General features: G+C 67.1%; 55 protein-coding genes and 1 pseudogene (2 of these 56 only partly in view). 27 read left to right on the top strand and 29 right to left on the bottom strand.

The features are described from left to right. Nucleotides 1-303, top strand: partial view of a metallophosphoesterase gene (locus M2282_RS11260; protein ID WP_280808877.1) — the end only. 945 nt of this gene lie to the left of the window's left edge; 303 of the gene's 1,248 nt are visible here — the last part of the coding sequence; its start codon lies off the left edge, out of view; the stop codon is at nucleotides 301-303. Nucleotides 304-327: 24 nt separating this feature from the next. Here M2282_RS11260 and M2282_RS11255 read toward each other — a convergent pair whose 3' ends face one another. The 4 genes from M2282_RS11255 to M2282_RS11240 form a co-directional block, all read right to left on the bottom strand. Then, nucleotides 328-825, bottom strand: a complete 498-nt coding sequence (locus M2282_RS11255; protein ID WP_280808876.1) for a polyhydroxyalkanoate granule-associated phasin — start codon at nucleotides 823-825, stop codon at nucleotides 328-330. Between the two features lie 138 nt (nucleotides 826-963). Further along, entirely contained in the window at nucleotides 964-1,926 is a 963-nt protein-coding gene (locus M2282_RS11250) for a lysylphosphatidylglycerol synthase domain-containing protein (RefSeq protein WP_280808875.1), read from the bottom strand. Between the two features lie 28 nt (nucleotides 1,927-1,954). Then, entirely contained in the window at nucleotides 1,955-3,217 is a 1,263-nt protein-coding gene (clsB, locus tag M2282_RS11245; RefSeq protein WP_280808874.1) for a cardiolipin synthase ClsB, read from the bottom strand. Nucleotides 3,218-3,230: 13 nt separating this feature from the next. Continuing rightward, a complete protein-coding gene (locus M2282_RS11240; RefSeq protein WP_280808873.1) occupies nucleotides 3,231-4,013 on the bottom strand; it encodes an endonuclease/exonuclease/phosphatase family protein in 783 nt (260 codons plus the stop codon). 228 nt (nucleotides 4,014-4,241) lie between these two features. On the opposite strand from M2282_RS11240, the gene M2282_RS11235 reads away from it, so the two are divergent. Beyond that, nucleotides 4,242-4,676 (top strand): serine/threonine protein kinase, encoded by a 435-nt coding sequence (locus M2282_RS11235; protein WP_280808872.1) that lies wholly within the window; start codon nucleotides 4,242-4,244, stop codon nucleotides 4,674-4,676. Between the two features lie 95 nt (nucleotides 4,677-4,771). Here the strand turns inward: M2282_RS11235 and M2282_RS11230 are convergent, their stop codons facing one another. The 8 genes from M2282_RS11230 to M2282_RS11195 all read right to left on the bottom strand — a co-directional run bounded on the left by M2282_RS11230 (nucleotide 4,772) and on the right by M2282_RS11195 (nucleotide 13,219). Further along, nucleotides 4,772-5,338 carry a Spy/CpxP family protein refolding chaperone gene (locus M2282_RS11230; protein WP_280808871.1) on the bottom strand — a complete coding sequence of 189 codons (567 nt, stop codon included), beginning with the start codon at nucleotides 5,336-5,338 and terminating at the stop codon, nucleotides 4,772-4,774. A 149-nt stretch (nucleotides 5,339-5,487) separates the two neighbouring features. After that, the gene (locus tag M2282_RS11225) at nucleotides 5,488-6,561 is read right to left on the bottom strand and encodes a flavodoxin family protein (RefSeq protein WP_280808870.1); all 1,074 of its coding nucleotides are present in this window, start codon (nucleotides 6,559-6,561) and stop codon (nucleotides 5,488-5,490) included. A gap of 83 nt (nucleotides 6,562-6,644) precedes the next feature. Then, the gene (locus M2282_RS11220; RefSeq protein ID WP_280808869.1) at nucleotides 6,645-7,541 is read right to left on the bottom strand and encodes a pirin family protein; all 897 of its coding nucleotides are present in this window, start codon (nucleotides 7,539-7,541) and stop codon (nucleotides 6,645-6,647) included. 76 nt (nucleotides 7,542-7,617) lie between these two features. After that, complete coding sequence (locus tag M2282_RS11215; RefSeq protein ID WP_280808868.1) at nucleotides 7,618-8,388, bottom strand: GNAT family N-acetyltransferase; 771 nt, start codon at nucleotides 8,386-8,388, stop codon at nucleotides 7,618-7,620. After that, nucleotides 8,385-9,575: a biosynthetic peptidoglycan transglycosylase gene (locus M2282_RS11210; RefSeq protein ID WP_280808867.1), complete on the bottom strand. Its 1,191-nt coding sequence runs from the start codon at nucleotides 9,573-9,575 to the stop codon at nucleotides 8,385-8,387. The genes M2282_RS11215 and M2282_RS11210 overlap by 4 nt, the downstream gene beginning before the upstream one ends. A gap of 88 nt (nucleotides 9,576-9,663) precedes the next feature. Then, nucleotides 9,664-10,233, bottom strand: coding sequence for a hypothetical protein (locus M2282_RS11205; protein WP_280808866.1), 570 nt, complete (start codon nucleotides 10,231-10,233; stop codon nucleotides 9,664-9,666). Continuing rightward, nucleotides 10,214-11,143, bottom strand: a complete 930-nt coding sequence (gene xrtQ / locus M2282_RS11200; protein ID WP_280808865.1) for an exosortase Q — start codon at nucleotides 11,141-11,143, stop codon at nucleotides 10,214-10,216. Before xrtQ ends, M2282_RS11205 begins: the two co-directional genes overlap by 20 nt. 15 nt (nucleotides 11,144-11,158) lie before the next feature. Then, entirely contained in the window at nucleotides 11,159-13,219 is a 2,061-nt protein-coding gene (locus tag M2282_RS11195) for a VIT and vWA domain-containing protein (protein WP_280808864.1), read from the bottom strand. A gap of 202 nt (nucleotides 13,220-13,421) precedes the next feature. Between M2282_RS11195 and creD the strand changes: the two genes are divergently transcribed. The 4 genes from creD to M2282_RS11175 all read left to right on the top strand — a co-directional run bounded on the left by creD (nucleotide 13,422) and on the right by M2282_RS11175 (nucleotide 19,291). Next, complete coding sequence (creD, locus tag M2282_RS11190) at nucleotides 13,422-14,906, top strand: cell envelope integrity protein CreD (RefSeq protein WP_280808863.1); 1,485 nt, start codon at nucleotides 13,422-13,424, stop codon at nucleotides 14,904-14,906. Next, entirely contained in the window at nucleotides 14,903-16,195 is a 1,293-nt protein-coding gene (locus tag M2282_RS11185; RefSeq protein ID WP_280808862.1) for a glycoside hydrolase family 3 N-terminal domain-containing protein, read from the top strand. The genes creD and M2282_RS11185 overlap by 4 nt, the downstream gene beginning before the upstream one ends. Nucleotides 16,196-16,207: 12 nt before the next feature. Continuing rightward, on the top strand, nucleotides 16,208-18,610 hold the full coding sequence (locus M2282_RS11180; RefSeq protein WP_280808861.1) for a penicillin-binding protein 1A: 2,403 nt from the start codon (nucleotides 16,208-16,210) through the stop codon (nucleotides 18,608-18,610). Nucleotides 18,611-18,685: 75 nt separating this feature from the next. Next, complete coding sequence (locus tag M2282_RS11175; protein ID WP_280808860.1) at nucleotides 18,686-19,291, top strand: hypothetical protein; 606 nt, start codon at nucleotides 18,686-18,688, stop codon at nucleotides 19,289-19,291. A 5-nt stretch (nucleotides 19,292-19,296) separates the two neighbouring features. Here M2282_RS11175 and creC read toward each other — a convergent pair whose 3' ends face one another. Next, nucleotides 19,297-20,736: a two-component system sensor histidine kinase CreC gene (gene creC / locus M2282_RS11170; RefSeq protein WP_280808859.1), complete on the bottom strand. Its 1,440-nt coding sequence runs from the start codon at nucleotides 20,734-20,736 to the stop codon at nucleotides 19,297-19,299. Between the two features lie 124 nt (nucleotides 20,737-20,860). Beyond that, entirely contained in the window at nucleotides 20,861-21,652 is a 792-nt protein-coding gene (gene creB, locus M2282_RS11165) for a two-component system response regulator CreB (RefSeq protein ID WP_280808858.1), read from the bottom strand. A gap of 567 nt (nucleotides 21,653-22,219) precedes the next feature. Between creB and M2282_RS11160 the strand changes: the two genes are divergently transcribed. Beyond that, nucleotides 22,220-23,164: a YcjF family protein gene (locus M2282_RS11160; protein WP_280808857.1), complete on the top strand. Its 945-nt coding sequence runs from the start codon at nucleotides 22,220-22,222 to the stop codon at nucleotides 23,162-23,164. 117 nt (nucleotides 23,165-23,281) lie between these two features. On the opposite strand, the gene cueR is transcribed toward M2282_RS11160, so the two are convergent. Both cueR and M2282_RS11150 read right to left on the bottom strand, forming a co-directional pair. Beyond that, nucleotides 23,282-23,683 (bottom strand): Cu(I)-responsive transcriptional regulator, encoded by a 402-nt coding sequence (gene cueR, locus M2282_RS11155; RefSeq protein WP_042580630.1) that lies wholly within the window; start codon nucleotides 23,681-23,683, stop codon nucleotides 23,282-23,284. Then, entirely contained in the window at nucleotides 23,680-23,874 is a 195-nt protein-coding gene (locus M2282_RS11150; protein ID WP_280808856.1) for a heavy-metal-associated domain-containing protein, read from the bottom strand. Before M2282_RS11150 ends, cueR begins: the two co-directional genes overlap by 4 nt. Nucleotides 23,875-24,018: 144 nt before the next feature. Here M2282_RS11150 and M2282_RS11145 point away from each other — a divergent pair, with 144 nt between their 5' ends. Further along, nucleotides 24,019-26,265 carry a heavy metal translocating P-type ATPase gene (locus M2282_RS11145; RefSeq protein WP_280808855.1) on the top strand — a complete coding sequence of 749 codons (2,247 nt, stop codon included), beginning with the start codon at nucleotides 24,019-24,021 and terminating at the stop codon, nucleotides 26,263-26,265. 6 nt (nucleotides 26,266-26,271) lie between these two features. On the opposite strand, the gene M2282_RS11140 is transcribed toward M2282_RS11145, so the two are convergent. From M2282_RS11140 to M2282_RS11120, 5 genes are read right to left on the bottom strand one after another with little or no spacing between them, the layout of a single operon-like run. Further along, complete coding sequence (locus tag M2282_RS11140) at nucleotides 26,272-26,754, bottom strand: GNAT family N-acetyltransferase (protein ID WP_280808854.1); 483 nt, start codon at nucleotides 26,752-26,754, stop codon at nucleotides 26,272-26,274. A gap of 48 nt (nucleotides 26,755-26,802) precedes the next feature. Then, entirely contained in the window at nucleotides 26,803-27,930 is a 1,128-nt protein-coding gene (locus M2282_RS11135; protein ID WP_280808853.1) for a sterol desaturase family protein, read from the bottom strand. A gap of 36 nt (nucleotides 27,931-27,966) precedes the next feature. After that, complete coding sequence (locus M2282_RS11130) at nucleotides 27,967-29,259, bottom strand: beta-ketoacyl-[acyl-carrier-protein] synthase family protein (RefSeq protein ID WP_280808852.1); 1,293 nt, start codon at nucleotides 29,257-29,259, stop codon at nucleotides 27,967-27,969. Between the two features lie 22 nt (nucleotides 29,260-29,281). Beyond that, nucleotides 29,282-29,563 carry an acyl carrier protein gene (locus tag M2282_RS11125; RefSeq protein WP_280808851.1) on the bottom strand — a complete coding sequence of 94 codons (282 nt, stop codon included), beginning with the start codon at nucleotides 29,561-29,563 and terminating at the stop codon, nucleotides 29,282-29,284. Between the two features lie 33 nt (nucleotides 29,564-29,596). Beyond that, nucleotides 29,597-30,466, bottom strand: a complete 870-nt coding sequence (locus M2282_RS11120) for an alpha/beta hydrolase (RefSeq protein WP_280808850.1) — start codon at nucleotides 30,464-30,466, stop codon at nucleotides 29,597-29,599. Between the two features lie 131 nt (nucleotides 30,467-30,597). Between M2282_RS11120 and M2282_RS11115 the strand changes: the two genes are divergently transcribed. Both M2282_RS11115 and M2282_RS11110 read left to right on the top strand, forming a co-directional pair. After that, complete coding sequence (locus M2282_RS11115; RefSeq protein ID WP_280808849.1) at nucleotides 30,598-31,287, top strand: response regulator transcription factor; 690 nt, start codon at nucleotides 30,598-30,600, stop codon at nucleotides 31,285-31,287. Between the two features lie 17 nt (nucleotides 31,288-31,304). Then, nucleotides 31,305-32,660 (top strand): sensor histidine kinase, encoded by a 1,356-nt coding sequence (locus M2282_RS11110; protein WP_280809180.1) that lies wholly within the window; start codon nucleotides 31,305-31,307, stop codon nucleotides 32,658-32,660. A gap of 44 nt (nucleotides 32,661-32,704) precedes the next feature. Here the strand turns inward: M2282_RS11110 and M2282_RS11105 are convergent, their stop codons facing one another. The 5 genes from M2282_RS11105 to gstA form a co-directional block, all read right to left on the bottom strand. Further along, nucleotides 32,705-33,520 carry a GNAT family N-acetyltransferase gene (locus tag M2282_RS11105; protein ID WP_280808848.1) on the bottom strand — a complete coding sequence of 272 codons (816 nt, stop codon included), beginning with the start codon at nucleotides 33,518-33,520 and terminating at the stop codon, nucleotides 32,705-32,707. 60 nt (nucleotides 33,521-33,580) lie between these two features. Beyond that, nucleotides 33,581-34,684, bottom strand: coding sequence for an alkene reductase (locus M2282_RS11100; RefSeq protein WP_280808847.1), 1,104 nt, complete (start codon nucleotides 34,682-34,684; stop codon nucleotides 33,581-33,583). Between the two features lie 99 nt (nucleotides 34,685-34,783). Further along, nucleotides 34,784-36,619 (bottom strand): acyclic terpene utilization AtuA family protein, encoded by a 1,836-nt coding sequence (locus M2282_RS11095; protein ID WP_280808846.1) that lies wholly within the window; start codon nucleotides 36,617-36,619, stop codon nucleotides 34,784-34,786. Beyond that, complete coding sequence (locus M2282_RS11090) at nucleotides 36,616-37,398, bottom strand: enoyl-CoA hydratase/isomerase family protein (RefSeq protein ID WP_280808845.1); 783 nt, start codon at nucleotides 37,396-37,398, stop codon at nucleotides 36,616-36,618. Before M2282_RS11090 ends, M2282_RS11095 begins: the two co-directional genes overlap by 4 nt. Nucleotides 37,399-37,542: 144 nt before the next feature. Then, entirely contained in the window at nucleotides 37,543-38,151 is a 609-nt protein-coding gene (gstA, locus tag M2282_RS11085; protein WP_280808844.1) for a glutathione transferase GstA, read from the bottom strand. Nucleotides 38,152-38,334: 183 nt separating this feature from the next. Here gstA and M2282_RS11080 point away from each other — a divergent pair, with 183 nt between their 5' ends. The 10 genes from M2282_RS11080 to M2282_RS11035 all read left to right on the top strand — a co-directional run bounded on the left by M2282_RS11080 (nucleotide 38,335) and on the right by M2282_RS11035 (nucleotide 46,543). Further along, on the top strand, nucleotides 38,335-38,520 hold the full coding sequence (locus M2282_RS11080) for a DUF1328 family protein (RefSeq protein ID WP_013538518.1): 186 nt from the start codon (nucleotides 38,335-38,337) through the stop codon (nucleotides 38,518-38,520). Further along, nucleotides 38,520-38,666, top strand: a complete 147-nt coding sequence (locus tag M2282_RS11075; protein WP_280808843.1) for a hypothetical protein — start codon at nucleotides 38,520-38,522, stop codon at nucleotides 38,664-38,666. Before M2282_RS11080 ends, M2282_RS11075 begins: the two co-directional genes overlap by 1 nt. Nucleotides 38,667-38,677: 11 nt before the next feature. Further along, nucleotides 38,678-39,565, top strand: coding sequence for a transglutaminase-like domain-containing protein (locus tag M2282_RS11070; RefSeq protein ID WP_280808842.1), 888 nt, complete (start codon nucleotides 38,678-38,680; stop codon nucleotides 39,563-39,565). A gap of 176 nt (nucleotides 39,566-39,741) precedes the next feature. Further along, complete coding sequence (gene mnmG / locus M2282_RS11065; RefSeq protein WP_280808841.1) at nucleotides 39,742-41,700, top strand: tRNA uridine-5-carboxymethylaminomethyl(34) synthesis enzyme MnmG; 1,959 nt, start codon at nucleotides 39,742-39,744, stop codon at nucleotides 41,698-41,700. Next, entirely contained in the window at nucleotides 41,697-42,341 is a 645-nt protein-coding gene (gene rsmG / locus M2282_RS11060; RefSeq protein WP_280808840.1) for a 16S rRNA (guanine(527)-N(7))-methyltransferase RsmG, read from the top strand. The genes mnmG and rsmG overlap by 4 nt, the downstream gene beginning before the upstream one ends. A 122-nt stretch (nucleotides 42,342-42,463) precedes the next feature. Beyond that, the gene (locus M2282_RS11055) at nucleotides 42,464-43,078 is read left to right on the top strand and encodes a LysE family transporter (protein ID WP_280809179.1); all 615 of its coding nucleotides are present in this window, start codon (nucleotides 42,464-42,466) and stop codon (nucleotides 43,076-43,078) included. A gap of 18 nt (nucleotides 43,079-43,096) precedes the next feature. Continuing rightward, nucleotides 43,097-44,011: a ParA family protein gene (locus M2282_RS11050; RefSeq protein WP_280808839.1), complete on the top strand. Its 915-nt coding sequence runs from the start codon at nucleotides 43,097-43,099 to the stop codon at nucleotides 44,009-44,011. 42 nt (nucleotides 44,012-44,053) lie between these two features. After that, entirely contained in the window at nucleotides 44,054-44,599 is a 546-nt protein-coding gene (locus tag M2282_RS11045; protein ID WP_280808838.1) for an RBBP9/YdeN family alpha/beta hydrolase, read from the top strand. Next, nucleotides 44,599-45,540, top strand: a complete 942-nt coding sequence (locus M2282_RS11040) for a ParB/RepB/Spo0J family partition protein (protein ID WP_280808837.1) — start codon at nucleotides 44,599-44,601, stop codon at nucleotides 45,538-45,540. The genes M2282_RS11045 and M2282_RS11040 overlap by 1 nt, the downstream gene beginning before the upstream one ends. Nucleotides 45,541-45,649: 109 nt before the next feature. Continuing rightward, entirely contained in the window at nucleotides 45,650-46,543 is an 894-nt protein-coding gene (locus tag M2282_RS11035) for a CsgG/HfaB family protein (protein WP_280808836.1), read from the top strand. Between the two features lie 78 nt (nucleotides 46,544-46,621). Here M2282_RS11035 and M2282_RS11030 read toward each other — a convergent pair whose 3' ends face one another. Further along, nucleotides 46,622-48,046: an FAD-binding oxidoreductase gene (locus M2282_RS11030; RefSeq protein ID WP_280808835.1), complete on the bottom strand. Its 1,425-nt coding sequence runs from the start codon at nucleotides 48,044-48,046 to the stop codon at nucleotides 46,622-46,624. A gap of 74 nt (nucleotides 48,047-48,120) precedes the next feature. Between M2282_RS11030 and M2282_RS11025 the strand changes: the two genes are divergently transcribed. Genes M2282_RS11025 through M2282_RS11015 form a run of 3 tightly spaced genes read left to right on the top strand, consistent with a single transcriptional unit; the run spans nucleotide 48,121 to nucleotide 49,581 of the window. Further along, on the top strand, nucleotides 48,121-48,621 hold the full coding sequence (locus tag M2282_RS11025; protein ID WP_280808834.1) for a DinB family protein: 501 nt from the start codon (nucleotides 48,121-48,123) through the stop codon (nucleotides 48,619-48,621). 16 nt (nucleotides 48,622-48,637) lie between these two features. Continuing rightward, nucleotides 48,638-49,234: a cob(I)yrinic acid a,c-diamide adenosyltransferase gene (locus M2282_RS11020; RefSeq protein ID WP_280808833.1), complete on the top strand. Its 597-nt coding sequence runs from the start codon at nucleotides 48,638-48,640 to the stop codon at nucleotides 49,232-49,234. Beyond that, complete coding sequence (locus M2282_RS11015; protein WP_280808832.1) at nucleotides 49,231-49,581, top strand: hypothetical protein; 351 nt, start codon at nucleotides 49,231-49,233, stop codon at nucleotides 49,579-49,581. The genes M2282_RS11020 and M2282_RS11015 overlap by 4 nt, the downstream gene beginning before the upstream one ends. Nucleotides 49,582-49,599: 18 nt before the next feature. Here the strand turns inward: M2282_RS11015 and M2282_RS11010 are convergent, their stop codons facing one another. Together M2282_RS11010 and M2282_RS11005 are read right to left on the bottom strand one after the other, a co-directional pair. After that, nucleotides 49,600-49,806 (bottom strand): hypothetical protein, encoded by a 207-nt coding sequence (locus tag M2282_RS11010; RefSeq protein ID WP_280808831.1) that lies wholly within the window; start codon nucleotides 49,804-49,806, stop codon nucleotides 49,600-49,602. A gap of 65 nt (nucleotides 49,807-49,871) precedes the next feature. Then, nucleotides 49,872-50,210 (bottom strand): annotated as a pseudogene (locus tag M2282_RS11005) (GDSL-type esterase/lipase family protein); the annotation flags it as partial. A gap of 186 nt (nucleotides 50,211-50,396) precedes the next feature. Here M2282_RS11005 and M2282_RS11000 point away from each other — a divergent pair. From M2282_RS11000 to M2282_RS10985, 4 genes are all read left to right on the top strand, one after another. Beyond that, on the top strand, nucleotides 50,397-51,578 hold the full coding sequence (locus tag M2282_RS11000) for an ABC transporter substrate-binding protein (RefSeq protein WP_280808830.1): 1,182 nt from the start codon (nucleotides 50,397-50,399) through the stop codon (nucleotides 51,576-51,578). A 154-nt stretch (nucleotides 51,579-51,732) separates the two neighbouring features. Then, complete coding sequence (locus M2282_RS10995) at nucleotides 51,733-53,562, top strand: ABC transporter permease (protein WP_280808829.1); 1,830 nt, start codon at nucleotides 51,733-51,735, stop codon at nucleotides 53,560-53,562. Nucleotides 53,563-53,579: 17 nt separating this feature from the next. Beyond that, a complete protein-coding gene (locus tag M2282_RS10990; RefSeq protein WP_280808828.1) occupies nucleotides 53,580-54,158 on the top strand; it encodes an OsmC family protein in 579 nt (192 codons plus the stop codon). Next, on the top strand, nucleotides 54,142-54,607 hold the 5' portion of the coding sequence (locus M2282_RS10985; protein WP_280808827.1) for an ABC transporter ATP-binding protein. Its footprint extends 392 nt past the window's final position; 466 of the gene's 858 nt are visible here — the first part of the coding sequence; the start codon lies at nucleotides 54,142-54,144; its stop codon lies beyond the right edge, outside the window. The genes M2282_RS10990 and M2282_RS10985 overlap by 17 nt, the downstream gene beginning before the upstream one ends.

Here is a 54,607-nt window from a genome sequence, read left to right as displayed (position 1 = left end):
CTGGCGCTGTTCGATGCACCGCCGCTGGTGCACACGCGCGTGCTGCTGGCGCACCAGCCGCGAAGCGCGATGGTGGCGGCGGCTGCGGGTTACCAGCTGCAGCTGTCGGGCCACACGCACGGCGGCCAGTTCTTTCCGTGGAACCTGTTCGTGCCGATGCAGCAGCCCTTCACGGCGGGCCTGCACCGCTTGCACGACATGTGGGTCTATGTGAGCCGGGGCACCGGGTACTGGGGTCCGCCGAAGCGCTTTGGCGCGCCTTCGGAAATCACGCTGCTGACGCTGGTGCCCGCGCGGGCCTGAGCGGCCCTCAGCGCTGTTTCTTCTTCAGGATTGCAGTTCGGCCAACCGGCGCGCGTTCGACGTGGCCGCGGCATGAATGGGCTTGAGCCCTTCGCGAGCGATGCGGGCGGCAAAGCCGGAAAGCTGGCCGGCGGCGGTCGCCGTGCGGGTCGCGGTCTGCACGAAGGCATCGCTGCGCGCGGCGGCCTGTGCGGGGGTGAGGCTGCCGGCCATCGAGAAGAAGGCCGTCGTGCTCTGGAGCCACTGCTGCAGCGCCTTGTTGGCCAGCGAGAAATGGCTGCTGTGCCATTGCTTGACCATCGCAATGCCCGACTCGCTTGCGGCGGCGAGCTTCTCGTGCCCCATGAGCTGGAACTCCGCCAGGTCGGCTGCGCTGGGCGTGAGCCCGGCCTTGGCGATGCGCTCGGTCCGCATGCGGATCACCGAGCCGGAGGACAGCAGCATCTCGTTGGTCTTGAGGGCCAGGTCGAGCCACTGCATGAGCGGATTGGCCAGACGGGCGGTGGAACTGAGAGATGACATGTGAGGTGATACGTGGGGGAGGGAGAACCCACTATAGGCCTCGCGAGTTGCAATTGCTGCGGTGCAACAAAAACAAGCCCGGTAAGAGAAGAAGTCCTGCTTTCAAGGCACGAAATGCGCGCGCTGATCGCACGTTTCTTACAAATCACCCGTTCGCAGCCGCTTCGCGCGCACTTCCGTCACCAGATATCCCACCAGGGCAACGACCAGCGGCAGCAGGTAATAAAGCCCGCGATAGGCCAGCAGCGCCCCCAGCAGCGTGGCCCCCGGCACCTGGTACGACAGCAGCGCGACAAACACCGCCTCGAGCACCCCCAGCCCCGCCGGCACGTGCGTGACGACGCCGGCCACCGCGGCCACCAGCAGCACCGCGAGCACGTGCGGATAGCCGACCTGGCCCTGCAGCAGCAGCCAGATCACGCCGCCCATGAGCGACCAGTTCAGGCACGACATCGCCAGCTGCAGCAGCGCCATCGCGAGCCCCGGCGTCTTGAACGTGTGGGTGTGGCCGCGCACGCGCCAGATGCGCCCCGCCGAGAAAGCGCACAGCGCCAGGTAGCCCGCCGACACCGCCAGCAGCACCGCGCCGAGGATGCGCAGGCCGCCGCTGCCGATCTTCCATTCGGGCGGCAGCGTCATCGGCCAGAAAAAGAAGGCCGCGCCGGCCACCACCAGGTAGCCGAGCCAGTTGGTCAGCATGCTGAAGCCCAGCACGCGGGTGATGGTCTCGTTGCCTAGGCCCAGGCGCGAATAGAGCCGGTAGCGAAAGGCCACGCCGCCGACCAGCGAGCCGAAGTTCAGGTTGAAGGCGTAGCTGATGAAGGTCACGCCCATCACGCTGCCGGCGCCCAGCTTGTGCCGGGTCAAGTGCCGGCCCAGCAGGTCGTAGGTGCTGTAGAGCGCGAAACTGGATGCGGCCAGCGCGCCCGCCGCCAGGAGCGTGGTCGCGGGCAATGCGCGGATGGCCTGGAGCACCTCGTCCCAGTCGATAGCGCGCGCCTGGTTCACCAACAGCCAGGCGACGAGCCCGAAGAAGCCCCACACGACCACGCGGCGGGCCCAGGGCCACCAGGACTGGCGAGCGAGGGCCGTCGTGGTCATCGGCTGGCGGGGCTGCTCGTGATGAGGTTCATGCCGCTTCCGTCTGCGTGGCGCCGCCGGTGCTCTCGGCGTCCTTCTGGCGTTGGGCCAGGTCGGTCGCCTCGGCGGGCGTCAGGCGCGGCACGTGGCGCGGCAGGCGGTTCAGCCACGCGGGATACCAGCGCAGGAAGTGGAAGATGAAGAAACTGCGCACCAGCCGCCATCCACTCCATTCGCTCGCGAGGTCTTCGGTGTCGATCCGCTTGCAGCTGTGCTGCATGAGCTGGTCCATGCGCTGCCACAGCACCTCGTTGAAGGCCTTGTCACGCACGACCACGTTGGCCTCCAGGTTGAGCGACAGGCTCAGCGGATCGAGGTTGCTCGAGCCCACCGTGCTCCAGCGGTCGTCCATCAGCGCGACCTTGCCGTGCAGCGGCCGGTCGCGGTACTCGTAGATGCGAACGCCCGCGTGCAGCAGGTGGTGGTACAGCATGCTCGCGGCCGTCTTGACGATCGGCATGTCGGGCTCGCCCTGCAGGATGAGCCGCACGTCCACGCCGCGGCGCGCGGCGCGCCGCAGTTCCTTGATGAGCCGGTAGCCCGGAAAGAAATACGCATTGGCGATCACGATGCGCTGGCGCGCCGAGCGGATCGCGGCGCGGTAGTGGCGCTCGATGTCGTTGGTGTGGCGCCGGTTGTCGCGCGTCACGAAGATCGCATCGGCCTCGCCGGCCGTGGTCTGGCGCACGGAAGGCGCCTGCTTGAGCCGGCGCCGGAACCACCCCGCGCCCTTGCCGCCGACGGCGATGGCACGCAGCACGAACTGGTGGATCTCCGCCACGATCGGGCCGGCGAGCTCCACTGCGTAGTCCTGCTTGGCCTTGGGGCCGAAGTCCAGCAGGTGGTCAGCGGAATAGTTGATGCCGCCGACGAAGGCGCGTTCGCCATCGACCACCACGATCTTGCGGTGCATGCGACGGAACACGTTGAGCCGCTGTCCCATGAAACGGTGGCCGGGGTCGAACACCCGCACCTTCACGCCCACCGAGGTCAGCCCCTCGATGAACTCGCGCGAGAGATCGGGCGAGCCGAAGCCGTCGATCATCAGGTCGACCTTGGCGCCGCGTTGCGCCGCTTCGCGCAGCGCCGCGTGCAATCCCAGCCCGACCTTGTCTTCGAACAGGATGAAGGTCTCGACGATCACTTCGCGCTGCGCCCCGCGGATCGCATCGAACACGCGCGGAAAGAACTCCTCGCCGTTCTCGAGCAGCTCGATGCGGTTCCCGCCGACCCAATGGTTGCCGTTGCTCATGGTGCAGCCCGCTTCAGAGATCGATGTCCGCCACCAGTGGCGCGTGGTCCGAAAGATGCGACCAGGGCCGGCGCGGCAGCACCACCGGCGCGTGCACGCCGGCGTTGCGCACGTAGATGCGGTCCAGCGCGAGCACCGGGAAGCGCGAGGGAAACGTCTTCGCGGCCCGGCCGTTGGCGTGCACGAACACTTCGCGCAGCGCGGCGCCTTTTTCCAGCACCTCGTGCGCCCGGCCGCGCCAGTCGTTGAAGTCGCCCGCGACGATCAGCGGCGCATCGGCCGGCACTTCGTCGCGCACGATGTGGCAGAGCAATTCGAGCTGCTGCTGCCGGTGCACTTCGGCCAGCCCCAGGTGCGCGCAGATCACATGCACATCGACCGTGCGGCCCGGCAGGCGCAGCACGCAGTGCAGGAGGCCGCGCTTCTCGGGGCCGCTCACCGACACGTCGTGGTTGCGGAAATGCACGATCGGAAATTTCGACAGCACCGCGTTGCCGTGGTGGCCCTTCGGATACACGGCGTTGCGGCCATAGGCGAACTGCGGCCACATGGTGTCGGCCAGGAATTCGTAGTGCGGCGCCTCCGGCCAGTTGCTCACCTTGCGCGAATGGCGCGAATGCGTGCCCAGCACTTCCTGCAGGAACACCACGTCGGCGCCCACCGTGCGCACGGCATCGCGCAGCTCGGGAAGGATGAACTTGCGGTTCAGCGCGGTGAAGCCCTTGTGGGTGTTCACCGTCATGACCTTGAGCGAGGTCGGTGCGGGCGCTGCATCGGGGATCGGCGAAGAAGACATCGGATGGGTTGTACGTTGCGGCACCGGGCGCGCCTGTAGGAACGCGCCACCTTCTTCCGTGGCGTGCTCCGCGCCTTTCGTTCGTGGGAGGCCGGCTCCTACAGCCAGGCCTGCCGCACCCCGACACGGGCCGCTGCTAGCGCCTCCTACGGTGATTTCAGGGCTGGCCACAAGGCCGCCCAAGGTTCTCCATCCATCACTCTTTCGAGACAAGCAAAGGAACACACCATGAAGCAGCAGACAGCTATTTTTCGAAGTACGGTCCTTGCCGTGCTGATGGCCGCGGCCGGTGGCGCCATGGCCCAGGCCACCTCCATTCCCGCGCAGCCAGATCCGTCCGTGGGCGGACAGGCCAGCACGATGACACCGGCCGGCGTGGCCAATCCGACCCAGCGCCCCGACAACTCGATGCCTGCCTCCCGCGACGCGGTGAAGGCCGAGGCGCGCGTGCAGAACCGCAACAACGCCAACAGCATGGTGCCCAAGGGCGAGGCGACGACCACCGTCAACCACCAGCCCAATGCGATGCCGCGGCCGACCGGGGAACAGTCGCGGGCCGAAGTCAGCCAGCAGGCGCGCAAGGTGAAGCCGCAGTTCGGCGAGAAGGGCGAACGTCCGGCAGTCCCCACCAATCCGACCGACAAGACCGGTACGCCGCAATAAGCGGGCACCGCACCTGAACGAAAAGAGCCCGCAGCGCCTTGTGCGCTGCGGGCTCTTTTTTCAGTGGCCACCGTCACCGGTGGCCGGCTGATCGATCAGCTCTTGGCGGGAGCTGCAGCGCCTTCGTGACCGTGGTCGCGGTGGAAGCGATGGCCGTGGCCGCCGGCATGCACGGTTTCGGCATCGAAGGTCTTCTTCTGGTCGGCCGACAGGGTGGCGTAGAAGGTCTTCGTGGCTTCGGCGCGCTTGGCGAACATCGCGCTGCGCTCGGCCTGGCGGGTCTGCATGCGTTCCAGGCGCTCGGGCGTGGTCAGCTTGGCGAACTCGGCGCGGTCCATGCGCTGCGGACGGGCACCGGCCGGCGGCTGGTTGGCCGTGGTGTAGGTGCTCCATGCGCTTTCCTGGGCGGCGGTCAGCTTGAGCTTGTCCTTCAGCGCGGCCAGGCGCTTGGCACGGTGCTCCTTCATGCGCTCCATGCGCTGGACCGGGTCCATGCGCTTGTGCTGCGCCTTGGGGGCGGCGGTGCTGTCGGCCTGGGCCACGGTGGCGGCAGGTGCCGTGGTGGTGGTCGCGGCCGGCGCTTGAGCGAAGGCACCCGAAGAGGCGAGGGCGGCGGAGCCCAGGAGGCTTGCCCAGACGATGCGTTGGCGAAGAGAAATCATGAGAAGTGCTTCCTTTCGAAGAAGCCCGCCACCGATGGGCAGCAGGTGAAGGGAAGTGTGGAAGACCTCTGTATCGCCTCCGTTAGCCAGGCGTGAGCTTGCGTAAAGAATGATGAACAGGGCGGTGGGTCATCGCGCATCCACGTGATTCATTTGGGCCGCGGACGCTTCAGGCCGCGATCGGGCGGCTGCAGCGTGCCCGCGCGCAACTCGCCGACCGCCCGGGCGACGGCGCGCGCCACGTTGCGCACCTCTTCCTGCACATCGGCATCGGCGTCGAGCGCATCGTGGCTGGTGGCGTAGGGCTCGTAGTAGCCGATGTAGCGGTCCAGGCGCGCCTGCGTGCCGGCATCGACCAGGCCCATCCAGTCGAGCCAGTCGGTGAGGTTGCGGCGCAGGCTTTCGGTGCCGGCCACGTCGCCGTGCACCACCACGCCGTAGACGCGGCCCTCCAGGTGCTTGGGATAGCCCCAGCCCTCGAGTTCCAGCGCCTTGGCTTCCTCGGGTTTCTTGCCATGGGTGCTGGTGGGATCGGGATTGCCGCCGTCGGCGCACACGAGCCGGTCGATCATCAGCTTCAACGGGCTGGTGGCCTGGTACCAGTGCGTGGGCGTGAGCAGGATCACGCCGTGCGCGGCGACCCAGCGTTCGTAGATCTCGTTCATCCAGTCGCCGGTCTGGCGCAGCGAATGGTTGGGATAGCAGCTGCAGGGCCAGTGGCACAGCGGCATGGCGGTGGAGACGCAACCCTTGCAGGGATGGATCTGCCGGCCGTATTCGGAGGTGACAAGGCTCAGGTCGAGCACGTCGGTTTCGACGCCGCTGCCTTCGAGCACTTCGCGTGCCAGTTCGGTGAGCCGCCATGTCTTGGAGATCTCGCCGGGGCAGGTGCCGTCGTTGCGCGGGGAGCCGTTGACCAGCAGCACGCGCGAGCGCGTCTGCGGCTGGCCCCAGGCCGCCTGCGCGGCGTCGATGCGCGCCCTGGCTGCCAGCCAGTCGACTGAAAGGTCGTAGTCGGGATCTGCATACCCTGGCCCCGCCTTGCGCGTGACGGGCGCCTTGCGGCCTTCCTGGTAGGCCTCCCACGCGATCAGTTCGATGCGCTGGAGCGACTCGGCCTCGGCCTTGAAAGCCGGGTCCTGGAAGGGCTGCATGAAGCGGTCATGAAACTGGGCGCGCTGCAGCGTCTCGGGCGCCTGTCCTTTGCGGATCGTGGGGGGCATGGCCGCAATCTATGCGGCCGTGCGCTGGCGCAGAACCACGTGCGATGCCGACTTGCGGTAGGCCCGCGACTACAGCTGGACATTCAGCCGAGCTGGCCGTTCTGAAAGTCGTGCACGGCCTGCTTCACTTCTTCCTGCGTGTTCATCACGAACGGGCCGTATTGCGCGATGGGTTCGTGCAGCGGCCGGCCGGCAATGAGCAACGCGCGCGCCGGGCTGTGATTGGTGGCGCCGGCACGCAGCACCACGCCGTCGCTGCCGGCGTCGTTGGCGAGGATCGCCATGCGGCGCGTCGGCACTTCGCTCCCCGCGATCCAGAGCGACTCGCGGAACACGTAGACCAGCACGTTATGGTCCGCGGGCAGCGGCTGCGCGAACTCGGCGCCCGGCGGCAGCGTGATGTCCAGGTAGAGCGGCTCGGTGTGCGCACGCAGCACCGCGCCTTCGATGCCGTGGCTGGTGCCGGCGATCACGCGCACGTGCACGCCTTCGGCGGTGGTGTATTCGGGAATCTCCTCGCTCTGGATGTCGCGATACCAGGGCTCGCGCATCTTGTCCTTGGCTGGCAGGTTGAGCCAGAGCTGGAAGCCTTCCATGAGGCCCTCTTCCTGCTCGGGCAGTTCACTGTGCACGAGGCCGCGGCCGGCGGTCATCCACTGCACGCCGCCGTTCTCGAGCAGCCCTTCGTGGCCCGCGCTGTCGCGGTGGCGCATGCGGCCCGCGATCATGTAGGTGACGGTTTCGAAACCGCGGTGCGGATGGTTCGGAAAGCCGCCGATGTAGTCGCCGGGGTTGTCGCTGCCGAAGGCATCGAGCATCAGGTAGGGGTCGAGCCGTTTCTGCAGCGGCTGCTGCAGCACGCGGGTGAGTTTGACGCCGTCGCCATCGCTGGTGGAGACACCGGCCACGATGTGGTCGAGGCCGCGGGGCGCGACAACGGGTTCGATGGGGTGGTTGGCGTTCTTCTTCATGCGGCCCATGGTGTCACTAACCTCCCGACCGCGCCACCGGTGGGGGTGAGGTCTTCGTGTCAGCCGGCACGCAGGGGGCGAGCCCTTATCCAGGCCACTGCTGCCGTTGCCAGTAGCGGTACTGCCAGTGGGTCTGGAAGCCGGCGCGTCGGTAGAGCGACAGCGCCGGATGGTTCTGCGCATCGACCTGCAGGAACACGCGTTCGAAGCCCTGCGCCAACGCCGCCTGTGCGAGCCCCGCCAGCACACGCCCTGCCAGCCCCCGGCCGCGGTGCGCCTTGTCGGTGCGCATGCCATGCACGCTGGCCCAGCCATGTCCGAAAGCCATGGCGCCTGCGGCCACGGTGCGTCCGTTTTCCCGCACGCTCGCATAGAGCGAGCCCTTGGCGCGGGCCAGCGAGCGCACCCGATGGGCGCCGTCCACTGGATCGAAACCTTCGCCGAGAAACAGTGCGGCCCAGGCATCGTCGGGCGTGCGGTCGACATCGGCCATCGAACCGGCGCCGTTTGCCACCTGCCGCATCTGCCGCACCGTTCCGATCTGCACGCAGGTGGGGTTGTCCTGCACGTAGTGGCGCCGCTCCAGCTCGGCGCGCAAGCCGTCGAAGCAGTCGGCATCGGCCAGCCGAAGCGCGGGCGCGGCCTGGCGGCTGTCGTAGCGGTCTTCGATGCGATCCAGCGTGGCGGCGTCCACCGCGCTGCGATGCAGGGGAACCGCCGACTTGGCGCGCTTGACGGTGCCGCCGTCGAAAGGCAGCAGCCAGCCGTCCAGTTCCTCGGACGCCTCGGGCGACACCGCGGCGACGGTGGCGCGTTCGATGGCTTCGATGTCGGGAATGCTCTGAGCTGCGCTCATGGTGTGTTGGCCTCCGGTGCGGTGTACTTGGCAGCCGCCACGCTCTTGAGCAGCGTTTCGCGCTGGTTGCGGCTGATGCCGCGCACGCTTTCTGCAACCCACTTGGTGCGATCGGGGTCGATGCGCCCGTCGCGCCGCCATTGTTCGAGCACGGCCTGCGGCTTGTGCAGCATCGCGGCGAGCCACACGGCCTGCGCAGGCTCCAGCGTGCGGGCGCTGCGCTTGAAGTAGCGCCGCGCCGCCGCCTCGGCGCCGCAGATGTTGCCGCCCCAGGGGGCGCTGTCCAGGTAGAGCTGCAGGATGCGCGCCTTGCCCAGCGTCTGCTCCATCTCGACCGCATAGAGCATCTCGCGCAGCTTGCGCTCGGCCGTGCGGTCGCTGCCGGTCACCAGCAGCTTGGCCAGTTGCTGCGTGAGCGTGCTGCCGCCGCGCTTGGTCTGGCCTTCCTTCTGGTTGTTGTCGATCGACGCGAGGATCTCGGTGATGTCGTAGCCCGCATGCGTGAAGAAGCGCTGGTCTTCGGCCGCGATGACGGCGCGTGCGAGCCAGCTGTCGTTGGCCAGCTTGGCGGACGGGCCGCAGCTGGTGCGCGCGCCGAGCATCGCCTCGGTGCCGAGCCCCTCGACGGTGAACTGGTTGATGGCGGGCTGCACCGCGAAAGTGGCTTCGGGCAGCACCAGCTGTGCGCTCAAGGCGAGCATGCCGCCGATGCGCGCGCGCTGCAGTTCGGGCAGCGTGGGCACGAGTACCGCGTACCAGCGCGCGATGGGCGCGTCCTGGAACTTGGCGCTCAGATGCAGGTTTTTCGGGGCGAGGCGGCCTTCCCATGTGCCCTGGAGCACGTCTGTTTCGGTGGTCCGGGGCGTGGCTTCGAAAGTGCCGGTCAGCGTGTTGCCGTCGCGCCGCACAGTGGCGACCAGGCGTTCGACCTTGATCGGCTGCGTGCCGAGCGCCGGCACCTCGACGCTGCAGGGCTCGCAACGCAGCTCCTGCAGGCCGGTCGCGTCTTTCCAGCTGAAGCGCACGGTGCCGAAACGGGTGTCCAGCGAATGACCATCGAGCCGCGGCGCGAACCACGGCGACGTGGCCAGCCGCATGGCCGTCGGCACGCCGATCTCGAAATCGAGCGGACCGGCCTTCACCGAGGTGCTCCACTCGCCCGCCGCCGGTGCCAGCGCGAATTTCACTATCAAAAAGATAGCTACAAGCGCTGTCAACACAAGGGCCAGCAGCCCGAAAAGCACAAATCGCAAGATCTTCTTCACAAACACACTCTCACATCGGTCTCGCCACCGTGACGGCTTGCCACGGACCGGTCGACTGTCCGCTGGCCGCCGACCAATACCAGGCTGAAGTGTCGGTGAAAGCCGTGCCTTGGGCATCGACGATGCGCTCGCAAACGCGGATCTTTTGCGCGCCGTGCCGTTGCGCAACAAAACAGCGCCACAAACGCGCCTGCGCGTCGCGTTCCAGCCGCGCCTGTTCGATGCGGTAACCGAGCGCGCGGTAGCAGTCCGCGGCCGGATGGAGCAAGCGGGTGGGCTGTTTCACCTCGCGCATCACGAGGGTCTGGGTGCCGTCGGTCATGCGGCCGATGGCGCCGGGGAAGCGGTCGGCGAAGCGCTGCTCGACTTCGCTCAATGCGAGCGGCCGCAACGGAACGCCGTCCCATTGGCTGGGCCATTCGTGCGACATGGCCGTCTCGGCGGGTGCATCCGGCGCGCGCAGCGCCGCCGCTGTCGACCACAGCATGCACAGCAGCATCGCCAGCGCGAAGGCGCTCTTGTGGCCGATGCGGTTGATGAAATGGTTGGCAAACCAGCGTTCAAAGAACGGTGTCGACATGGCGGCCTCCTTGCATGGTGATCAGGCCCGGGACGGGATGTTCGGCAGGCTCCGGAACGGCGCGGGCGGGCACCATCAGCCGCGCAATGCAGCCGCACACGGCCGCCAGCACGACCAGCCCCAGCGCGTTGTGCGCCCACGGCGCCAACGCATGGCCCGCGCCCTCGAAAGCGATCAGCACGCTGTTGCGCACGATGTTGCCGCCCAGCACCAGCAGCCCGACCATCGGCAGGCGCCGCACGAAGGCCTTGTCGCTGCGGCGCGCCCACAGCGCGACGGCGCATGCAGTGAAGTAGCCCAGCCACACCATCTGCACACCGGAGCACGGCGCATCGACGATGACCAGGTGGCCGTCCACCATCAGGCTCGTGCCTTCGCGCGCCACGTCGAAGCCCGGCGCGAGCAGCCAGCGGCTGGCCTCGGCGGTCACCACGCGCAGCGGATAACCCGCATAGAACTGCAGCGACGAGAGCAGCGGCAGCGCGAGCACCGTAAGGCCCACCACCGGCAATGCGGCCACGCGCCTCGGCAAGAAAGCCAGGAGCCCGCAGGCCAATGCAAGCACCGCCACCAATCCGGCCGCCAGCGGCGGCAGCGCGGGCACCACGCCGAGCCCCGAGCGCAGCAGCGTGGCGAGCACGGTGCCAGCGCCTGCCAGCGCCAGCCAACCCAGCCGCGGAGAAGCGCGCAGCTCGCGCCGGCATTGCCACGCCAGTGCAGCCAATGCGACCAGCGCCACCAGGCCCAATGGATCGTCCGAGCCGTCGCGCATGCGCTGGACCATCCATGCCCAGGTCGGCGTCAGCGCGGCGAACTGCAGCGCGAGCCAGCCGGCAGCCGGCGTGCGGTCGATGTGAATGCCCCAGTCCACGATGCGCGGATGACGGTGGGCGAGCGTTGCCAGAGACATTTTTCTTCTCGCTTGTCAGGAGGTGAATCGGCGCGCGTCGTTGCGGCGCGCGCGGCGGCGCAGCATGGCCAGCATCGAGAGCACGACGGCGATGGCGCCGAGCGTTTCGGGTTCGGGCGTGCTGGGCACCTCTGCGCCCAGCGCCAAGTCGCTCACGCCTTGTGGCATCGGCAGCGGCTGGTTCACATCGACGCTGTTCTGCGGCGCCGCGTTGCGCACCACCTTGTCGACGGCGATGAAGCTCGTGTACTGCGTGAGCAGGCTGTACTTCAGGCCGAGATCGGTGATGCGTTCCTTGAAGGCCGCGCTGCCTTCGAGCGCTTCCTGGTCGCTCAGGCTCTGGATGCGATGGCGGGCCCACAGCGTGCGCAGGGCGGCGGTTTCCAGGCGGGTGCGGTCGTCGATGCGCACTTCCTGGCGGTACGGGCCGCTGGCGCTCTGGCCTTCGATGATCACGCGTCCCTTGGGCTGGCCGCGCCACTTGCCGAACACGATCACCGGGCGTTCGCCGAGCACGTCGGGCAGGGCCTGCGGTTCCACGTCGTACACGTCGAGGCCGCCGAAGGTGGCCTTCACGCTGGTGAGCACCGGCGACTCCACCATGCGGCGAAAGCGCGCGGCCTGCTCGGGCGCCTGCACCGGGTCGGTGATGATGAAGGGCTCGCCCATGCCGGCGCGCGCAATGCCTTCCATCAGGCTGCGGTTCACCGAAGAGCCGATGCCGAAGGCGAACACGTTGGCCTTGGAGAGGTTGCTGCGCACCAGGTCGAAGGCCTCGCGCTCGACCGTCACGTAGCCGTCGGTCACCACGACCACGGTGCGCGACACCTTCTCTTCCTTGGGCTCGGCGTAGACGCGCTTGAGGGCGGGGATCAGCTCGGTGCTGCCGCTGCCGCTGTAGTTCTTGATCGTCGCGAGCGCCTGCTCGATGTTGGCGCGCGTGGCCGGCACGGACTTCGGCGAGAGCATCTTGTTGCTGCCCGAGAACAGCAGCACGTTGAAGGTGTCGCTCGGGCGCAGGCCTCCGATCAGGCGTTCGAGCACGGTCTTGGCGGTGTCCAGCGGAAAGCCGTGCATCGAACCCGAGATGTCGACCACGAAGATGTAGTCGCGCGGCGAAATCGCGCTGGCGGCCACGGCCTTGGGGGGCTCGACCATGGCGAGGAAGAAGTTCTCGGCGTTCTCGCCTTGGCCTTTGTAGAGCATCAGGCCCGACTCGATCTTCTCGCCCGCCAGGCGGTAGTCGAGCACGAAGTCGCGGTTGTCGGCAGGACGGCCATCGGCCGTGAGCGTGATGTCGGCGTGCTGGTCTTCTTCGCTCTTCTTCACATCGATCGCGTGGGTGGTCGAGCGCACTTCCTTCAGGCCCATCGGCGTGTCGATGGTGGCCTTGAGCTTGAAGCTGGTGCTCGGCGCGGCGCCTGCGTGCAGCGTGGGTTGTGCAACCCACTTGGCTTGCGCGTTCTCCGATTGCGGGCTGTTGTAGCGCGGGCCGACCACGGTCGGGAACACGAACTCGTAGTTGCCCGACTGCGGCACCAAGAGCTCGGTGTAGCGCAGCTCCACCTTCACATCGTCGCCCGGCAGGATGTTCGCGACGTTCATCTGGAATACGTTGGGCAAATGCTGCTCGAGCAGTGCGGCGGTCTTGCCTTCTTTCTTGGCGGTGTCGTATTCGATCTGCGCCTGCTGCTTCTCGCGGATCTGTGCGGTGATGAGGCGATCAGCCAGCCGGACATTGAGGCCACTGACGGCGGCCTTGGTCGAACCGGGGAATACGTATTTGGCTTCGATGGCGCGCTGGCCTTCGTTGCGGTAGGTCTGCGTGACCGTGACATCGGCGATCACGCCCGAGATCTTCACGGCGACTTCCGTGCCCTTGAGCGGCAGGCGGTCGACCGAAGGGTCGTCGCTCTTGACGAAGAAATACGGGCTTTCCGTCTTCAGCCGCGGGCCAGTGGGTGCTTCCTGCGCATGCACCGGGCGCAGGCCCATGGCGATGAAGCCCGCGGTCGCCAGGCTCACGGTGGCGAGCCAGAGCCAGCGGCCGGGACGTGGGGTGGTGGTGGCATCCATGGCGGGGGTCCTTGTCCGTGCGAACTTGCACAGCCGCAACTTTCGGTGCCGCACGAGAAGGCAGTTGGAAGGCTCTTTGAAGTTGCCGGCCACGGGCACCGCGCTGTGTGAAGCCTGTGTGAAGTGGCACCGACCGGGTGCTTCACACAACCTTCGGGTCGCGCGGAGAGCATCGCCGCTTCGTACAGACGAGGAGAAAACCATGCTTCAGTTGTTGAAGGCGCTTCAGACGTCGGTGCTGGCCAAGGTGGCCGGCCTGTTCTTCCTGGTGCTGCTGCTTTGCATTCCGCTGGCGGAAATCGATTCGATCAACCGTGAACGCGGTGAAAGCCAGCGCGAAGCGGCCCAGGAGCTCGCCGACACCTATGCAAGCCGCCAGACCATGGTCGGTCCGCTGTTGCTGGTGCCGTATGTCGAACGCTGGATGGAGCCGCTGCGCGACGCGCAGGGCAAGGTGATCGGCCAGGCGCAGCGCAGCAAGGAAATGGCCCATGTGGTGTTTCCCGACAAGCTGCACATCGAGGGCTCGATGACGCCGCAGGAGCGCTATCGCGGCATCTTCAAGATACCGTTCTACACGCTCAACGCCACGCTCACAGGCGGCTTCACTGCCTTCGATCCCAAGGCCGTGTCGCACAGCGAAACCGATTCGAAGATCGAATTCAAGGCGCCTTTCATCGCCTTCAACGTGAGCGACCTGCGTGGCCTCGACGGCTCCCCGGCGCTGGTGATGGGCGGCGAGTCCCTGCGCTTCAGGCAGCGTGTGCCGGGCATTGCCGACGACGCCTGGTTCGCCGATGGCATCCATGCGCCGGTCACCGGCGCCGCGCTCGCTGCATGGCAGGCCAACACGCCGCTGAACTTCGAGATGAAGCTCGGCCTGGTCGGCCAGGACACGCTCGCGATCGCGCCCATCGCCGAGGAAACCACCGCGCACCTCACCTCGCCCTGGGCGCATCCGAGTTTCGGTGGCCGCTTTCTCGCTGCGCAACGCAACGTGACACCGCAGGGCTTCGATGCGCACTGGCGCGTGTCGTCGCTGGTGACTTCGGCGCGCGAGCAGGTGCGCGCCGGCCTTTCCTCCGGCCGCGGCGACGGCGATGCAGCTGCCGCGGTTGCCGTCGCTGCAACAACGGCGAGCGCCCGTCCGCCACGCAACCTTGGCACGCTCCAGACCTTCGACGTGTCGCTTGCGCAACCGATCAACGTCTATTCGATGAGCACGCGCGCCGGCAAGTACGGCATGCTTTTCATCGGCCTGGTGCTGATGGCGGCCTTCATGTTCGAGCTCTTCCGCAAGTTGCGCCTGCACCCGATCCAGTACGGCCTGGTCGGTCTCTCGATCGCGCTGTTCTTCCTGCTGCTGCTCGCGCTGTCGGAGAAGTTCGCGTTCTGGATCGCCTATGCCAGCGCGGCCGGCGCGAGCGTTGCATTGCTCGCGGTGTACTTCAGCGCAGTACTCGGCGGATGGCGGCGCGGCCTGTCGTTCGGCGCGTTCGTCGCACTGCTGTACGGCGCGCTCTACGGGCTGCTGGCGTCCGAGAGCAATGCGCTGCTGCTCGGCGCGCTGCTGATCTTCGGCATGCTGGCCACGCTGATGCTGGTGACGCGCAAGGTGGACTGGTATGCGCTGTCGCGACGCACCGACCCCGCTGCAACCGCCGCGACGGCCGTGCAAGGCGCATGAAGCTTCTGCGGTTCGCACTTGGCACGTTGGGCTGGCTGGCCCTGGCAGCACTGTGGTTCTGGGCCTGGCACCTGAAGGACCCGCATCTGCGCTTCATGCGTGCATGGGAATTGCCGATGTTGCTGGGCGCACTGGGTCTTGCCGCGACGACTGCGTGGCGCTTCGGGCGCCGCGCGCTGCGACCCGTGTCGCTCGGCCTGGTGTTCGCGGCGTTGCTCACCGCCCTCGGCAACGAAGCAGCGAGCCTGCAGCATCGCACCGAGGTGTCGGCGTCCTCGGGCCCCATGGCGCAACTGCTCGGCGCGCATTTCATGATCGGCTACGACGATGCAAAGGACCTGCACGTACTCGCACGCAAGGGATTGATCGGCGGCGTGTTCATCACGGGCCGCAACGTGAAGGGACGCACCGCCGCCGATCTGCGCAAGGAGATCGACGACTTGCAGGCGCTGCGCCGCGAAGCCGGCTTGCCTGCGTTGATCGTTGCGACAGACCAGGAGGGCGGCGCCGTGTCCCGCCTCTCGCCCTTGGTCGAGCGCCAGCCCGGCCTCTCCACATTGCTCGATGCCGACGTGCCCGAAGCCGAACTCGCGCAGCGTGCGCATGCATATGGCGCGCAACAAGGCCGGGCACTCGCTGCGCTTGGCATCACGCTCAACTTCAGCCCCGTGGTCGATCTGCGCACCGGCCGCGCGCCGGCCCGATGGGACCTCCACACCCGCATCGACGAACGCGCCATCTCGGCCGACCCCGCACTCACTGCGCAGGTGGCGCTCGCTTACGAGCAAGGCCTCGAATCGGCTGGCGTGCGCGGCACCCTCAAGCATTTTCCCGGACTCGCCGGCGTGACCGAAGACACGCACCACTTCGCCGCGACGCTGCGCACGCCCGTCGCCCGACTTGCAACACATGACTGGAAGCCGTTTCAAGACGTGTCGAAAAACTCGAGCGCCGCGATCATGCTCGGCCATGTGGTCGTTCCCGAGCTCGATGCGGTCCATCCGGCCTCTTTCTCGCGCAAAATCGTGCAGCAGCTGATTCGCGGCGAGTGGGGCTACCAGGGCCTGCTCGTCACAGACGATCTGACGATGGGCGCGGCCTACAACCGCGGGCTGTGCGACACCACGGTCCGCGCCCTCGATGCCGGTGTGGACCTGTTGTTGATCGCCTTCGACCACGACAAGTATTTCGACGCCATGCATTGCGCGCAGCAGGCCGCGCAGCGCGGCGCACTCGACCTGCCGATGCTGGAACGCAGCGGCGTCCGCCGGCTCCAACCCTTTCGCTAGCAGCCCCTTTTTATGTTCAAACGTTCAAGCTCCTCCCAACCCGAAGACGGCACCACGCCGGACGACCGCAACGCCCGCTGGCGACTCATCGGCAAATGGAGCGCCATCGTGGCGGGCTCCGGCGCACTGGTGGTGCTGGTCGCGTCCATCGTCGCGGTGATCGCGATCTATCCGAAGCTGCCCGATATTTCCGAGCTCGCCGACTACCGGCCCAAGCTGCCGCTGCGCGTGTATTCGACCGAAGGCACGCTGATCGGCGAGTTCGGCGAAGAGCGCCGCAACCTCACGCCTTTCGCGAGCATTCCCAAGATCATGAAAGACGCCGTGCTCGCCGTGGAAGACGCGCGCTTCTACGACCACGGCGGCGTCGACTACAAGGGCTTCATGCGCGCCGCGGTGGCCAGCCTGAAGGGCGGCCGCAAGCAGGGCGCCTCGACCATCACGATGCAGGTGGCGCGCAACGTCTACCTGAGCTCCGAACGCACGATGAGCCGCAAGACCTACGAGATCATGCTGGCCTTCCGGCTCGAGCAGCAGCTCACCAAGGACCAGATCCTCGAGATCTACCTGAACCAGATCTACCTGGGCAATCGCGCCTACGGTTTTGCCGCCGCGTCCGAGGCGTATTTCGGCAAGCCGCTGCAGAACGTGACCGTCGCCGAAGCCGCCATGCTCGCCGGTTTGCCGAAGGCCCCCGGCGCGAACAATCCGGTGGCCAACCCGCGCCGTGCGCGGGCGCGCCAGCTCTACGTGATCGACCGCATGCAGGAAACCGGCTTCATCACCGCCGAGCAAGCGGCCGAAGCGAAGAAGGAAGAGCTGCACCTGCGCGATGCGGCCGACCCCAACCGCCTGCACGCCGAGTACGTCGCCGAAACCGTGCGCCAGATGATGTACGCGCAGTACGGCGACAGCATCTACACGAGCGGCATGAAGGTCTACACCTCGCTGGTCGCGGCGGACCAGGCGGCGGCGTACAAGTCGCTGCGCAAGGGCATCATGGATTACGAGCGGCGCCAGGTCTATCGCGGGCCCGAGAAGTTCGTCGACCTGCCGACCGAGCAGAAGGAAGTCGATGAGGCCGTGGACGATGCGTTGGCCGAGCACCCGGACAACGGCGACGTGATCGCCGCTGTGGTGCTCGATGCCAACGCGAAGGAGATCAGCGCCGTGCGAGCGAATGGCGAAGCGATCCAGATCACTGGCGAAGGCCTCAAGCCCGCGCAGTCGGGCCTCGCGGCCAAGGCGCCGCCCAACATCAAGATCCGACGCGGCGCGGTGATCCGCGTGGCGAAGACCCCCAAGGGCACCTGGGAGATCACGCAACTGCCCGAAGTCGAAGGCGCCTTCATCGCCATGGACCCGCGCAGCGGCGCCATCAAGGCACTGGTGGGCGGATTCGATTTCGGCAAGAACAAGTTCAACCACGTGACGCAAGCCTGGCGTCAGCCGGGTTCGAGCTTCAAGCCGTTCATCTATTCGGCCGCGCTCGAAAAAGGCTTCACTCCCGCCACGGTGGTGAACGATGCGCCGCTGTACTTCGATGCTGCCGCCAACGGCGGCCAGCCGTGGGAGCCGAAGAATTTCGAAGGCACCTACGAAGGCCCGATGCCGCTGCGCACCGCGCTGATGAAGTCGAAGAACCTCGTCACGCTGCGGGTGCTGCAGTCGATAGGGGCGCCGTACGCGCAGGACTGGGTCACCAAGTTCGGCTTCGACAAGGACAAGCAACCCGCCAACCTGCCGATGGGCCTGGGCGCCGGCTCGGTCACGCCGATGCAGATGGCGGTGGGCTACTCGGTGTTCGCCAACGGCGGCTACCGCGTCAATCCGTACCTCGTCACCCGCATCACCGACATGAAGGACAAGGTCATCATGGAGACCGAAGCTCCGGTGCTCGACGAAGCACGGCGCGCCATTCCCGCGCGCAATGCCTTCGTCATGGATTCGCTGCTGCAAAGCGTGGTGAAGGGCGGCACCGCGTTCAAGGCGCACCAGGCCCTCAAGCGCGACGACCTCTACGGCAAGACCGGCACCACCAACGATTCCTTCGACACCTGGTTCGCAGGCTTCCAGCCCACGCGCGTGGGCATCGCATGGATCGGCTACGACACGCCGCGCCAGCTCGGCGTGCGCGGCGAAACCGGCGGCAGCCTGAGCCTGCCGATCTGGATCGGCTACATGCAGTCGGCGCTGCAAGGCGTTCCGGTGACGCAGCCGGCCGCACCGCCTGGCGTGGTGAACATCGACGGCGAGTGGTATTTCGACGACTTCACGCCGGGGCACAACGTGGCCAGCCTGGGCCTGGAGAATGCCGAGCAGCCGCCACCGCCGGTGGAAGAGCTGACCGGCGCGCCGATCGGTGCACCGCCGCCGCCTGAAGAGCGCAACCGCATCCTCGATTTCTTCCGCTAGCCGTCGCCGAAAGGGGAGGGTGCCGGGTCTCTACACTCGGTGCCGTTCCCTCTTCTCCTTTGGCCCAACGCATTCATGGAAATCCTTACGCTGGTGGCGCTGCTCCTTGTGGGCGCCTACATCCTCAAGTCCAGAGACCAGCGCCAGCGCATCGCGCTGCTGGGAAGCCACCTGGGCAAGTACCAGATCGAGAAGCTGATGGAGAGCCTGACCCAGGGCTACCTGCGCTGCCTGGGCGAGGATGACGCCGAACGCCGCCAGCAGATCTGGAGCCTGCTCGACACCACCGAGGAAAAGCTCTCGGCGCAGTTCGACAGCTTTGCCGCCGCGTTCGCACGCGTTCCCGAAGCGCAGACGCGCATCAGCAAGTTGCCGATCGCCATTCCCTATGCCCACAAGCTGTTCCCGGCCGCGACCTTCGATCTGCGCGAGGCGCTGAACATCCATGCGCGCGGCATTGCCGGCGTGGCGAAGAACGCATCGGGCCGCTCGGCCAAGTCCAAGGCCTTCACCATGTCGGCCGAACTGTTCCTGATGCAGCACACCTGCCACTGGTTCTGCAAGTCGAAGACGGTGGCATCGGCGCGCATGCTGGCGCGCCACCAGACCTCGTACGAGCAGTTGCTCGATGCGGTGAGCCCCGAGACGCGAAGCGCCTACGGCGCCCTCACGGGCCAGTGACCGGGTCAGTGATGTGACAACAGCGGCAGCGTGAGCGTCGCGACTGCGCCGCCGCGTGCCGCATTGCCAAGCTCGATGCGGCCGCGGTGCAGCGCCGCGATCTCCTTGACGAAGGCCAGCCCCAGCCCCGTGCTTTTCTTCTGGCTGTGCGGCCGCGCGAGCGAATAGAACTTCTGGAAAACCTTCTCCTGCGCGTAATCCGGAATGCCGGGTCCGTGGTCGCGCACGCTCACGCGGGCAAGCTTCGCGGTGGTCTCCAGCGTCAGCAGCACTTCGCTGCCCTGCGGTGAAAAATCGATCGCGTTGTCCAGCAGGTTGCTGATCGCGCGGCGCAGCAGGAACGGATCGCCCTCGGTGCTGGCTTCGGCCCGGATGTTGACCAGGAGGCGGATGTTCCGCTTGGCCGCGGCAGGCTGCGCGCTGATGGCGATGTCGTCGATCAGCGAGGCCAGCGGCACCGGCTCGGTGCGGTCCAGCGCGCGCCGCGTTTCGAGCGCGGTGAGCTCCATCATGCGGTCGACGATTTCCTGGATGCGCTGCGTCTCGCGTTCGATGTTCTTCAGGAAGCGCTCGCGCTCCGCATGCGGCATCGACGGCTCCTGCAGCAGCTCGGCCGCGCCGCGGATCGCGGAGAGCGGGCTCTTGACTTCGTGCGTGAAGGTCTGCACGTAGTCGGCCACGTAGTTGCGGCCCGTCAATGCATCGCGCATTTCGCTGAAGCCGGTGCGCACCGCGTCGACCGCGCGCCGTGCCATGCGCGAGAAGCTAAGGCTTCGCTGTGCGCGCACCCAGGTCCAGTAGTCCGAGATCAATCCGAACGGCCGCACCAGCCACACCGAGACGATCAGTGCCAGCAGCAACAGCGCCAGGCCCGATCCCACGCCGACCCACAGCGTGCGGGCCCGCGCGTCTTCCACGAACTGGCCGAAGCTCTGCACCGGCTTGCCGACGCTGACCATGCCGACGATCTCGTTGTTCCAGCGGATCGGTGCGCCCACGTACATCACCGAAGTGCGCGGGTCGCCGTCGACATCGCGCGAGGTGCGCGCGCCGTAGAGGCCCGCAAGCGTGCGGCTCACGTCGCTCCATTGCGAGTAATCGGCGCCCAGGTGCCTGCCGAGCGAGTCGAACATGATCCGGCCGCTGCGATCGGTCACGTAGACGCGCAGTTCCACCTGGCTCTTGTGCAGGTTGTAGATCTGGGCCGAGAACTCGCGTGCGTAGACCGTGCGGAACAGAGGCTCCAGCCGCGCGGTGTTGATGGCGCCCGCGATCACGTCCTGCTCGACCAGGCTGGCCATGAGCTGCGATGTTTCGACCAGAGATTCTTCGGCCGACTCGCGGTAGCGCGGATCGATGTCCGACACCACGCGATAGAGTAGGAAGGCAATGCCCGCCGTGTAGATCAGCAGGATGCCGATGAATATCCGCGTACGCCGGGTCAAAGCTTGGCTCTCCCCCAGGCTTGCCCACTTCGTGTGGCCTCCAACCCCCTCGCCGGGGGCAATACCTGCGGCCCGGCAAAGCCGGTTCCGCGGTATTCCGCGAAAAGGCAGACCAAGGCCGGCGTCATGCCTTCGATGGGAGTTCTTCGTTCAGCGCGTAGCCGGTGCCGCGCAGCGTGCGGATCGGCTCGACATCTGGCGCCACCGTCTTGAGCTTGGCGCGCAGGGTCTTGATGTGCGCGTCGACCGTGCGGTCGAAGCTGTCGCTGGCGTCGTCCCAGACATGTTCGAGCAGCTCATCGCGCGTGAACACGCGCCCCGGCCGCTGCACCAGGAGCCTCAGCAGCCCGTATTCGTAACGGGAAAGCTCCAGGAGCCGGCCGTAGTACCGGATTTGCATCCGCTCGTTGTCGAGCGCAAAGGGCAGTGGGGGGGTCTGTGGCGCCGCTGGAGGCGTCGTGGGCAGTTTTTGAGGGGGTGCCCCGGTTCCGGGCGCTGCGGCCGTTCCGGGGCCGCCAGGGCTGTTGCGCGTGCTGCGCCGCAGGATCGTGCGGACCCGGGCGACCAGTTCGCGCGGCGAAAACGGCTTGGCGATGTAGTCGTCGGCGCCCAGTTCCAGCCCCACCACACGGTCGATTTCGTCGCTGCGGGCGGTGAGAAACAGCATCGGCACCTCCGGCCCGCCCTGCGACTGGTTCAGCGCCCGCAGGCGCTTGAAGAGCTCGAAGCCGTTGAGGTCGGGCAGCCCGATGTCCAGGATGGCCAGCGCGGGCGGTTCCTGCGCGAACTGCGCGATCGCTTCTTCGGCGGTGGCGCACCACACCGGCGTGAAGCCGTCGCTCTTCAGGACGTACTGCAGCGTGTCGGCGATGCCCGACTCGTCTTCGGCAATCAGGATCCGGGGTTTGAAGCTCATCCGCGGATGTTAGCGAGGGGAAGGAAGGACGGCGGTGCCGGTTTCCGCCCGAGGCGCCGGGGACCGGCGCGGCCTTTCGCGGCCCTTTTTTTGGCGCGGCGCTCTTTCTGTCTTCTATTTCTTATTCTTCTTATTCAAATTAGTAGTAGTAGATAAGGGAAGCCCTCTTCTGTGGACAGGGCACTTTTTCCGTTATGTGACAAGGACTTGTCGCAGCTCCGTCACTGTGCGCAGGTGCGCTTCCGGGATGTACCCGCAAAAGGGACAACATTGGGTAACCCGCCCGCCCTGTGGATAACCCATGTCTTGTGCCAGAACTCTCCCCAGAGTTGTCCTTTGACAGTCCCCGGGAAATCTGCGAAAGGCGGTTTTTGGTATTAATAATTCATTGCCTGTTATTTGGGCAATATGTAGATTTCCCTTTTAAATCAACCACTTGCCGCACCCCTACACAGAAGTGCCGACGTTATCCACAGAGTTGCCCAAGTTTTGTGGGGAGAACGCAGGAGGAACCTTCGAGACCCCGGGCGACCCAACGCCGTCCTCACATTGCGAAAAATTTCGAACATGACACCTTCAGAAACCAAGGCCATCGTGACCCTGAGCCTGCTGGCTGCCTTTGTCGACGGCGACAAGCACGAGCGTGAGCGCGCCGAGATCAAGCGCATTGCGGAGGGCCTGTCGCAAGCCGACGGGCTGAACCTGCCGACGCTCTACCAGGACGTGCTGATGAAGCGCGTGTCGCTGGCCTCGGTGGCCGGCGACCTGGGCAGCAACGAATCGAAGCAGCTCGCCTATGAAATGGCGGTGTGCGTCTGCGATGCGGACGGCGCGCAATCGGAAGCGGAGCGCATGTTCCTGATGGATGTGCGCACCTCGCTCGGACTTGATGCCTCGGCGGCGCGGTTTTCAGAGCAGGCCGAAGAAATCGCCGCGGTGCCCGTGGCCGCGGCAGCAGGAACCGCCGTGACCGCGGTTGCCGCCCCCAACACGCCGGACAGCGCCGAGCTCGACAAGTCGATCCTCAATGCCGCCATTCTCAACGGCGCGCTCGAACTGCTGCCCGAAACGCTTTCGACCATGGCGATCATTCCGCTGCAGATGAAGCTGGTCTACCGCATCGGCCAGGCGCACGGCTACCAGCTCGACAGCGGCCACATCAAGGATTTCCTGGCCACGGTCGGCGTGGGCCTGACTTCGCAGTATCTGGAGCAGGCCGGGCGCAAGCTGCTCGGTGGCTTGCTCGGCAAGGTGGGCGGCGGCCTGCTGCGCGGGCTGGGCAACCAGGCCGTGAGTTCGGGCATGAGCTTCGCCTCGACCTATGCGCTGGGCCATGTGGCCAAGCGCTATTACGCCGGCGGCCGCACGCTCTCGACGCAGATGCTCAAGGAAGCGTTCTCGGGCGTGGTGAAGGAGGGCCAGAGCCTGCAGACGCAATATCTGCCGGCCATCCAGGAGAAGGCCCGCACGCTGGATGCGGGCAAGGTGCTGTCGCTCGTACGAGGTGCCTGAAACAGGCTCTCCCCCAGGCTTCGCGCACTGCGTGTCGCTTCTCCAACCCCCTCGCCGGGGGCAACACCAGCGGCCCGGCAAAACCGGTTCCGCGGTGTTCCTGGGCGAGAGAGCTGGCTAGACCTTGCTCAGGTCGTCGAGGATCGGGCAGTCGGGACGCGCATCGCCATGACAGCAATGCACGAGGTGCGCGAGCGTGTTGCGCATCGATTGCATGTCAGCGATGCGCTGCTCCAGTTCGCCCAGGTGCTTCTGTGCAATCCGCTTGACGCTCGAACTCGCGCGCCGGCGGTTGTGCCAGAGGCCCACCAGCTCGGCGATTTCTTCCATCGAAAAACCGAGGTCGCGTGAGCGCTTGATGAAGCGCAGCGTGTGCACATCGGCCTCGCCGTACTGGCGGTAGCCGCTGTCGGTGCGCGCCACCGCCGGCAGGAGGCCCAGCCCCTCGTAGTGCCGGACCATGCGCGCCGACACGCCCGAGAGGCGCGCGGCTTCGCCGATGGCGACTTGGCCGGTCATTGAACGCCGTAGCCCGCGTTCTCGATGGCGGCCACGATGTCCTTGCGCGGCTGCTCGCTCAGCACGTCGACATGGCCCGTCTCGAGGTCGACGGTGACCTGCGCTTCGGGATCGACCGCCTGCACCGCGTTCTGCACTGCGTTCACGCAGTGGCCGCAGCTCATGCCGGAGACCTGGAATTTCTGGCTCATCGTTCTGACTCCTTCTTTGGTGGATGAATGGATGAATGAAATGAGCCGCCAGTCTGAACCCTCCCACGATGTCAATGTCCAGCGAAGGGGCACTCCAGGCGCGGCCTTGACCTTGCCATGGTGTGAAGCCTTAGTCTTCGACACATGGAAACACTGCAGCAACATCCCTCGGCAGCCACTGCCACGCTGGACCTCTCGGTCGGCGGCATGACCTGCGCTTCGTGCGTGATGCGCGTGGAACGAGCCCTCAAGAACGTGACCGGCGTGCAGGACGTCAGCGTGAACCTCGCGACCGAATCCGCCCGCGTGGTGACCACCGATGCTGCCGAGGACATGGATGCGCGCCTGCGCCGCGCCGTGCGCGCCGCCGGCTACGAACCCCGCGCGGCAAGCAGTGCGGCCGACGAAGCGGCGGCCTTGTCACCGTGGCATGGTTTCGGTCCAGTGGCCATCGGCCTCGCGCTGTCGATTCCGCTCCTGGCGCCGATGCTCGGCGATCCGTTCGGGCAGGACTGGATGCTGCCGCCCTGGCTGCAATTGCTGCTCGCTGCACCGGTGCAGTTCTGGCTGGGCGCGCGCTTCTACCGCGCGGGCTGGCATGCGGCCAAGGCCCGTACCGGCAACATGGACCTGCTGGTGGCCCTGGGCACCAGCGCGGCCTTCGGGTTGTCGCTCTGGCTGTGGTGGCGCGCAACCGCCGGCGAACATGCAGGGCACGGCGAGATGCCGCACCTGTACTTCGAAGCCTCGGCCGTGGTGATCACGCTGGTGCTGCTCGGCAAATGGCTCGAGGCCCGTGCCAAGCGCCAGGCCACCTCCGCGATACGCGCGCTCCAGCAGCTGCGCCCCGAGGTGGCGCACTTGGTCGGCGCACGCGGCGAGAGCGATGTGCCGCTCGCCGAGGTGATGGTGGGCGACCGCCTCGCCGTGCGGCCCGGCGAACGCGTGCCGGCCGATGCGCGCGTGATCGAAGGCCAGTCCGAAGTCGATGAATCGATGCTCACCGGCGAACCCCTGCCGGTGGCCAAGGGCCCTGGCGATGCATTGACAGGCGGCGCGGTCAACGGCGACGGCCGCATGGTGATCGAGGTGCGCGCGATCGGTGCCGAGAGCGTGCTGGCGCGCATCATCCGTCTGGTCGAGGACGCTCAGGCCGCCAAGGCGCCGATCCAGCGGCTGGTGGACAAGGTCGCGGCCGTGTTCGTGCCCGTGGTGCTGGTGATTGCGCTGATCACGCTGGCAGGTTGGCTCGTCGCAGGAGCGGGCATCGAGACCGCGTTGATCCATGCGGTGGCGGTGTTGGTGATCGCTTGCCCCTGTGCGCTGGGCCTCGCAACACCAGTGGCGGTGATGGCGGGTACCGGCGTGGCGGCGCGGCACGGCATCCTGATCAAGGACGCGCGCGCACTGGAAATTGCACACCGCGTCGACACCGTGGCCTTCGACAAGACCGGCACGTTGACGATGGGCCGCCCCGTGCTCACCGTGTTGCGGCCGGCGGCGGGCAGCAACGCGACGGAAGACGAACTGCTGGCCATCGCCGCCAGCCTGCAGGGCGGCAGCGAGCATCCGCTCGCACGCTCGGTGCTCGCGGCTGCCGCACAACGCGGCGTGCAGGCGCCGCCGCTGGGCGCCATGCAGGCGATGCCGGGCCGCGGTGTTCGCGGCGAAGTGAACGGCGCCTCCTGGGCCATCGCAAGCCTGCGCTGGTGCAGGGAGCTCGATGCGATGCCCGCGGAAGCCGAGATCGAAAGGCTGCAGGCGCAAGGTGCCACGGTGTCGGCGCTGTTGCGTTTCGACGAAGCAGGGGCCGCGCATGTGCAGGCCTTGCTGGCCTTCGCCGACGAGCCCAAGCCGCAGGCTGCTGAAGCCATTCGCACGCTGCGTGCAAGAGGCCTGCGCGTGGTGATGATCTCGGGCGACAACCTGCGTGCCGCGCAAGCGATGGCAGCCCGCCTCGGCATTGCCATCGAGGATGTGCGCGCCGATGTGCTGCCGGCCGACAAGGCCGCACAGGTCAGTGCCTTGCGCCGCGACGGCCATGTGGTCGCGATGGTCGGCGATGGCGCCAACGACGCGCCCGCGCTCGCCGCGGCCGACGTGGGCATCGCGATGGCGCCTTCGGGTGGCGGAACCGACGTGGCGATGGAAGCGGCCGGTATCACGCTGATGCGCGGCGATCTCGCACTGGTTGCCCAGGCTTTCGAACTCTCGGCGCGCACGGTGGCGAAGATCCGGCAGAACCTGTTCTGGGCCTTCGCCTACAACGTGGCCGGTATTCCGCTCGCGGCCTTCGGGCTGCTGAGTCCGGTGGTGGCCGGCGCGGCGATGGCGCTGTCGAGCGTGAGCGTGATGGCGAACGCGCTGCTGCTGCGTCGCTGGAAGCCCTGAACTGTTTCAGTCGAACAGCAGCGCCATCATGTGATCGTCGATGGCCTCTGCATCGCCGGCCCGCTTGTAGAACTTGCGCAACGTGCCTTCGTGCTGGAAACCCAGCTTCTTGTAGAAGCGCAAGGCCGGCGCGTTGTCGCTCTCTACACAGAGTTCGATGCGCTTGACGCCCACGGCCTTGAGCTCGTCGATGGCCTGGCTCACCATCGCGAGCGCCACGCCTTGCCCGTGCAGCGCCGGATCGACGGCCAGCGTTCCCAGGCTGGCCACATGCTGCACCCGGCCCGGATAGCGCGTGGCGCGGTAGAAGCCGGCGATCCGGCCGTCCAGTTCATAGACGAAGAAGCGTCCGCTCTCGACCATCTCCTGGTAGATGGGGCTAAAGCCTTCGAGCGGCATCGGGTCGTAGCCGAGATAGGGCACGACTTTCTCGTGCATGTAGAGCGTGAAGACGGCGTGGAGGTCTTCGGGCGTGGCGAGCCTGCGCATGGGTGTAAGTCTCGAAACGATGGAAGCGCTGAGCTTAGCGACTGCGCCTCAGGCCAGCAGCGCCACCGAGAACGCCAGCAGCGCGCATTGCACACACCAGGCCCATCGCAGGCGGATGCGCGAATCGAGCACCGCACCGATGGTCCAGAAACCCGCGACGGCCAGCGCGAGGAGTTCGAGGCCAGTGCGGAATGCAAGGTCGTCGGCGACCCACAGAAAGGCAAGCGTCACGCCGATCCATCCGATGAAGTGCAGCGATGCTGAAGCAACCTGCACGCGGGTCAGCGCAGGGTCGTGGATGTGCATCGCCTGGTCGAGCGAGAACGGCGCTTCCGGAAAGCGCGCCGCCACATCGGCCGGCCGCCAGCCTGGCGGCTTGAGCCACACCGCGAGCTTGTCGCGCCATCTGCGCGTGTGCCAGCTGTCGCGCACGAGCGGCGCATACGGCCCGAAGATGGCCCGCAGCGGATCGAAGCTCGCCAGCGCCTTGCGCGTGCCGTAGACCGCGCGTTCGTTCTCTTCCGCGAAGGTGCCGAACATCCGGTCCCACACCACGAGCATGCCGCCGTAGTTGCGGTCCACATAGCCGTCGTTCACCGCGTGGTGCACGCGGTGGTTCGAGGGCGAGGAGAACACGCGGTCGAACCAGCCGAGCTTGCCGATGTGCTCGGTGTGGATCCAGAACTGGTAGACCAGCACGATGAGTCCTGCGATGCCGAACTGCTCGGGCGGCACGCCGACGACCGCCATCGGCAGGTAGAAGGCCCAGCCCAGGAAGGCGACCATGCTCTCCTGCCGCAGTGCGGTCGAGAAGTTGAACTGCTGGCTCTGGTGGTGCACCGAGTGCGCGGCCCAGAACACCGCCGACTCATGCCCCGCGCGGTGCAGCCAGTAGTCGCAGAAGTCGAACAGCAGCACCGCGACGATCCAGCCGATGGCTCCGTCCCAGAAGGCGGGCCGCGTCCAGATCGCGACGGCCGGATAGACCATCGCGTAGAGACCGATCTGGAAGAGCTGCGTGCACACCGCGAGTGCCTGGCTCAGCAAGCCCTGGCTCAGGCTGCCGAGCGTGTCGCTGAAGCGGTAGGTGTTGCGCTTCCTGAGCCAGCCCCAAGCGAATTCGCAGGCCATGAGCAGCGCGAACACGGGCACGACGAGAACGACCAGCCGATGCACCGTGTCCTGTTGTTCAGCGGGTCTTCAGCGGATCTTTCAGCGGTCCCGCGCATCCGGTGCGCGACCGGCCACGATCACCGCGTTGGTGCCGCCGAAGGCGAAGGAATTGGAGAGCGCGTAACGCATGCCCCTGGCTTCGCGCGCTTCGCCCCGCACGAAGTCGATGTCGAATGCCGCATCCGGCGTCTGCAGGTTGGCGATGGGCGGGAGCGACTCGCGCGCCAGCGCGCGCAGCGCGGCAATGAGCTCGATGGCACCGCCGCCGCCGAGCACGTGGCCGTGAATGGCCTTGGTCGCGCTCACGGGCGTGGCATTGCCGAACACCTCGCGGATCGAAGCGGCTTCGGCCGCATCGCCCGCCGATGTGGCGGTGCCGTGCGCGTTGATGTGCCCGATGTCGGAGGCCTCGATGCCGGCATCGCGCAGCGCGGCGCGCATCGCGCGCACCTGGCCGGCGCTGTCGGGATTGGTGATGTGCGTGCCGTCGCAGTTGGTCGCGTAGCCAGCGAGCACGAAGGGTGCAGCGTTCGCACCGCGCGCCTGTGCATGCGCTTCGGATTCGATCACCAGCGCCGCCGCGCCCTCGCCGATGGCAAAGCCCGCGCGGTCGGCGGAAAAAGGCCGGCAGGCGGTGGAGGGCGCATCGGCCGGTGGCGGCGCCATCACGCGCATCGCATGCCAGCTGGCCATCACGCCGGGAGTGAGCATCGCATCGTGGCCGCCGACGATGGCAACGTCGATCCAGCCGCCGCGAATCGCGCGCATCGCTTCGCCGATGGCCACGGCCGAGGAGGCGCAGGCACACGCATAGGCAATGGCCGAGCCGCGCGCGCCGAAGTGCAGCGCCAGTTCCGCCACAGCGGCGTTGGGCATCACGGTGAGCACGGTCGTCGGGCGCATGCGCTTTTGTTCGCCGTAGAGCGCGCTGGTCGTGGTGTCGAAAGCACCCGCGCCCGCGAGGCCGCTGCCCCAGAAGATGCCCAGGCGCTCCGGGTCGACGCTGTCTGCGACCAGGCCGGCCTCTGCGGCCGCATCCTGCGCGGCGGCGAGCGCCATGGCCGTGCCGCGGTCCAGCGGCAGGCGCGAAGTGCTCCGCACGCCGTTCGAATCGAAATCGCAGGCGGCCACGGCGAGCGACATCGGGTCCATGCCCTTGATCTCGAGCACCTGCGCGCGCACGGCCGAGCGACCGTTGAACAGCGCATCGTCGAAGGCCTCGACGGTGCGGCCGATGGGCGTGACGAAACCCAATCCGCTCACGCGCAGGGGCGCCGAGGCGGCGCGCGCCGCGGATGCGGCCAGCATGGCGTGGGCGGCGTTGCTGCTCATCGGTGCACCCCTGGCGCGGCGCTCATGCGTGGGCGGCTTCGACGGACGATGCGACCGCGCCGCTGCTCTCGGCGTCGATCACTTCGCACAGGCGCTGCAGCGTGATGCCGGCTTCGCGCGGGTCCAGCCGGTCTTCGGGAATGCGCAGGTGGAAGGCATCTTCCACCGCGAACACGAACTCCATCAGCGCGAGCGAATCGAGACCGAGGTCGGTCAGCACGGTGGCGGGGGAGATGGCGCTGCGGTCGACCTTGAAGTCGGCCTCCAGGATCGTCGCGATGCTGTTGAAGGTGGGCGAAGACATGAACGGTGTCCTTTCAGGTGGGTTCGGGCGAACTCATGCGAACTCGTGCGCGCAGGGGTGCTCGGGCATGGTGCCGTGCGCTATCGCATCGGCGAAAGACACGGTCTCGCGCACAACCTGTTGGCGGTCGTTGTCTATGGTGATCATGTGGTAGCTGTTGGCCACGACCACGGTGCGGAACGAGCGGCAGCGCAGGCCGCGCGCGAGGATGTCGAGATTGGCCACGCTGGCCACCTCGTCCTGCTGGGCATGCAGCGCCAGCACGTTGTCGCATTGCACGGCGTTCAGGTTGCGCCGCACATGGCGGATCAGCCGGTCGTGTTCGCGCAGGTGGCCCACGCCGAGCACCGAGGAGCCGGCGCGCGAGATCTTGCGATGGCGCAGCTCGCGCTCGATCCAGGCGCGCACGCGTTCGTTCTTCACGCCGTAGGGCGGGCGTTCGCGGTACTGCCACAGGCGCCCGAGCGGCGTGTAGAAGGCCAGCGGCAGCAGGAACTGCGTGCGCGGAATGGCCCAGCCGTCGAAGCGCAGCGTGGTCGACATGAGCACCAGCGCATCGACCTCGCGGCCGCAGCGGATGGCCGCCCCCAGCGCGAGCGAGGAGCCGGCGGAGATGCCCACGAGCATCACGCGGTCGTGCTCCTGGCGCAGCGCCTTCACCTTCGCCTGGATGGCGTCGAGCCAGCGCTCGTAGGGCGCGGCATGTTGCAGCGGCGCACTGGCATCGAACGAGTAGCCGTCGATCGGCAGCGGGTGCACCGCATACCCCCGTGCGCGCAATGCGGATTGCACAGTCAGCAGCTCGTCAGGTGTGCTGCATAAACCATGCAGCAGAACCACCGCGGTGCGCTGCACCTCGCGGGGCACCACGCTCAGCTGATCGGAGGAATCGCGTGCGCTCACCGTGTGGCGCCGGCCATGAAAATGGCCCGTGTTCCATGCTGCTGTCGTATGCTCATGCGGCGACTATCGTGTGGAGCTACTGACCGGCCCCTGACCCATTCATTAAGCAACCCTTCACACTTCCCACCACCATGCGAATCCTGCTTGTCGAAGACGACGCTGTACTGCGCGATGTGATGCTGCGCAGCCTGGCGGACGCGGGCCACCGGGTCGACGTGTCGACCAACGTCGAAGACGCCGACCACCTCTGGCGCGTGCAACCCTTCGACGCGGTGCTGCTCGACCTCAACCTGCCGGCCACCGCGAGCCCCACGAGCGGCCTCGCGAGCGGCCTCACCGCGCTGCGACAGGCGCGTGCGCGCGGCGACCGCACGCCGGTGCTGGTGCTCACCGCGCGCGGCCGCACCGAGGAGCGCATCGCCGGCCTCGATGCGGGTGCCGACGACTACCTGGGCAAGCCCTTCGACCTCGCCGAAGTGGAGGCGCGCCTGCGCGCCCTGGTGCGTCGCGCCAAGGGTACCGAAGACATCGTGCTGCTCGGCCAGCTCAAGCTAGACCGCAAGGCGCGGCGCTTCTCCACCACGGGCGGTCCGCTCGACCTGCCCGCGCGCGAGTTCGAGGTGCTGTGGGAGCTGATGAGCCCGCCGGGCCGCACCGTGAGCAAGCGTGCGCTGTCCGACAAGCTTTCCAGCTTCGACGAATCGCTGGGCGACAACGCGCTCGAGGCCTTCATCTCGCGCCTGCGCAAGAAACTCGTCGGCAGCGGTGCGGGCATACGCACGCTGCGCGGCATCGGCTACCTGCTCGAAGCCGAGGCGTGACGGGCCCCGTTGCCCCGATGGCACCGTCGCTCACGCGGCGGGTCCTGCGCAACGTGCTGCTGCCGCTGGCGCTCACCTGGATGCTCGGCGCGGTGATCGCGCTGGTCATCGCCAACTACTTTTCCGAACAGGCCTTCGACCGCGGCATGCTCGACGATGCCTATGCGTTGTCGGCCAACGTGCAGGCGGGCGAGCGCGGCATCGAGCTGCTGCTCACGCCGCGCGAGGTGGCCACGGTGCTCTTCGACCAGATCGACAAGGTCCACTTCTCGGTGCAGCGGCTCGACGGTTCGCTGATCTCGGGCGAGCCGGAGCTGCGGGCACCGTTGCCCTTGAACGGCGCGCGCTACCGCTTCTCCGACCTGGACTACCAGGGCAAGTCGATGCGCGCGGTGGTGCTCGAGCACGATGCGGAGCCCGGCATCGCGATGCCCTACCGCGTGGTGATCGCCCAGACCACGCTGAGCCGCACGGCGCTGGTGCGGCAGCTGCTCGGCTTTGCATTGGCGCCGCAGATCCTGCTGCTGGTGCTCCTGGCCGTGTGGCTCTGGTACGGCATCCGCAGCGACCTGCGTCCGCTCGGCGAGCTGCAGCGCGCGCTCGACCGGCGCGATGTGCGCGACCTGTCCCCGGTGGCGGTGGCGCAGACCTCGCGCGAGCTGCAGCGGCTGGGCAATGCGGTCAACTCGCTGTTCGAGCGGCTCAGCCAGAGCGTGCAGGCGCAGCGCGAGTTCGTGGGCAACGTGGCGCACGAACTGCGCACGCCGCTGGCGGGCATTCGCGCACTGGCCGAATACGGCCTGGCGCAGCAGGACACGGCGGTCTGGCGCGAGCAGCTCGCGCGCGTGTCGGAACGGCAGGCGCGTGCCAGCCACCTGATCGACCAGCTGCTCGCGCTCGCACTGGCCGAGGAAGCGCGCACCAGCTTGGCCCGCGCGCCGGTGCGCCTGGATGCGCTGGCCGAGCAGACGGTGCTGCGCCACCTGGCGCGCGCGGATGCGCGCGGCGTGGACCTCGGTGCGCGCGGCCTGGACGATGGCGTGGTCGTGATGGCGAACGAAGCACTGGTCGAAGGCATCCTCGACAACCTCATCGACAACGCGCTGCGCTATGGCGGCCGCACGATCACGGTGGAACTCGTGGGGCGCACGCTGAGCGTGATCGACGACGGGCCCGGCATTCCGCTGGAGGCGCAGCGTGACCTGATGCAGCGTTGGGCGCAGGGCCCTGCGGGGGAGAAGCTGGGGCAAGGCTCGGGATTGGGACTGTCGATCGTGTCGCGCTATGCCGAGCTGCTGGGCGCGGAGCTGCGGCTCGAAGCGGCAGAGCCCTCGGGCCTCCGGGTGAGCGTGGCGTTCGGCGAAGTGGCGTAGCCCTGTCTTGCTCTTTCCCCCGGAAGGGGAGGGAGAAAGACCGGCTACAGCGGCGTGCCTTGGTGAAACACCATGCGCCATCTGCCGAGCCGCAGTCGCCACAGCGAACTGCGAAGCGAATCTGCTGCGGGGCGCTCCGCTATGGCGGCACGGTGTGCGCGATAGGTGACCAGCGCGATGTCGGGTGCCATGCGTTGCACGCGAAAGTCCGAGATCGTGCGCTCCGAGAAGGCTTCATCTCGCAGCGCGTCGATGATCGCAGGCCGGGTCCATTCGGTGCCCGAGACGCCGAGCTCGCGGAAGTCGTCGTCGAGCAGTTCCTCGAGTTGCGCGGCGCTCGCTCGCACCTCGCGCAGATGCAATGCGCCTTCGAGTTTCAGCAACAGCGCATGCAGATCTTCGACCGGCTTCAAGGGCTTGCGCAGGAAGACGCGGGTGCGCTCGGCGAAGGCGACGCGCTTGTATTCGACATAGCCGATGCGTTCATAGAGCGCGCGGTTCTCGGTCATCTTCTCGTTGGTGAAAAGGTAGATCGAATCGTGGCCCTGCCGCAGTGCCTCGCGCTCGGCGAGCTCGAGCAGCGCGCGGCCGACGCCGGTGCCCTGATGCTGCGGCATCACCGCGATCACGTCGATCAGGAAGCCTTCGTCCGTGACGTCGAGCACCAGCGCTGCGATGGTTTCGCCCTGCAGCGTGGCGATCCAGACCTGCGCATTCGCGATGGCCGCGGCGTAGTCCCTGGTCATCGGAATCGGCGTGAGGCCGAGGCGCGGAATGTAGTGGCGGAAGGCTTCGGCGGCGCATGCGGCGATGGATGCCGCATCGTCGGCGTTGGCGCGTCGTTGCTCGATGCGGGCCATGGCATTTCTCTCCTGGGCGGACATGAAAAGTCCGCCGCATCTTGCCATGGCCCCCGTGGATCAGCCCAGTGCCGGGTAGTCCGTGTAGCCCTTCGCGCCGCCGCCGTACATGGTGGCCTTGTCGAGCTCGTTCAGCGGTGCGTTCTCGCGCAGGCGGCGCACGAGGTCGGGGTTGGAGATGAACGGCTTGCCGAAGGCCACGAGGTCGTCGCCTTCCTTCACGGCTTCATCGGCCAGCGGCTTGTCGTAGCCGTTGTTGACCATCCATGCGCCCTTGCCGCCGGCTTCGCGATACGCGGCCTTGAGGGCTTCGTAGTCGAAGGGACGGTCTTCGATCTCGCGCGGGCCACCGGTGGCGCCTTCGATGATGTGGATGTAGGCGAGGTTCAGCTGCGCGAGCTGCTTGACCACGTAGGTGAAGAGCGGCTGCGGGTCGCTGTCGTGCACGTCGTTGGCGGGCGTGACGGGCGACAGGCGGATGCCGGTCTTGCCGCCGCCGATGGCATCGACCACGGCGCGCGTGGCTTCGAGCAGCAGGCGGGCGCGGTTCTCGATGCTGCCGCCATAGTCGTCGGTGCGCTTGTTGCTGCCATCTTTGAGGAACTGGTCGAGCAGGTAGCCGTTGGCGCCATGCATCTCGACGCCATCGAAGCCGGCGGTTTCCACCGCGCTGCGCGCCGCGACTGCATAGGCATGGACGATGCCCGGCAGTTCGCCGGCATCGAGCGCGCGCGGCTCGGAGGTCTCGACGAAGGTCGGCACGCCGCCCTTGATGAGCACCGTCTTGGTCTTGGCGGTGATGGCCGAGGGGGCGACGGGCTTTCCGCCATCGGGTTGCAGTTCGGTGTGCGAGACGCGGCCCACATGCCAGAGCTGGACGACGATCTTGCCGCCCTTGGCGTGCACGGCGTCGGTCACGCGCTTCCAGGCATCGAGCTGCTCGGTGCCGTAAAGGCCGGGCACGTCGGCGTAGCCCTGGCCCTGGTGGCTGATGGCGGTGGCTTCGGTGATCAGGAGGCCCGCGGTGGCGCGCTGGGCGTAATAGGTGACGGCCAGCTCGGGCGGCACGGCGTTGGGCGAGCGGTTGCGCGTCAGCGGCGCCATCACGATGCGGTTGGCGAGCTTCAGGCCGCCGGCCTGTACGGGGTCGAAAAGGGTGGACATCGTGGATGAGGGAGCAGAGTTGAAACAGGCGCAAGGCTAAGCGCGCGGCCTCAACCCTGCTGTCGCACGGTTGTCGCGATTGGTGTTATGGGTACTTTTTCAGGGCACGAGGGCCAGCAGCGCGGCGCTCACGCGCACCGGCGCCGCGAGCAGGATCTGCCCCATGCCCTTGCCGAGCGGGTCGTTGCGCAGCGACGCCATGCCGCCGCCGCCCAGCGCCTCTTCGCAGACGAAGTTGAAGGCGTCGATGCCGGGCACCTCGTGGCGCGTGACGCGGCCCTTCACGAGGTGCGCGAGCCATTCGGCCACGCGGGCCTCGGTGAGCTGTTCGCGCAGCAGCGGCAGCAGGGCAGGGTGGCGCGCGATGACGCCGATGTTCGATGTGTCGCCCTTGTCGCCGCTGCGGGCCCAGGCGAGGCGGAGGAGGGGCACTTCGAGGGTGTCGAGGGCCTCGGGTGCGGCTTTGTGCTGCGTGGCGCTGGCGGGCCGTGGCGCGGGTGCGGCGACGACTGTTGGCGCAACGGTGCGCGGCACCTCGATGGGTTGGCCATCGATGCTCGCGCGGGCCTCGACCTGCGACTTGTCGAGCAGGAAGGCGTACTGCCTGATCGACGGCGACACCGATGCCCGCCCGCCGCCCGCACCCGTGGTGCCCGGAGACCACGAGGTACCGGCGGGCGCCACCTCGCGCGCGAACAGTTCGAGCGCTTCCTTGCGGGGGTGCGTCACCGCGATCCGCAGCACGACCTCGCGCGCCTGCAGGGCCTGTGCATTCGCATGCGGGCCGTAGCAGGACTCGGCACCCAGCATTTCGATCTGCGTGCCGCTGTAGGGGCCGAAGCCGGACTGCGTGAAGAGTTCGCCGGTGCGGGTGAGGATCGCCTCGCCCGTGCGCCTTGCCTTCGCGGCCGCATCGAAACCCACGATGGTGAGCTGCGCCGCGGTCTTGAAGCCATCGACGTAGGTTGCGCTGACCTTGTAGCTCGCGGTCGGCGCACGGCCGCGCGCACCGTGCACGCGCACGCGGTGTTCGCCGGCCTGCTCGATGCGCACCTGCGTGAAGTCGGCCGTCACGTCGGGCAGCAGGTAGGCCGCGGGGTCGCCGATTTCGTAGAGCATCTGCTCGCCCACCACCGCGGGCGTGAGCTTGCCGCCGGTGCCTGCGGGTTTGGTGACGACGAAGCTGCCGTCGGCGCTGCACTCGATGATGGGGTAGCCGATATGGGGCCAGTCGGGCACGGTGTCCCAGTCGGTGTGCAGGCCGCCGGTGGCCTGGCAGCCGCATTCGATGATGTGGCCCGCGAGGCTGCCGGCGGCGAGCAGGTCGTGGTCGCCGGGCTGCCATTCGAATTCATGCATCAGCACGCCGAGCGTGACGGCCGAATCCACGCAGCGGCCGGTGATGACCACCTGTGCGCCCGCATCGAGCGCGGCCTGGATGGGCCGCGCGCCGAGATAGGCGTTGGCGGTGAGCATGCGTTCGGGCAGCGCGGCACCGCTCTGCAGTTCGCGCACGGGCGGCTGGCCCTGGCGCAGCTGCGGCAGCAGCGCAGACACGTCGTCGCCGCTCACCACGGCGATCTTCAGTTCGATGCCTTGTTCCCTGGCGAGCGCGGCCAGTGCATCGGCGCAGCCTTGGGGGTTCACGCCGCCCGCATTGCTCACCACGCGGATGCCTTGTTTCACGACGTCTTTCAGCACGGACTTCATCGCGACCGAAACGAAGTCCGTCGCATAGCCCAGCTCCGGCTTCTTGAGCCGCGCACCCGCGAGGATCGACATGGTGAGCTCGGCGAGGTAGTCGAACACCAGGTAGTCGATCTGCCCGCTGGTCACCAGCTGCGGCGCGCCCACACTGCTGTCGCCCCAGAAGCCCGAGGCGCCGCCGATGCGGACGATGCGTTCGTTGGTGCCGGTGTTGCTGCTGCTATTCATCGGCCGCTCCACTGCGGCTTGCGCTTCTCGCGAAAGGCGAGCTGCCCTTCGGCTGCGTCCTCGGTGAGCGCGAAGAGGCCGATCTGGCTTTCGGTGAACGCCATCGACTCTTCAAAGGCCATCGCCTCGATCTTCTTCATCGTGTAGAGGCCGCGGCGGATGGCAGCGGGCGACTTGTCGAGCATGCGGGCCAGCAGCCAGTCGACGCTTTCGTCGACGTCGTCGCTCACTCGGTTGATCAACCCATGTTCGAGTGCCTGACCAGCGGTGATGGGTTCGCCAGTGATGCACATCTCGGCCAGCACGCGGCGCGGCAGCAGGCCGTCGAGCACGCTGAGCACCTGGACGGGAAAGAGGCCGACCTTGACCTCGGGCAGGCCGAACACCGCGCCGCTGCTCGCCACCGCCATGTCGCACATCGCCATGATCCCCATGCCGCCCGCCATGCACGCGCCGTTGACGCGCGCGATGAGCGGCACCGTCGATTGGCGCGCCTGGCGGAAGAGGTTGGCGAAGCCCTGATAGGGCTGCGCGTAGTCGAACTTGAAGGAGGTGCCGCTCTGCAGGTCGGCGCCGGCGCAGAAGGCGCGCGTGCCGGCGCCGGTGATGACCACCGCACGCACGTCGGGGTCGGCGTTGGCGCGTGCCACCGCGTCGGACAGGCCGGCGAGCACGGCGGCGTTGATCGCATTGCGCCGCTCCTCGCGGTCGATGGTGAGCCACATGACGGGCCCGCGCATCTCTTCGCGCAGTTCGACGGTGGGAGGGGTTTCGGCCATGGCGCTGGGTTCCTTCGATGGTCTTCTGGAGGTCCGCCCGTAGCGTGACGCGAAAAAAAAGCCGCATCGTGCGGCTTGTGGCTGAAGCGGCCCGGGTTTTCCCGTAGAGGGCCCGGCCGCTTCACTGCTTCTGTGAGCTTCGGTTTACTTCAGCAGGCCTTCGGCCTTCATTGCTTCCTGCACGGCCGGACGGGCGGCGACGCGCGCGTGCCAGGCCTGCACATTGGCGAAGGCCGAGATGTCCACGCCGGTCGGCTTGGCCCAGTTGGTCACGGTGAACAGGTAGCCGTCGGCCACGCTGAAGTGTTCGCCCATGAGGTACTGCTTGTTGGCGAGTTCGCCGTCGAGCCACTTGAAGCGCGATGCGAGCTTGTCCTTGGCGATGGTCTTGGCTTCTTCGGGCATGGCCGGGTTGAACAGCGGGCTGAAGCCCTTGTGCACTTCGGTGCCGATGAAGGTCAGCCACTCCTGCAGGCGGTAGCGCTGCAGCGTGCCGTTGGCGGGCGCGAGGTTCTTGGTGGGTGCGAGGTCGGCGATGTATTGCACGATGGCCGGGCCTTCGCGCAGGCGTGTGCCGTCGTCCAGTTCGAGCATCGGCACATAGCCCAGCGGGTTGATGCCGTAGTAGTCGGTGCCGTCCTGGAGCTTGTGGCTCTTGGTGCTGGCCATCACGGGTTCGAAGGCGAGGCCGGCTTCGTGCAGCGCGATGTGGGGCGAGAGGGAACAGGCGCCGGGCGAGTAATACAACTTCATGCGAAATGACTCCAATGGATAGCGAGGATGGATCTTTGTGCGAAACCGAGGCGGATGCTAGCGGGTTTGGCGGCATCGCGTTTTTGTCCTACGGCCGCTTGGGGCTCGTGACTATCAGGCGGATGACGGGCCCTTTTTATGCTCCCCCGCACGGTGGGCGAGGCCTGCTGCAAGGAGTTTCGGATGTTGAAGTACGCGATCATTTTTGCGGTCATTTCCCTGGTGGCGGGCTTGCTCGGCTTCGGCGGCGTGGCTGCGGGAGCGGCCGGTATTGCCAAGCTGCTGTTCGGCCTGTTCCTCGTGCTGGCTGTGCTGTTCGTGGTGCTCGCGGCCCTGGGCGTGGGCGCGGTGAAGAAGGCGCTGGACTGATGCAGCGTCTGAAGACGAAGTGGCCGCAGGCGCGGTCGCTCGACACGCTGTTGCAGAGCCCCGCGCACCGCGTGATGCGGGTGCTGCTCGTGACGCAGGCGCACTGGCAATTGCCTGAACACCGCTCGCGGCGACGACGGGCCTGAAGAAATTCCCCATGCACATCTCCCATATCGACGCGCAACTCGACTACGAAGTGACGGCGCCCGCGCACATGCTGCTCAACATCGAGGCGGCACGCTCCGGTGCGCAGGCCGTGGTGGACGAGACGCTGACCATCGAGCCGCCGACCGAGATGCAGGTGTTCTGCGACGAGGGCAGCGGCAATCGCTTCATCCGCTTCGACGCGAAGCCGGGGCCGCTGAAGATCGGCTACAAGGCGACGGTGCAGCGCTCGCATGTCCATGTGCCTGCGGATCTGCGCGAGGTGCCGGTCAGCGAAGTGCCCGACGAGGTGCTGCACTACATGATGCCGACGCGCTACTGCGAGTCGGACCTGATGTCGCGCTGCGCGCAGCAGCTCTTCGGCGAACTGCCGCCGGGCATCGGTCGTGTGCAGGCCATCGTCGACTGGATCCACGAAAGCATTGCCTACGAGCCCGGCAGCACCAACTCGACCACCACCGCACGCGAAGTGTTCGTGGAACGCGCGGGCGTGTGCCGCGACTTCGCGCACCTGGGCATCACCTTCTGCCGCGCGCTGAACATTCCGGCGCGGCTGGTGGTGGGCTACGTGTGGTTCGACGAGCCGCCGCAAGACTTCCACGCCGTGTTCGAAGCCTGGCTCGGCGGGCAGTGGGTGCTGTTCGATCCGACGCGCATGGCGCCGGTCGACCGGCTGGTGCGCGTGGGCACGGGGCGCGATGCCAAGGACGTGGCCTTCTGCACGATCTTCGGCGCGGTGCGCATGACGGACAAGAAATTGGTGGTGCGCGAGCTGCAGGACGAAAGCGTTGCGCCACCCGCTCCGCCTGCGCCCAGCGGCGCCCTGGTTGGCATCGAGAAGCCCGTGCCGGTGACGCAACTCGCGGAAACGACCGCCTGACAACAATAGTTTGCTATTAAATAGATAGCATTCCGTCCAGCATCCACGGGCACTGTTGGACTATTTGGCATCGGCCTCCAGCTTGCCCACACAACGGGCGCAAAGCGGCATCGCCGATTAAAATCGGTGCCCCCTTTGCGCAGCGCACGCGTCTCAGTAGTGCGCCCCTCTTTCAAATGCTGTACCCCGAAGAATTCGATGTGATCGTCGTCGGCGGTGGCCATGCCGGCACCGAAGCCGCGCTCGCCGCCGCGCGCATGGGCGCCAAGACGCTGCTGCTCTCCCACAACATCGAGACCCTGGGGCAGATGAGCTGCAACCCGTCGATCGGCGGCATCGGCAAGGGGCACCTGGTGAAAGAGGTGGATGCACTCGGCGGTGCGATGGCGATTGCCACCGACGAAGCCGGCATCCAGTTCCGGATTCTCAATTCGAGCAAGGGGCCGGCCGTGCGCGCGACCCGCGCCCAGGCCGACCGCGTGCTGTATAAGGCCTCGATCCGCCATCGCCTGGAAAACCAGCCGAACCTGAGCCTGTTCCAGCAAGCGGTCGACGACCTGATGGTGGAGGGCGATCGCGTGGTCGGCGCCGTCACGCAGGTGGGCATTGCTTTCCGCGCACGCACCGTGGTGCTGACTGCGGGCACTTTCCTTGATGGCCGCATCCATGTCGGTCTCGACAACTACCAGGCCGGACGTGCCGGCGACCCGCCGGCGATCAGCCTGTCGGCGCGCTTGAAAGAGCTGAAGTTGCCGCAAGGGCGGCTCAAGACCGGCACGCCGCCGCGGCTGGACGGTCGCAGCATCGACTTTTCAAAGTGCACCGAGCAGCCCGGTGACGGCATGCCCGGCGGGGCAGGGCCGATGCCGGTGTTCAGCTTCATGGGCCGCGCCGACATGCATCCGCGCCAGATGGCTTGCTGGATCACGCACACGAATGCGCGCACGCACGACATCATTCGCTCCGGCTTCGACCGCAGCCCGATGTTCACCGGGAAGATCGACGGCGTCGGTCCGCGCTATTGCCCGAGCGTCGAAGACAAGATCAACCGCTTTGCCGACAAGGAAAGCCACCAGATCTTTCTCGAGCCCGAAGGCCTGACGACCAACGAGTACTACCCGAACGGGATCTCGACCAGTCTGCCGTTCGACATTCAATACCAGCTGGTGCGCTCGATGCCGGGGCTGGAGAACGCGCACATCCTGCGGCCAGGCTACGCGATCGAGTACGACTACTTCGATCCGCGCGAACTCAGGAGCAGCTTCGAGACACGCTCGGTCAAGGGCTTGTTCTTTGCCGGACAGATCAACGGCACGACCGGCTACGAAGAGGCGGCGGCTCAAGGCTTGTTCGCCGGCATCAACGCCGCGCTGCAATGCCGCGGCGAGGATGCCTGGCTGCCGCGCCGCGACGAAGCCTACCTGGGCGTGCTGGTCGACGACCTGATCACCAAGGGTGTGACCGAGCCGTACCGCATGTTTACCAGCCGCGCCGAGTTCCGGCTGCAGCTGCGCGAGGACAACGCCGACATGCGCCTGACCGAGGCAGGGCGCAAGCTGGGCTTGGTCGACGATGCGCGCTGGGATGCTTTCAGCCGAAAGCGTGATGCTGTTTCACGTGAAACAGAGCGGCTCAAGTCGATCTGGGTGAATCCGCGCAACTTGCCGGCGGCCGAGTCGGAGCGCGTTCTGGGCAAGGCGATCGAGCATGAATACAACTTGGCCGACCTGCTGCGCCGGCCCGATGTGAACTACGAAACGCTGATGTCGCTGGATGGCGGAAAGTACAGTGCGGCCTCCGCTCTGACCGAAACCGAGATCGAGCAGATCGAGATCTCGGCCAAGTACTCCGGCTACATCGAGCGTCAGCACGACGAAGTAGAACGCGCCGCCCATTTCGAAAACCTGCGCCTGCCGGCCGACTTCGACTACGGGCAGGTCAAGGCGTTGAGTTTTGAAGTGCGCCAGAAGCTGGACAAGCACCGGCCCGAAACCTTGGGGCTGGCTTCGCGCATCTCAGGGGTGACGCCCGCAGCCATCTCGCTCTTGATGATCCATCTGCGCAAGGGCGGGCACAAAGCCTTCGCCCGAGACGCCGCGACGGAAGCTGCCACCGAGCCGCAGTCGGCCGAATGAGCGCGCCGATCGACACGCTGCGCGAAGGCGCAGCCGCACTGGGCGTTAGCTTGTCCGACCGCCAAGGCGAGCAACTGCTGGCCTACCGCACGCTGATGCTCAAGTGGAACAAGGTCTACAACCTCACCGCGGTGCGCGATCCGGCTGGCGTGATGACGCACCATCTGCTGGACAGTCTTGCCGTCATCTCGCCGTTGAAGCGTCAGTACCCAGAGCAGGGCAGGCTGTTGGACGTGGGTTCGGGTGCTGGATTGCCAGGTGTGATCATCGCGATCATGCGCCCGGACATCGACGTGAGTTGCCTGGACGCCGTTGCCAAGAAGGCGGCCTTTGTCCAGCAAGTGGCAGTCGAGTTGGAGTTGCCCAACCTCCGCGGGCTGCATGCGCGGGTCGAACTGCTGGAAGGCAGCTACGACGTCATCAGCTCGCGGGCCTTCGCTTCGCTGCCGGATTTCTTCAACGGCTCGAAGCACTTGCTGGCAGCGGACGGCGTATGGCTCGCCATGAAAGGCAAGATGCCCGCCGCCGAACTCGCTGCGCTGCCTTCCGGCGTCGCTGTGTTTCACGTGGAACAACTGACAGTCCCGGGCCTCGATGCCGAGCGCTGCATCGTCTGGGCGCGCAAAGAAGCGGTTCAGTGACGGCCTGATCCCGTAAAAGATACGGCACCGCCGGCAAAAGCCGGCGGCCGAACGGCCCTCCGCGCGCCGGCCTCGCTTAGACTCGACGCCTCTCCTTGGCTCTCTTCTTCGAGGCAAATTCCATGTTTGGCATCGCTGACTACGGCGCATTTGTCGTCGCCATCATCCTGTTCCTCCTGATTCCCGGCCCGGGCAACCTGGCGCTGATCACCTCGACCAGCAAAGGCGGAATCCGCGGTGGACTGGCAGCGACGGCAGGCCTGATCGCTGGCGACCAATGCCTGTTGTGGGCTGCGGTGGCTGGTGTGTCGGCAGTTCTGGCTGCTTACCCGACGGCTTTCAAGGCGGTGCAATGGCTGGGTGCGGCGTATCTGGCGTGGCTCGGCATCAAGATGCTGCTCGCCAAGCCCGGCTCGGCGCCCATCCTCAACATCAAGCCGAGGCATTTCTTCCGTCAGGCCTTCACGATCACCCTGCTGAACCCGAAGGCCATCGTGTTCTATATGGCGTTCTTCCCGCTGTTCGTCGATCCGGCGCGGCATCAAGGGGTGATCACCTTCGGTGCGATGGCGGTGACGATCGCTGCGCTGACCTTCATCTACGGCCTGACCTCGACGCTGCTCACGCACTTTCTCGCCGAGCGCATCCGTGCCAACCGTCGCATCTCCGACACGCTCGAAAAGCTGGCTGGCGTTTTCCTGATCGCCTTCGGCATCAAGCTCGCGATTTCGCGCTGACCGATCCCCTGAACTGACATGGCCAAGATTTTCTGTATTGCCAACCAAAAGGGCGGCGTCGGCAAGACCACCACCACCGTCAACCTTGCCGCAGGCTTGGCCAAGGTGGGGCAGCGCGTGCTGATGATCGACCTCGATCCCCAAGGCAATGCGACCATGGGTTCGGGCATCGACAAGCGCGAGCTGGAGTTGACGGTGTACGACGTGCTGCTCGAATCGGCCTCGGTGGCCGAGGCGCGCGTCAAGTCGGACAAGCTGATCGAAGGCGGCTGCAGCTACGACGTGCTGGGTGCCAACCGCGAACTGGCCGGCGCAGAAGTGGAAATGGTCGCACTCGACCGCCGCGAAAAGCGCCTGCGCACCGCATTGGCGGCCGTCGGTGCCGAATACGACTTCGTGCTGATCGATTGCCCGCCGAGCCTGAGCCTGCTCACGCTCAACGGCCTGTGCGCCGCCCATGGCGTGATCGTGCCGATGCAGTGCGAGTACTTCGCGCTCGAAGGGCTGACCGACCTGGTCAACACCATCAAGCAGGTGCACGCCAATCTCAACAAGAACCTGCAGATCATCGGCCTGCTGCGCGTGATGTTCGATCCGCGCATCACGCTGCAGCAGCAGGTGAGCGAGCAGCTCAAGTCCCACTTCGGCGACAAGGTGTTCGATACGGTGATCCCGCGCAACGTGCGGCTGGCCGAGGCGCCGAGCTACGGGCTGCCGGGCGTGGTGTTCGATCCGGCCGCCCGGGGCAGCCAGGCATTCGTTGCCTTTGCGCAGGAGCTGGTCGAGAAGCTGCCGCCTGCGAGCGCATTCGCTTCCGGCGCCGTCGCACCGCCGATTGCGCCGGTCGAGCGCATCGCGCCGGACCTGGCCGTTCCCGAGGATGTGCTCGCGCCCGCGCCCGCCTCCGACTCCACCCCCGAAAAAAGCCTCTGACGCCCGCCCCGAATCGGCACGGCGCTATCAAGTTCGTAGCAAATGACAGTTTCCCGCATCCTGCTGTTGCCGGGTTGGCAGAACAGCGGCCCCGGCCATTGGCAGACCCTCTGGGAGTCGATCCATGGCGATCGCCGCGTCGAGCAGCACGAATGGATGCGCCCGCTGCGCGGCGACTGGTCCGCACGGCTCGAGGAAGAAGTGCTGGCGGCTCCCGGTCCGGTGGCCTTTGCCGCGCACAGCCTTGGCTGCATCCTCGTCGCCGCCTGGGCCGCGCATTCGCGCAACACGCACAGGGTGCGCGGCGCATTGCTGGTGGCGCCAGGCGACCTGGAGCGCGACGATCTGCGGCAACTGATTCCCGGCTGGGCGCCGATCGTGCGGCAGCCGCTGCCGTTCCCGGCGGTGCTCATCGCCGCCAACGACGACCCGTATTGCGAGGCCTCGCGCTCGCAGCAACTGGCCAGCGACTGGGGCGCACGCTTCGTCGATGCCGGCAAGGGCGGTCACCTGAACGCCGAATCCGGCCTGGGCGACTGGCCCGAAGGCCGGCAACTCCTGAACGACATTTCGAAAGACAAGAACTGATGGCGACCAAGAAACCCAAGGGCCTCGGCCGCGGACTCGAAGCGCTGCTCGGCCCGACGGCCGCGCCTGCCGCCGATCACAACGGTGCCGGCACGGAAGAGGGCGGCGCGCCGCCGAACCCGACCACGCTGATGCTCGACCAGATGGTGGCCGGCGTGTACCAGCCGCGCACGCGCATGGACGAGGGCGCGCTCTACGAGCTGGCCGAGAGCATCAAGGTGCAGGGCATCATGCAGCCGATCCTGGTGCGCCGGCTCGATGCCGAATCGGCCGCCGCCAAGAACGCCGAGTACGAAATCATCGCGGGCGAACGGCGCTTTCGTGCCGCCAAGCTCGCGGGCCTGGACAGCGTGCCGGTGCTGGTGCGCGACGTGCCCAACGAGGCCGCGGCGGCCATGTCGCTGATCGAGAACATCCAGCGCGAAGACCTCAATCCGCTCGAAGAGGCCCAAGGCCTGCAACGCCTGGTCGCCGAGTTTGGGCTCACTCACGAAATGGCGGCGCAGGCCGTGGGCCGCTCGCGCAGCGCGGCCAGCAATCTGTTGCGCCTGCTGAACCTGGCCGAACCCGCGCAGCTGATGCTGATGGCCGGCGACATCGACATGGGCCACGCCCGTGCGTTGCTCTCACTGGACCGCGGCACGCAGATCACGGCGGCCAACCAGATCGCCGCCAAGAAGATGTCGGTGCGCGAAGCCGAGGCGCTGGTGAAGAAGCTGGCGGCCGAATTCACCCTCACGCCATCCCGCCGCGGCAACGCCGGCGAGAAGTCGCGCGACCTGCAGCGCGTGGAAGAAGAGCTGGCCGACCTGCTCACCGCCGAGGTCGAGGTGCGGATCAAGAAGCGCACGAAGCGCGGCGAAAGCGGCGAACTGGCGATCCATTTCGGCTCCATCGAAGCGCTCAACGGATTGATCGAGCGCATCCGTCGAACGGCCTAGTTTTGAAATCGGCATGGGTCATTCGTTCGATTGATTCCTGTAATCCTTTGCGCGTATCCTCGACCGCTGGTTTTTCCACCCCAGATCTGAAAACAGAGGGAGTCCTGTCATGACGTTCACCAAATTCCCGCTCGCGGCCATCGCCGTGGGTGCCCTTCTCCTCACCGGCTGCGCGACCACCGACATGCAGATGGGCAGCCAGTCGGCCAAAACCATGGCCACCGGCAGCGCCGCCGGTTCGTCCACCGCCGGCGAGAGCAGCCAGCTCGAGCGCTGCGAATCGCCGCTCGGCACGGTCTCGCTGATCGAGAACGTCAACTCGGGCTGGTACACCATCCTCACCGGCGAATATCGCCTGCCGCCTACTGCAAACCTGTTGCGTTTGCTGGTGCAGCAGTCGAACTGCTTCGTCGTGGTCGAACGCGGCGCAGCTGGCATGAACGCCATGACGCGCGAACGCGCGCTGCAGCAGTCGGGGGAAATGCGTGGCGGCAGCAATTTCGGCCGCGGCCAGATGGTCGCATCCGACTACGGCCTGTCGCCCGAGATCGTGTTCAGCAACAGCGATGCCGGCGGCATCGGCGGTGCCCTCGGCGGCCTCGTGGGTGGCGGCCGTGGCCGTGCGCTCGCAGCCGTCGGTGGCAGCCTGCAGACCAAGGAAGCCAGCGCGCTGCTGACCCTCATCGACAACCGCTCGGGCGTGCAGGTCGCGGCCTCCGAAGGCAGCGCCTCCAAGACCGACTTCGGCGCCTTTGGCGGCCTGGCCGGCCGCAGCGGCGCCGGTGGCCTGGGTGGCTACACCAACACGGCACAGGGCAAGGTGATTGCCGCCGCGTTCATGGACGCCTTCAACCAGATGGTCCGGTCGCTGCGCAACTACAAGGCGCAGACCGTGCGCGGCCAGGGCCTCGGCGGTGGCGGCCGACTCGGCGTGGACGGCGGTGCGGCGCCTTCGCAAACCTACGTGCCGCCGGAGCAGGCACCGGCACGTCGCCGCAAGTAAAAACGCTGGCCTTCGCGCCACGAAAAAGCCCGGCGCTCTCGCGAGCCGCCGGGCTTTTTTGCATGTGACGCAGACGAATCAGAGGCTGAAGATCTTCCCCGGATTCATGATGTTCTTCGGATCGAGCGCGCGCTTGATCGTACGCATCATGTCGATCGCGCCGACGCCTGCCTCGGTCACCAGGAAGTCCATCTTGTGCAGCCCCACGCCGTGCTCGCCGGTGCAGGTGCCTTCGAGCGCCAGCGCGCGCGTCACCAGCTTGTGGTTGAGTTCTTCGGCTTTCACGCGCTCTTCGGGAATGTTCGGGTCGAGCAGGTAGCCGAAGTGGAAATTGCCGTCGCCCACGTGGCCGACGAGGAAGTAGGGGATGCCGCTCGCATCCGCCTCGGCCACCGAATCGAGCAGGCAATCGGCCAGGCGCGAGATCGGCACGCAGGTGTCGGTGGAAATCACGCGGCAGCCCGGGCGCGACTGCACCGCCGCAAAGTAGCTGTTGTGCCGCGCGGTCCACAGCCGCGTGCGTTCTTCCGGCGTGCTGGCCCATTCGAAGGCATTGCCGCCGTGGCCGCTCGCGAGCTCCTGCACCGTCTCGGCCTGTTCCTTCACGCCGGCCGGCGAGCCGTGGAATTCCATCAGCAGCATCGGCTCTTCGCGCAGGTTCAGCTTGGCGTAGGCGTTCACCATGCGCACCGTGTTCACGTCGATCAGTTCCACGCGCGCGATCGGCACGCCGAGCTGGATCGTCTCGATGGTGGTGCGCACCGCGGCCTCGATGCTCGGGAACGAGCAGATCGCGGCCGACACGGCCTCAGGCAGCGGGTAGATGCGCAGCGTGACTTCGGTGACCACGCCCAGCGTGCCCTCGCTGCCCACCATCAGGCGCGTGAGGTCGTAGCCTGCGGACGACTTCTTCGCGCGCGTGCCGGTGCGGATGACTTCACCCGCAGCCGTCACCACTTCGAGCGCCAGCACGTTCTCGCGCATCGTGCCGTAGCGCACCGCGTTCGTGCCGCTCGCTCGCGTGGCCGTCATGCCGCCGATGGAGGCGTCCGCGCCCGGGTCGATGGGAAAGAACAGGCCCGTGCTCTTGATCTCTTCGTTGAGCTGCTTGCGCGTGACGCCCGGCTGCACCGTCACCGTGAGGTCGTCGGCGTTGATCGACAGCACCTTGTTCATGCGCGACACGTCGATGCTGATGCCGCCCTGCACCGCCAGCAGGTGGCCTTCGAGCGAGGAGCCGACGCCGAAGGGAATGACCGGCACGCTGTGCTCGCCTGCGAGCTTGACCGCATCGGCCACATCCTGCGTGCTCTCGGCGAACACCACGGCCGAGGGCGGCGGCGCATCGAACGAGGATTCGTCGCGCCCGTGCTGGGTGCGCACCGCCATCGCCGTGGAACAGTTGGCGCCGAAGCGCGCCTTCAGCCCGTCGATCAGGCTGGCGGGGACGTCGCGCAGATGAAGCGCCGGCATCAGGTGCGAGGTTTGGGTGGGGGCGTTCATCGGGAGTCTCCTGACGGGTGAGGGGGATCGGCCATTTTACGGAGCGAGCACCATAATGCGCTTCGGAAAAAATGATGAACCCCACGACCCTCAGTGCCCTCGCGGCCTTCCCCTCGCAACTGGAGGCCCACTACGCGGCCATTCCCGAGGCTTTCAGGCACTGGGCGCCGCCTTCGTGGGAGGGTGTGCCCAGCGAGGCCTTCACCGCCATCGAGCAGCTGTGCCATGTGCGGGACATCGAGATCGAGGGCTACCACGTGCGCTTTCGGCGCACGCTCGCCGAGAGCCGCCCGACGCTGGCCTCGATCGACAGTGAACCGCTCGCCATCGAGCGCAACTACGGCGCTGCCGACGCGAAGCAGGTGCTGGCCGATTTCCGCCTCGCACGCGTGCAGACGATGGAGATCGTCTCGTCGCTCACCGATGCGCAACTCGCGCGCACGGCCGTGTTCGAGGGCTACGGCCCGCTCACGATGCGCAGCCTCGTCCACTACCTCTGCAGCCACGACCAGCAGCATCTTGCAGGCCTGCAATGGCTGGCCGGCAAGATCGACGCATCGACCGTTGCGGCATAAACAAACAGGAGCGCCCATGGGCAACCGACTTTCCCAGATCGCCACCCGCACCGGCGACGACGGCACCACCGGCCTCGGCGACAACACCCGCGTGCCCAAGGACCATCTGCGCGTGCATGCGATGGGCGACGTGGACGAGCTCAATTCGCAGATCGGCGTGCTGCTCTGCGAGCCCATGCCCGAGGCCGTGCGCGAGCTGCTGGTCGACGTGCAGCACCAGCTCTTCAACCTGGGCGGCGAACTCTCGATGCCGGGTTTCACGCTGCTCAAGCCCGAGGCGCTGCTGCAGCTGGACAACGCGCTGGCCGACCACAACGCCGCCTTGCCGCGCCTGGCCGAATTCATCCTGCCGGCCGGCACGCGCGCCGCCTCGCTCGCGCACGTGTGCCGCACCGTGGCGCGGCGGGCCGAGCGCGCAGTGGTGGCGCTCGGTGCCACCGCGGAACTCAACGACGCATTGCGCCAGTACCTCAATCGGCTCAGTGACCTGCTCTTCGTGCTCGCGCGTGTGCTCAACCGCATGGACGGCGGCGACGACGTGTACTGGAAGAGCGAGCGCATGGCGCGTGCCGCAGCCGCCGATGCCAACGACCAAGAAGGAAGCCCGTCATGAAGATGCCCACGCACACCTTTGCGCTTGCAGCAGCGCTCCTCCTGCTGCCCACTGCCGCGGTTCACGCGCAGAGCGCCGACAACCCGCCCAAGGCACAGCGCGCCCACACGCTCAAGGCGCCGCCGCGCGACAGCAAGGTGGTGAGCGGCGTGCAGCGCGGCACCAACGCCGCAGGCCGTGGCATCGACCGCGCCGACAGCGCCACGCGGCGCGGCGTGAACAACGTGTCGGCCCGCGCCAGCCGGCCGGTGCGCAACGTTGGCGAGGCCTTCGGCCGCAAGCTCGCGCCCGGCTCCAGCGGACGTGCCGCGCCGCCGCCTGTGGGGCCGCAGGGCAGCGCGCCCTGACGGCTTGCCGCCTGGGCCTCAACGCCAGCCCGCAGCCTTGAACTGGTCCGCCAGCTGCTGCGCGACCTTCGCGTAGCCCTGTGCATTGGCGTGGATGCGGTCCGAGCGCAGCGACGCATCCGACAGCACGCCCGAATACACATTGGCCACGAGCAGCGCCTGCCCCGACTTAGCGACCTCCTCGTAGAAGGGCGCATCGCTGAGCGAGCCAACGACCGCGCGCATCGCGTCGGGCGCGGCGTCGCCAGCAGCGCCACATACGGCGTGTGTTCGCGCGCCTGGCTCACGAGCGTCGCGATGTTGTCGCGCGTGGCCGATGCCGACACGCCGCGCAGCATGTCGTTGCCGCCGATGCCGATCAGGATCGCGTCGTAGCTGCCCGCCGCCAGCAGCGACGGCAGGCGCTGCAACGCGCCGGCCGAGGTATCGCCGTTGACACCCGCGTTCTCGATCTGCCAGCCGGTGATCTCGCCCAGCTTCACGGGCCATGAAGCGTCGGGCGGCGCGCCGTAGCCGAAGGTGAGGCTGTCGCCGATCGCCAGCACGCGAGCATCGGATTTCAGCGCGGCGGCGGAAGGCTTGCGCTTGCCGCAGGCAGCCAGCGCGACCGCGGCGGGCACGCCGCACATCAGTTGGAGGAGGTGTCGTCGTTTCATGGAGCGCGCAGCTTAAACGCGGGCGGCGCGCCCGCCGGCATTGACCCCTCGCTTGCTCGGAAAGCGCATAAGCCTCCCCGTTTTTGTTCGTTCCCCGGTCAGGGGACGCGGCGAAGAATCGTTGCCCTGCACGCTCTTTCATCACCGGGGTACAACACCATGCCGCTGCTCAATCGCCATCGCTTCCTGCGCCATGTGGTCGCACTCTCCGCCGTGCTCCTGGCGACGCCCTTCGCAGCGCTTGCTGCGCCGGCCACCGGCGAGCCGGTGTGGTTCGGCGTGAGCGGCCCGCTCACCGGGCAGAACGCGCAGTACGGTGCGCAGTGGAAGGCGGGCTTCGACCTTGCGCTCGACCACATCAATGCGCAGGGCGGCATCCACGGCCGGCCGCTCGCCTACAACTTCGAGGACAGCCAGAGCGATCCACGCCAGTCGGTGGCCATCGCGCAGAAGCTGGTGAACGACAAGCGCGTGCTCATCGAGCTCGGCGATTTCTCGAGCCCCGCCTCGATGGCCGCCTCGCCGATCTACCAGCGAGCGGGGCTGGTGCAACTGGGTTTCACCAATTCGCATCCCGACTTCACCAAGGGCGGCGACTACATCTGGAGCCCGTCGATCAGCCAGGCCGATGCGCAGCCGCTGCTTGCCGACCTCGCGGTGAAGACGCTGGGCTTCAAGCGCATCGCGGTGCTCTACCTCAACACCGACTGGGGCCGCACCAGCAAGGATGTGCTCGTGAAGGCCGCGCAGGAACGCGGCGCGCAGCTCGCCATCGCCGAGGGCTACCAGCCCGATGAGAAAGACTTCCGCTCGACGCTGGTGCGCGTGCGCGACGCCAACCCCGACGGACTGGTGCTGATCTCCTACTACCCCGACGGTGCGCTCATCGCCGGCCAGGTGCGCAGCGTGGGACTGAAGCAGCCGATCGCGGCGGTGGGTTCCGTGTATTCGCCGAAGTTCATCGAGCTCGGCGGCGCGGCCGTGAATGGCATCCACACCAACACCGCCTTCTTCCCCGAGGAGCCGCGCGCCGAGGTGCAGGAGTTCGTGAAGAGCTTCCGTACCAAGTACAGCAAGGAACCCGACGCCTTCAACGCCTATGCCTACGACGCCGTGGTGTACGCAGCCGCCGCGCTGCGCCAGGCTGGCCCGAAGGCCGACCGCAAGGCCGTGCGCGATGCGTTCTACAAGATCAAGGACGTGCCCAGCGTCATCTTCGGCAAGGCCAGCTTCGACGCGCAGACGCGCCGCGTGATCGGCGTGAAGAGCGTGAACCTGGTGGTGAAGGACGGCAAGTGGGCGCAGATCGACGAGAAGGCGGCTGTGGCGTCTTCGAAATGAGTGGCCTCCCGCGTTGTTCCCTCTCCCGCTTGCGGGAGAGGGCCAGGGTGAGGGATTGGGCCTTCGACGAACAACTGGCCTTCGCAATCGCCGCCGCACCCTCACCCCAACCCTCTCCCGCAAGCGGGAGAGGGAGCAAGGCAGGCAGCACCTCATGAGCTTCACCTCGTTCTTCGACTACACGGTCAACGGCCTGATCATCGGCAACATCTATGCGTTGCTGGCGGTCGGGCTCGCGCTGATCTTCGGCGTCTCGCACCTGATCAACTTCGCGCACGGCTCGGTCTACACCGTGGGCGCGTACATCGGCTGGGCCAGCATCACCTACCTGCACACGCCGCTGCCGGTGACCATCGCGCTGGTGGTGCTGGGGTCGGGTGCGCTCGGCATGCTGATCGAACGCGTGGGGCTTCGACCGCTGCAGGGGGCCGCGCGCATCGCGCCGCTGCTGGCCACCATCGGCATCAGCTTTGTGCTCGACATCCTCGTGCAGCTGGTCTTCAGCCCCGACCCGCGCTCGCTGCCCACGCAGCTGCCCGACTGGCGCCTCAAGATCGGCACCGGCACCATCGGCGCGCTCGACCTCTTGATCGCGGGCATCGGCATCGCGAGCGCGGCGGTGCTGTTCCTCTTCCTGCGTTTCACGAAACTCGGCTGGGCCGTGCGCGCCACCGCGCAGGACCGCGATGCGGCGCAGCAGATGGGCGTCGACGTCGACCGCGTGAACCAGACGGTGTTCGCCATCGCCGCCGCGCTGGGCGGGCTCTCGGGCCTGCTGGTGGGCATGTACTACAACAACATCAGTCCGGCGATGAGTTTCCAGGCGACGCTCAAGGGCGTGGTGGCCACGGTGGTCGGCGGCGTGGGCAATGTGCCGGGCGCCATCGTCGGCAGCCTGCTGCTGGGGCTGATCGAGAGCTATGGCGTGGCGATCCTCGGCACGCCGTATCGCAACCTCTTCGCCTTCGCGTTGCTGCTGGTCATCCTGGTGTGGAAGCCGAACGGGCTCTTCGGACGCAAGCGCGCGCTGCCGCCCGAGCCGCTCACCGGCACCTTCATCGCGCCGAGCAAGCCGTGGCATGTGCCGCGACGGTTGCTGCTCGCGCTCTTTGCCGCAGCGGTCGCGTTGCCGTTCTTCGATCCATCGCCGTACCTGCTGCAGACGCTCACCAATGCGTGGCTGTACGGCGCATTGGCGCTGAGCCTCACGCTGGTGGCCGGAACCATCGGGCAGATCTCGCTCGGCCATGCGGGGTTGCTGGCCATCGGTGCGTATGCGTCGTCGCTGCTGGTGCTCGACCTTCACCTGCCGGTCGGCACGGGCATCGTGCTCGCGGGCATCCTCACTTCGCTGATCGGCACCGCATTGATCTTCCCGGCGTTCCGGTTGCGCGGGCACTACGTGTCGATCGCCACGCTGGGCATCGGCGAGATCGTGGCGCTCACCATCCTCAACTGGGAGAGCCTCACGCGCGGGCCCATCGGCGTCTCGGGCATTCCTCCGCTCTCGCTGTTCGGCCGCGATGCGTCGTCGAACGAGGCGATCTACTGGGCCTCGTTCGGCGCGATGGTGCTGCTGGCCTTGCTGCAGTGGCGCCTGTTGCGCTCGCACCTGGGCCGCACCTTCCGCGCGGTGCGCGAAGACGAGGTGGCTGCGCGCGCCTACGGCGTGAGCCCCGACCGCTACAAGGCGCTGGCCTTCGGCTTCGGCGGCTTCGCGGCCGGCGTGAGCGGTGCCTTCACCGCGCACATGTATTCGTACATCAACCACGAGACCTTCGGCTCGCAGATATCGATCCTCGCGCTCACGATGGTGATCCTGGGGGGCCTGGGGAACATCAGCGGCGCACTGCTGGGTGCAGTCGCGCTCGTGAGCCTCCCCGAGCTGTTCCGCGTGACGGCCGAGTACCGGATGCTGATCTACGGCGTCGCGTTGCTGCTTCTCATCCGATTCCGCCCGCAGGGTCTGCTGGGCACTGTCTGAAGAAAGAACCACACACCATGAGCCACCTCAACGACTACCTCGCCGAGAAACGCGCCGCCGTGCTGGCACGCAATGCCGCCGTCGAAGCGGGCACCGCACAGCCTGTGCAACTCAAGGCCAGCGTGAAGGCCGAGGGCCGCAGCGGCGTGCGGCGCCTGCGCATCCGCGAGCACCAGGTCATCAGCGACAGTCCGTCCGATTTCGCGGGCTATAACCTGGGGCCCAGTTCGCCGGAGCTGCAGCTGGGCGTGCTCGGCACCTGCGTCACGCACATCTTCCTGATCCAGGCGGCCGAGCGCCAGGTGCCGCTCGAAAGCCTCGAGGTCGAAGTGACCGGCCTCATCGATCCGCGCGGCGGCAAACCCGGCCACGAGAAGACGCCGATCTGGCCGCACGAGATCGGCTACACGGTCCACATCGATTCGCCCGCGAGCCGCGAAGAGATCGACGCGCTGTTCGAAGCGGTGGAGCGCAACTGCCCGATCCTCAACCTGCTGCGCAACCCGCAGACGATTCGCGCCGAGGTGAAGCTCATCAACTCGAAGGCAGAAGCGGCGAATGCGCCGCAGGAAGCGGGCGATGCCATCGCTGCTTGAGATCCGCGGCATCACGCGCCGCTTCGGCGGGCTGACCGCGGTGAACGCGGTCGACCTGCAGGTGGGCGAGGGCGAACTGCTCAGCGTGATCGGGCCGAACGGGGCGGGGAAAACCACGCTCTTCAACCTCGTGACGGGCCTGGACCGGCCCGATGCGGGGCAGGTGATTTTCGATGGGCAAGACATCACCGGATTGCCGGCAGAGCAGCTCGCGCAACGCGGCCTCGCGCGCACCTTCCAGCATGGCCGGGTGTTCGCGAACCTCTCGGTGCTCGACAACGTATTGGTCGGCGCACACACGCGGCTGCGCGCCGTGAAACCGCGTGTCGGCGGCGTGCCGGGCCTGGGCGCGCTGGCCGAGCTGGCGCTCGCGCTGCTACAGCCTTCCGCCGTGCGGCGCGAGGAAGAAGCGCTGCGCAAGGACGCGCTCGAGATCATCGCGCTCTTCG

The organism is Variovorax boronicumulans, assembly GCF_029892485.1.
GTDB lineage: Bacteria > Pseudomonadota > Gammaproteobacteria > Burkholderiales > Burkholderiaceae_C > Variovorax > Variovorax boronicumulans_B.
The sequence above is the reverse complement of the archived record's forward strand: the minus strand, read 5'-3'. Positions and strand labels throughout refer to the sequence as shown.

Bases quoted from the DNA above. Each gene is read 5' to 3' on its own strand.
- M2282_RS11255 (WP_280808876.1), bottom strand. From the start codon at position 825: ATGTCATCTCTCAGTTCCACCGCCCGTCTGGCCAATCCGCTCATGCAG.
- M2282_RS11250 (WP_280808875.1), bottom strand. From the start codon at position 1,926: ATGACCACGACGGCCCTCGCTCGCCAGTCCTGGTGGCCCTGGGCCCGC.
- clsB (WP_280808874.1), bottom strand. From the start codon at position 3,217: ATGAGCAACGGCAACCATTGGGTCGGCGGGAACCGCATCGAGCTGCTC.
- M2282_RS11240 (WP_280808873.1), bottom strand. From the start codon at position 4,013: ATGTCTTCTTCGCCGATCCCCGATGCAGCGCCCGCACCGACCTCGCTC.
- M2282_RS11235 (WP_280808872.1), top strand. From the start codon at position 4,242: ATGAAGCAGCAGACAGCTATTTTTCGAAGTACGGTCCTTGCCGTGCTG.
- M2282_RS11230 (WP_280808871.1), bottom strand. From the start codon at position 5,338: ATGATTTCTCTTCGCCAACGCATCGTCTGGGCAAGCCTCCTGGGCTCC.
- M2282_RS11225 (WP_280808870.1), bottom strand. From the start codon at position 6,561: ATGCCCCCCACGATCCGCAAAGGACAGGCGCCCGAGACGCTGCAGCGC.
- M2282_RS11220 (WP_280808869.1), bottom strand. From the start codon at position 7,541: ATGGGCCGCATGAAGAAGAACGCCAACCACCCCATCGAACCCGTTGTC.
- M2282_RS11215 (WP_280808868.1), bottom strand. From the start codon at position 8,388: ATGAGCGCAGCTCAGAGCATTCCCGACATCGAAGCCATCGAACGCGCC.
- M2282_RS11205 (WP_280808866.1), bottom strand. From the start codon at position 10,233: ATGTCGACACCGTTCTTTGAACGCTGGTTTGCCAACCATTTCATCAAC.
- xrtQ (WP_280808865.1), bottom strand. From the start codon at position 11,143: ATGTCTCTGGCAACGCTCGCCCACCGTCATCCGCGCATCGTGGACTGG.
- M2282_RS11195 (WP_280808864.1), bottom strand. From the start codon at position 13,219: ATGGATGCCACCACCACCCCACGTCCCGGCCGCTGGCTCTGGCTCGCC.
- creD (WP_280808863.1), top strand. From the start codon at position 13,422: ATGCTTCAGTTGTTGAAGGCGCTTCAGACGTCGGTGCTGGCCAAGGTG.
- M2282_RS11185 (WP_280808862.1), top strand. From the start codon at position 14,903: ATGAAGCTTCTGCGGTTCGCACTTGGCACGTTGGGCTGGCTGGCCCTG.
- M2282_RS11180 (WP_280808861.1), top strand. From the start codon at position 16,208: ATGTTCAAACGTTCAAGCTCCTCCCAACCCGAAGACGGCACCACGCCG.
- M2282_RS11175 (WP_280808860.1), top strand. From the start codon at position 18,686: ATGGAAATCCTTACGCTGGTGGCGCTGCTCCTTGTGGGCGCCTACATC.
- creB (WP_280808858.1), bottom strand. From the start codon at position 21,652: ATGAGCTTCAAACCCCGGATCCTGATTGCCGAAGACGAGTCGGGCATC.
- M2282_RS11160 (WP_280808857.1), top strand. From the start codon at position 22,220: ATGACACCTTCAGAAACCAAGGCCATCGTGACCCTGAGCCTGCTGGCT.
- cueR (WP_042580630.1), bottom strand. From the start codon at position 23,683: ATGACCGGCCAAGTCGCCATCGGCGAAGCCGCGCGCCTCTCGGGCGTG.
- M2282_RS11150 (WP_280808856.1), bottom strand. From the start codon at position 23,874: ATGAGCCAGAAATTCCAGGTCTCCGGCATGAGCTGCGGCCACTGCGTG.
- M2282_RS11145 (WP_280808855.1), top strand. From the start codon at position 24,019: ATGGAAACACTGCAGCAACATCCCTCGGCAGCCACTGCCACGCTGGAC.
- M2282_RS11140 (WP_280808854.1), bottom strand. From the start codon at position 26,754: ATGCGCAGGCTCGCCACGCCCGAAGACCTCCACGCCGTCTTCACGCTC.
- M2282_RS11130 (WP_280808852.1), bottom strand. From the start codon at position 29,259: ATGAGCAGCAACGCCGCCCACGCCATGCTGGCCGCATCCGCGGCGCGC.
- M2282_RS11125 (WP_280808851.1), bottom strand. From the start codon at position 29,563: ATGTCTTCGCCCACCTTCAACAGCATCGCGACGATCCTGGAGGCCGAC.
- M2282_RS11115 (WP_280808849.1), top strand. From the start codon at position 30,598: ATGCGAATCCTGCTTGTCGAAGACGACGCTGTACTGCGCGATGTGATG.
- M2282_RS11110 (WP_280809180.1), top strand. From the start codon at position 31,305: ATGGCACCGTCGCTCACGCGGCGGGTCCTGCGCAACGTGCTGCTGCCG.
- M2282_RS11105 (WP_280808848.1), bottom strand. From the start codon at position 33,520: ATGGCCCGCATCGAGCAACGACGCGCCAACGCCGACGATGCGGCATCC.
- M2282_RS11100 (WP_280808847.1), bottom strand. From the start codon at position 34,684: ATGTCCACCCTTTTCGACCCCGTACAGGCCGGCGGCCTGAAGCTCGCC.
- M2282_RS11095 (WP_280808846.1), bottom strand. From the start codon at position 36,619: ATGAATAGCAGCAGCAACACCGGCACCAACGAACGCATCGTCCGCATC.
- M2282_RS11090 (WP_280808845.1), bottom strand. From the start codon at position 37,398: ATGGCCGAAACCCCTCCCACCGTCGAACTGCGCGAAGAGATGCGCGGG.
- gstA (WP_280808844.1), bottom strand. From the start codon at position 38,151: ATGAAGTTGTATTACTCGCCCGGCGCCTGTTCCCTCTCGCCCCACATC.
- M2282_RS11080 (WP_013538518.1), top strand. From the start codon at position 38,335: ATGTTGAAGTACGCGATCATTTTTGCGGTCATTTCCCTGGTGGCGGGC.
- M2282_RS11075 (WP_280808843.1), top strand. From the start codon at position 38,520: ATGCAGCGTCTGAAGACGAAGTGGCCGCAGGCGCGGTCGCTCGACACG.
- M2282_RS11070 (WP_280808842.1), top strand. From the start codon at position 38,678: ATGCACATCTCCCATATCGACGCGCAACTCGACTACGAAGTGACGGCG.
- mnmG (WP_280808841.1), top strand. From the start codon at position 39,742: ATGCTGTACCCCGAAGAATTCGATGTGATCGTCGTCGGCGGTGGCCAT.
- rsmG (WP_280808840.1), top strand. From the start codon at position 41,697: ATGAGCGCGCCGATCGACACGCTGCGCGAAGGCGCAGCCGCACTGGGC.
- M2282_RS11055 (WP_280809179.1), top strand. From the start codon at position 42,464: ATGTTTGGCATCGCTGACTACGGCGCATTTGTCGTCGCCATCATCCTG.
- M2282_RS11050 (WP_280808839.1), top strand. From the start codon at position 43,097: ATGGCCAAGATTTTCTGTATTGCCAACCAAAAGGGCGGCGTCGGCAAG.
- M2282_RS11045 (WP_280808838.1), top strand. From the start codon at position 44,054: ATGACAGTTTCCCGCATCCTGCTGTTGCCGGGTTGGCAGAACAGCGGC.
- M2282_RS11040 (WP_280808837.1), top strand. From the start codon at position 44,599: ATGGCGACCAAGAAACCCAAGGGCCTCGGCCGCGGACTCGAAGCGCTG.
- M2282_RS11035 (WP_280808836.1), top strand. From the start codon at position 45,650: ATGACGTTCACCAAATTCCCGCTCGCGGCCATCGCCGTGGGTGCCCTT.
- M2282_RS11030 (WP_280808835.1), bottom strand. From the start codon at position 48,046: ATGAACGCCCCCACCCAAACCTCGCACCTGATGCCGGCGCTTCATCTG.
- M2282_RS11025 (WP_280808834.1), top strand. From the start codon at position 48,121: ATGAACCCCACGACCCTCAGTGCCCTCGCGGCCTTCCCCTCGCAACTG.
- M2282_RS11020 (WP_280808833.1), top strand. From the start codon at position 48,638: ATGGGCAACCGACTTTCCCAGATCGCCACCCGCACCGGCGACGACGGC.
- M2282_RS11015 (WP_280808832.1), top strand. From the start codon at position 49,231: ATGAAGATGCCCACGCACACCTTTGCGCTTGCAGCAGCGCTCCTCCTG.
- M2282_RS11010 (WP_280808831.1), bottom strand. From the start codon at position 49,806: ATGCGCGCGGTCGTTGGCTCGCTCAGCGATGCGCCCTTCTACGAGGAG.
- M2282_RS11000 (WP_280808830.1), top strand. From the start codon at position 50,397: ATGCCGCTGCTCAATCGCCATCGCTTCCTGCGCCATGTGGTCGCACTC.
- M2282_RS10995 (WP_280808829.1), top strand. From the start codon at position 51,733: ATGAGCTTCACCTCGTTCTTCGACTACACGGTCAACGGCCTGATCATC.
- M2282_RS10990 (WP_280808828.1), top strand. From the start codon at position 53,580: ATGAGCCACCTCAACGACTACCTCGCCGAGAAACGCGCCGCCGTGCTG.